General features: G+C 65.4%; 53 protein-coding genes and 7 tRNA genes (2 of these 60 cut by a window edge). 22 read left to right on the plus strand and 38 right to left on the minus strand.

Features of this window, described 5'->3' with window-relative positions:
- The 7 genes from secD to B843_RS07830 all read right to left on the minus strand — a co-directional run.
- Positions 1–1,010, minus strand: partial view of a protein translocase subunit SecD gene (gene secD / locus B843_RS07800; protein WP_025252952.1) — the 5' portion only. 871 nt of this gene lie to the left of the window's left edge; only the first 1,010 of its 1,881 coding nucleotides appear in the window; its start codon is at positions 1,008–1,010; its stop codon lies off the left edge, out of view.
- 255 nt (positions 1,011–1,265) lie between these two features.
- Positions 1,266–1,787, minus strand: a complete 522-nt coding sequence (gene yajC, locus B843_RS13265) for a preprotein translocase subunit YajC (protein WP_051483476.1) — start codon at positions 1,785–1,787, stop codon at positions 1,266–1,268.
- A 74-nt stretch (positions 1,788–1,861) separates the two neighbouring features.
- A complete protein-coding gene (gene ruvB / locus B843_RS07810) occupies positions 1,862–2,941 on the minus strand; it encodes a Holliday junction branch migration DNA helicase RuvB (RefSeq protein WP_025252954.1) in 1,080 nt (359 codons plus the stop codon).
- A gap of 125 nt (positions 2,942–3,066) precedes the next feature.
- Positions 3,067–3,675: a Holliday junction branch migration protein RuvA gene (ruvA, locus tag B843_RS07815; RefSeq protein ID WP_025252955.1), complete on the minus strand. Its 609-nt coding sequence runs from the start codon at positions 3,673–3,675 to the stop codon at positions 3,067–3,069.
- Positions 3,676–3,704: 29 nt separating this feature from the next.
- On the minus strand, positions 3,705–4,358 hold the full coding sequence (gene ruvC, locus B843_RS07820; RefSeq protein ID WP_025252956.1) for a crossover junction endodeoxyribonuclease RuvC: 654 nt from the start codon (positions 4,356–4,358) through the stop codon (positions 3,705–3,707).
- A gap of 130 nt (positions 4,359–4,488) precedes the next feature.
- Complete coding sequence (locus B843_RS07825; protein WP_025252957.1) at positions 4,489–5,244, minus strand: YebC/PmpR family DNA-binding transcriptional regulator; 756 nt, start codon at positions 5,242–5,244, stop codon at positions 4,489–4,491.
- A gap of 368 nt (positions 5,245–5,612) precedes the next feature.
- Complete coding sequence (locus tag B843_RS07830; protein ID WP_025252958.1) at positions 5,613–6,479, minus strand: acyl-CoA thioesterase; 867 nt, start codon at positions 6,477–6,479, stop codon at positions 5,613–5,615.
- 340 nt (positions 6,480–6,819) lie between these two features.
- Here B843_RS07830 and B843_RS07835 point away from each other — a divergent pair, with 340 nt between their 5' ends.
- Positions 6,820–8,076 carry a DUF2029 domain-containing protein gene (locus tag B843_RS07835; protein WP_025252959.1) on the plus strand — a complete coding sequence of 419 codons (1,257 nt, stop codon included), beginning with the start codon at positions 6,820–6,822 and terminating at the stop codon, positions 8,074–8,076.
- Between the two features lie 23 nt (positions 8,077–8,099).
- Here the strand turns inward: B843_RS07835 and B843_RS07840 are convergent, their stop codons facing one another.
- The 16 genes from B843_RS07840 to B843_RS07915 all read right to left on the minus strand — a co-directional run bounded on the left by B843_RS07840 (position 8,100) and on the right by B843_RS07915 (position 18,992).
- A complete protein-coding gene (locus tag B843_RS07840) occupies positions 8,100–8,555 on the minus strand; it encodes a LemA family protein (protein WP_025252960.1) in 456 nt (151 codons plus the stop codon).
- A 3-nt stretch (positions 8,556–8,558) separates the two neighbouring features.
- Complete coding sequence (locus B843_RS07845; protein WP_025252961.1) at positions 8,559–9,647, minus strand: glycosyltransferase family 4 protein; 1,089 nt, start codon at positions 9,645–9,647, stop codon at positions 8,559–8,561.
- 72 nt (positions 9,648–9,719) lie between these two features.
- A complete protein-coding gene (locus tag B843_RS07850; protein WP_025252962.1) occupies positions 9,720–10,634 on the minus strand; it encodes a phosphatidylinositol mannoside acyltransferase in 915 nt (304 codons plus the stop codon).
- A gap of 1 nt (position 10,635) precedes the next feature.
- The gene (gene pgsA / locus B843_RS07855) at positions 10,636–11,286 is read right to left on the minus strand and encodes a phosphatidylinositol phosphate synthase (protein ID WP_025252963.1); all 651 of its coding nucleotides are present in this window, start codon (positions 11,284–11,286) and stop codon (positions 10,636–10,638) included.
- Complete coding sequence (locus B843_RS07860; protein WP_051483477.1) at positions 11,279–11,911, minus strand: HIT family protein; 633 nt, start codon at positions 11,909–11,911, stop codon at positions 11,279–11,281. Before B843_RS07860 ends, pgsA begins: the two co-directional genes overlap by 8 nt.
- A 121-nt stretch (positions 11,912–12,032) precedes the next feature.
- Positions 12,033–14,099 (minus strand): threonine--tRNA ligase, encoded by a 2,067-nt coding sequence (gene thrS / locus B843_RS07865; protein ID WP_025252965.1) that lies wholly within the window; start codon positions 14,097–14,099, stop codon positions 12,033–12,035.
- 164 nt (positions 14,100–14,263) lie between these two features.
- The gene (locus B843_RS07870) at positions 14,264–15,517 is read right to left on the minus strand and encodes a Dyp-type peroxidase (RefSeq protein ID WP_025252966.1); all 1,254 of its coding nucleotides are present in this window, start codon (positions 15,515–15,517) and stop codon (positions 14,264–14,266) included.
- A 136-nt stretch (positions 15,518–15,653) separates the two neighbouring features.
- Positions 15,654–16,274, minus strand: a complete 621-nt coding sequence (locus B843_RS07875; protein ID WP_025252967.1) for a copper chaperone PCu(A)C — start codon at positions 16,272–16,274, stop codon at positions 15,654–15,656.
- A 45-nt stretch (positions 16,275–16,319) separates the two neighbouring features.
- Entirely contained in the window at positions 16,320–16,904 is a 585-nt protein-coding gene (locus B843_RS07880) for a copper resistance CopC family protein (protein ID WP_025252968.1), read from the minus strand.
- A gap of 374 nt (positions 16,905–17,278) precedes the next feature.
- Positions 17,279–18,247, minus strand: coding sequence for an amidohydrolase family protein (locus B843_RS07885; protein ID WP_025252969.1), 969 nt, complete (start codon positions 18,245–18,247; stop codon positions 17,279–17,281).
- A 177-nt stretch (positions 18,248–18,424) separates the two neighbouring features.
- A tRNA-Gly gene (locus B843_RS07890) sits at positions 18,425–18,497 on the minus strand.
- Between the two features lie 37 nt (positions 18,498–18,534).
- Positions 18,535–18,606, minus strand: a tRNA-Val gene (locus B843_RS07895).
- An 8-nt stretch (positions 18,607–18,614) separates the two neighbouring features.
- A tRNA-Cys gene (locus tag B843_RS07900) sits at positions 18,615–18,685 on the minus strand.
- 35 nt (positions 18,686–18,720) lie between these two features.
- A tRNA-Gly gene (locus tag B843_RS07905) sits at positions 18,721–18,793 on the minus strand.
- Positions 18,794–18,830: 37 nt separating this feature from the next.
- Positions 18,831–18,902, minus strand: a tRNA-Val gene (locus B843_RS07910).
- A 14-nt stretch (positions 18,903–18,916) separates the two neighbouring features.
- Positions 18,917–18,992, minus strand: a tRNA-Gly gene (locus B843_RS07915).
- 369 nt (positions 18,993–19,361) lie between these two features.
- Here B843_RS07915 and B843_RS07920 point away from each other — a divergent pair.
- From B843_RS07920 to msrB, 4 genes are all read left to right on the plus strand, one after another.
- Positions 19,362–19,433: transfer RNA gene (locus B843_RS07920), tRNA-Val, on the plus strand.
- 328 nt (positions 19,434–19,761) lie between these two features.
- Positions 19,762–20,490 carry a pyrimidine reductase family protein gene (locus tag B843_RS07925; protein ID WP_025252970.1) on the plus strand — a complete coding sequence of 243 codons (729 nt, stop codon included), beginning with the start codon at positions 19,762–19,764 and terminating at the stop codon, positions 20,488–20,490.
- 88 nt (positions 20,491–20,578) lie between these two features.
- Positions 20,579–21,847, plus strand: a complete 1,269-nt coding sequence (locus tag B843_RS07930) for a glycosyltransferase family 87 protein (RefSeq protein WP_025252971.1) — start codon at positions 20,579–20,581, stop codon at positions 21,845–21,847.
- A 43-nt stretch (positions 21,848–21,890) separates the two neighbouring features.
- Complete coding sequence (gene msrB / locus B843_RS07935; protein WP_025252972.1) at positions 21,891–22,307, plus strand: peptide-methionine (R)-S-oxide reductase MsrB; 417 nt, start codon at positions 21,891–21,893, stop codon at positions 22,305–22,307.
- Positions 22,308–22,399: 92 nt separating this feature from the next.
- Here the strand turns inward: msrB and hemQ are convergent, their stop codons facing one another.
- A complete protein-coding gene (gene hemQ, locus B843_RS07940; RefSeq protein ID WP_025252973.1) occupies positions 22,400–23,101 on the minus strand; it encodes a hydrogen peroxide-dependent heme synthase in 702 nt (233 codons plus the stop codon).
- 339 nt (positions 23,102–23,440) lie between these two features.
- Here hemQ and B843_RS07945 point away from each other — a divergent pair, with 339 nt between their 5' ends.
- Positions 23,441–24,055 carry a DUF3000 domain-containing protein gene (locus tag B843_RS07945; protein WP_025252974.1) on the plus strand — a complete coding sequence of 205 codons (615 nt, stop codon included), beginning with the start codon at positions 23,441–23,443 and terminating at the stop codon, positions 24,053–24,055.
- A 50-nt stretch (positions 24,056–24,105) separates the two neighbouring features.
- Complete coding sequence (locus tag B843_RS07950; protein ID WP_025252975.1) at positions 24,106–25,305, plus strand: HRDC domain-containing protein; 1,200 nt, start codon at positions 24,106–24,108, stop codon at positions 25,303–25,305.
- A gap of 35 nt (positions 25,306–25,340) precedes the next feature.
- Here the strand turns inward: B843_RS07950 and dxs are convergent, their stop codons facing one another.
- From dxs to dut, 5 genes are all read right to left on the minus strand, one after another.
- Positions 25,341–27,320: a 1-deoxy-D-xylulose-5-phosphate synthase gene (gene dxs, locus B843_RS07955; protein WP_025252976.1), complete on the minus strand. Its 1,980-nt coding sequence runs from the start codon at positions 27,318–27,320 to the stop codon at positions 25,341–25,343.
- Positions 27,321–27,614: 294 nt separating this feature from the next.
- Positions 27,615–28,874: a class I SAM-dependent RNA methyltransferase gene (locus tag B843_RS07960; RefSeq protein WP_038595396.1), complete on the minus strand. Its 1,260-nt coding sequence runs from the start codon at positions 28,872–28,874 to the stop codon at positions 27,615–27,617.
- Positions 28,874–29,587: a DUF3159 domain-containing protein gene (locus B843_RS07965; RefSeq protein ID WP_025252978.1), complete on the minus strand. Its 714-nt coding sequence runs from the start codon at positions 29,585–29,587 to the stop codon at positions 28,874–28,876. Before B843_RS07965 ends, B843_RS07960 begins: the two co-directional genes overlap by 1 nt.
- Before the next feature lie 25 nt (positions 29,588–29,612).
- The gene (locus tag B843_RS07970) at positions 29,613–30,392 is read right to left on the minus strand and encodes a DUF3710 domain-containing protein (RefSeq protein ID WP_025252979.1); all 780 of its coding nucleotides are present in this window, start codon (positions 30,390–30,392) and stop codon (positions 29,613–29,615) included.
- 71 nt (positions 30,393–30,463) lie between these two features.
- Complete coding sequence (dut, locus tag B843_RS07975; RefSeq protein ID WP_404825231.1) at positions 30,464–30,901, minus strand: dUTP diphosphatase; 438 nt, start codon at positions 30,899–30,901, stop codon at positions 30,464–30,466.
- Positions 30,902–31,051: 150 nt separating this feature from the next.
- Between dut and B843_RS07980 the strand changes: the two genes are divergently transcribed.
- Complete coding sequence (locus tag B843_RS07980; protein WP_025252981.1) at positions 31,052–31,540, plus strand: DUF3093 domain-containing protein; 489 nt, start codon at positions 31,052–31,054, stop codon at positions 31,538–31,540.
- 55 nt (positions 31,541–31,595) lie between these two features.
- Here B843_RS07980 and B843_RS07985 read toward each other — a convergent pair whose 3' ends face one another.
- Both B843_RS07985 and B843_RS07990 read right to left on the minus strand, forming a co-directional pair.
- Entirely contained in the window at positions 31,596–31,889 is a 294-nt protein-coding gene (locus B843_RS07985) for a DUF4193 domain-containing protein (RefSeq protein WP_025252982.1), read from the minus strand.
- Between the two features lie 150 nt (positions 31,890–32,039).
- On the minus strand, positions 32,040–32,939 hold the full coding sequence (locus tag B843_RS07990; protein ID WP_025252983.1) for an inositol monophosphatase family protein: 900 nt from the start codon (positions 32,937–32,939) through the stop codon (positions 32,040–32,042).
- Between the two features lie 116 nt (positions 32,940–33,055).
- Between B843_RS07990 and ppgK the strand changes: the two genes are divergently transcribed.
- A complete protein-coding gene (gene ppgK / locus B843_RS07995; protein ID WP_025252984.1) occupies positions 33,056–33,808 on the plus strand; it encodes a polyphosphate--glucose phosphotransferase in 753 nt (250 codons plus the stop codon).
- Between the two features lie 307 nt (positions 33,809–34,115).
- Positions 34,116–35,663, plus strand: coding sequence for an RNA polymerase sigma factor (locus tag B843_RS08000; RefSeq protein WP_025252985.1), 1,548 nt, complete (start codon positions 34,116–34,118; stop codon positions 35,661–35,663).
- 124 nt (positions 35,664–35,787) lie between these two features.
- Here the strand turns inward: B843_RS08000 and B843_RS08005 are convergent, their stop codons facing one another.
- Both B843_RS08005 and B843_RS08010 read right to left on the minus strand, forming a co-directional pair.
- A complete protein-coding gene (locus B843_RS08005; RefSeq protein WP_025252986.1) occupies positions 35,788–37,497 on the minus strand; it encodes a DEAD/DEAH box helicase in 1,710 nt (569 codons plus the stop codon).
- Complete coding sequence (locus B843_RS08010; protein ID WP_025252987.1) at positions 37,494–37,733, minus strand: DUF3039 domain-containing protein; 240 nt, start codon at positions 37,731–37,733, stop codon at positions 37,494–37,496. The genes B843_RS08005 and B843_RS08010 overlap by 4 nt, the downstream gene beginning before the upstream one ends.
- Before the next feature lie 60 nt (positions 37,734–37,793).
- Between B843_RS08010 and B843_RS08015 the strand changes: the two genes are divergently transcribed.
- From B843_RS08015 to galE, 6 genes are all read left to right on the plus strand, one after another.
- Positions 37,794–38,297 carry a DUF3099 domain-containing protein gene (locus B843_RS08015; protein WP_025252988.1) on the plus strand — a complete coding sequence of 168 codons (504 nt, stop codon included), beginning with the start codon at positions 37,794–37,796 and terminating at the stop codon, positions 38,295–38,297.
- Positions 38,298–38,351: 54 nt separating this feature from the next.
- Entirely contained in the window at positions 38,352–39,971 is a 1,620-nt protein-coding gene (locus B843_RS08020; RefSeq protein ID WP_025252989.1) for a DUF7782 domain-containing protein, read from the plus strand.
- 45 nt (positions 39,972–40,016) lie between these two features.
- Complete coding sequence (gene dtd / locus B843_RS08025) at positions 40,017–40,454, plus strand: D-aminoacyl-tRNA deacylase (protein WP_025252990.1); 438 nt, start codon at positions 40,017–40,019, stop codon at positions 40,452–40,454.
- A 98-nt stretch (positions 40,455–40,552) separates the two neighbouring features.
- The gene (locus tag B843_RS08030) at positions 40,553–41,542 is read left to right on the plus strand and encodes a sigma-70 family RNA polymerase sigma factor (protein WP_025252991.1); all 990 of its coding nucleotides are present in this window, start codon (positions 40,553–40,555) and stop codon (positions 41,540–41,542) included.
- 256 nt (positions 41,543–41,798) lie between these two features.
- Positions 41,799–42,479: a metal-dependent transcriptional regulator gene (locus tag B843_RS08035; protein WP_025252992.1), complete on the plus strand. Its 681-nt coding sequence runs from the start codon at positions 41,799–41,801 to the stop codon at positions 42,477–42,479.
- Positions 42,480–42,563: 84 nt separating this feature from the next.
- On the plus strand, positions 42,564–43,547 hold the full coding sequence (gene galE / locus B843_RS08040) for a UDP-glucose 4-epimerase GalE (RefSeq protein ID WP_025252993.1): 984 nt from the start codon (positions 42,564–42,566) through the stop codon (positions 43,545–43,547).
- Between the two features lie 43 nt (positions 43,548–43,590).
- Here galE and B843_RS08045 read toward each other — a convergent pair whose 3' ends face one another.
- Complete coding sequence (locus B843_RS08045) at positions 43,591–44,661, minus strand: DUF4192 domain-containing protein (protein WP_025252994.1); 1,071 nt, start codon at positions 44,659–44,661, stop codon at positions 43,591–43,593.
- Positions 44,662–44,925: 264 nt separating this feature from the next.
- Between B843_RS08045 and B843_RS08050 the strand changes: the two genes are divergently transcribed.
- Positions 44,926–45,885, plus strand: coding sequence for a PAC2 family protein (locus B843_RS08050; RefSeq protein ID WP_025252995.1), 960 nt, complete (start codon positions 44,926–44,928; stop codon positions 45,883–45,885).
- Positions 45,886–45,958: 73 nt separating this feature from the next.
- Positions 45,959–48,505 (plus strand): DEAD/DEAH box helicase, encoded by a 2,547-nt coding sequence (locus B843_RS08055; RefSeq protein ID WP_025252996.1) that lies wholly within the window; start codon positions 45,959–45,961, stop codon positions 48,503–48,505.
- Positions 48,506–48,610: 105 nt separating this feature from the next.
- Here the strand turns inward: B843_RS08055 and B843_RS08060 are convergent, their stop codons facing one another.
- Positions 48,611–49,135 (minus strand): carboxymuconolactone decarboxylase family protein, encoded by a 525-nt coding sequence (locus tag B843_RS08060; RefSeq protein WP_025252997.1) that lies wholly within the window; start codon positions 49,133–49,135, stop codon positions 48,611–48,613.
- A 6-nt stretch (positions 49,136–49,141) separates the two neighbouring features.
- The gene (locus tag B843_RS08065; RefSeq protein WP_025252998.1) at positions 49,142–49,738 is read right to left on the minus strand and encodes a peroxiredoxin; all 597 of its coding nucleotides are present in this window, start codon (positions 49,736–49,738) and stop codon (positions 49,142–49,144) included.
- 326 nt (positions 49,739–50,064) lie between these two features.
- Here B843_RS08065 and B843_RS08070 point away from each other — a divergent pair, with 326 nt between their 5' ends.
- Both B843_RS08070 and hrpA read left to right on the plus strand, forming a co-directional pair.
- Entirely contained in the window at positions 50,065–50,997 is a 933-nt protein-coding gene (locus B843_RS08070; protein ID WP_025252999.1) for a LysR substrate-binding domain-containing protein, read from the plus strand.
- A 63-nt stretch (positions 50,998–51,060) separates the two neighbouring features.
- A complete protein-coding gene (hrpA, locus tag B843_RS08075; RefSeq protein ID WP_025253000.1) occupies positions 51,061–55,050 on the plus strand; it encodes an ATP-dependent RNA helicase HrpA in 3,990 nt (1,329 codons plus the stop codon).
- Here hrpA and nrdR read toward each other — a convergent pair.
- Positions 55,047–55,508 (minus strand): transcriptional regulator NrdR, encoded by a 462-nt coding sequence (nrdR, locus tag B843_RS08080; protein ID WP_025253001.1) that lies wholly within the window; start codon positions 55,506–55,508, stop codon positions 55,047–55,049. The two genes, hrpA and nrdR, sit on opposite strands and share 4 nt — an antisense overlap.
- Positions 55,509–55,545: 37 nt before the next feature.
- A complete protein-coding gene (locus B843_RS13820; protein ID WP_155895127.1) occupies positions 55,546–55,716 on the minus strand; it encodes a hypothetical protein in 171 nt (56 codons plus the stop codon).
- A 455-nt stretch (positions 55,717–56,171) separates the two neighbouring features.
- Here B843_RS13820 and lexA point away from each other — a divergent pair, with 455 nt between their 5' ends.
- Together lexA and B843_RS08090 are read left to right on the plus strand one after the other, a co-directional pair.
- The gene (gene lexA / locus B843_RS08085) at positions 56,172–56,882 is read left to right on the plus strand and encodes a transcriptional repressor LexA (RefSeq protein WP_025253002.1); all 711 of its coding nucleotides are present in this window, start codon (positions 56,172–56,174) and stop codon (positions 56,880–56,882) included.
- Positions 56,883–57,218: 336 nt separating this feature from the next.
- On the plus strand, positions 57,219–57,671 hold the 5' portion of the coding sequence (locus tag B843_RS08090) for a DeoR/GlpR family DNA-binding transcription regulator (protein ID WP_025253003.1). 327 nt of this gene lie beyond the right edge of the window; the window shows 453 of its 780 coding nt (coding positions 1–453); its start codon is at positions 57,219–57,221; the stop codon falls past the right edge of the window.

Consider the following 57,671-nt stretch of genomic DNA (forward strand, 5'->3'; position numbering starts at 1 on the left):
GTGATGGCGACCTGCTGCTGCAGGTACTCCTGGGTCAGCTGCGACCACGTGGCGCTGCCCTGGTCGCCGTTGTCCGACTTGAAGGAGAAGGAGATCTCCATCTGGCCGGTCTGGGAGTTGAGGCCGCCAGTGATCGGCTTGTTGGTATCGATCTCGTTGCCGGTCAGGCGCTTGCCGTTGACCTGGTCAGTCTCGCCGACCAGCAGCGGCGCCTCGCCCAGGACGTAAGGCGTGGAGCTGGTGGCGTCGCAGGTGACCAGCGGCAGGGCCGGGTCGTCGGTGCCCTGGAGCGGATCCTGCTTGTCCGGGCCGCACTGCAGAAGCGCCGCCGAGGCGATCTGGATGTTGGCGTCGGTCGACTGACGGTCGGCCTTGAGGACGTCGATCTCCTTCGTGCGCAGCTGCTCCGCCTCGATGGAGTTGGCAGGCTCAGCCGGCGGCTGGGAGGTGACGGTCGGCGCCGTCTGGTCCTGCGCGTTGGGGTCGGTCTGCTTGTTGGAGGCATTGAGCGAGTCGGTGAGCTTGCTCATCGCGGCGTTCGCATCGTCGACGCTGATCGCGCCCACCTCGACCCAGCGGTTCGCCGTCTGCTGCAACGCGGGCAGCAGGGTGGTCACGTCCGGGTTGTTGGGCGTGCTCACCGGTCGGAACAGCAGCTGGGAGGTCTGGCCCAGCGCGCGTGCCTGGGAACTATCGCTGCCCGGAACAGTGATGACGAGGGTGTTGCCATCGGCCACGACGCTCGCGCCGGTAACGCCCATGCCGTTGACGCGGTTCTCCAGGATTGTGCGCGCCTGGTTGAGCTGGTCCTGGGTGGGCTGCTGCCCCTGCGGCACGAGGGTGACGCGGGTACCGCCCTGCAGGTCGATGCCCAGCTGGGGCGTCGCGGTCTTGTTCCCGGTGAGGAAGATCAAAGCGTAGATCACGATGATGAGGACAGCGAAGATGCCGAGCGCCTTCTTCGGCCAGGTCCGCCATCGCGATTTCGCGCTTCGTGATTGCGAAGACAATTCGAATAACTCCTTGCTACGTACAAAGACAAGACGGCACGCCTAACCCGATCGCCGTTGATTCTTTTGATGGTTAGTGGCGCCGTCTCGAAGAAAGTTCCCACGTGCCCCGCGCAGGTTCCGATGTGGGCTCGGCGCGCCGCGGGGTGTGAAAGAACCCAGTTCCGCTAAGAGTGTACGCCACCGGCCCACGCCGGCGGCGACGCCATTCCCGTTTCCGGCCCCTGCTAGCGCAGCCAGGCGAAGCGATTGAGACTAGGCTTCCTTGGCATCGCGCTTGTCGACGCCTTCCGCCTCCGCCTCCACGCGTGGCGCGGGAGCGGAAGTGGCTTCACCGGATTCAACGGACACGATGTTCGGGTGGGACTCGTTTTCCGAGTTGGATCCGTTTTCCGAGTTGGATCCGTTTTCCGAGTTGGACTCGATTAACGAGTTGGATCCGTTTTCCGAGTTGGACTCGAATAGCGAGTTGGATCCGTTTTCCGAGTTGGACTCGATTAACGAGTTGGATGCTCCCGCATCCAACTCCCTCCGGATCACAGCGCTCTTCTCGAAGGTCAGCACGACGCCCTCTGCCACCTCGAGGTCCACCGTCTCCGTCCCGACGCCCGCGACCGTGGCGAAGATGCCCGCGGTGGTGACGACGCGGTCGCCCACGGCGAGCTGGGACTGTAGCTGACGGATCTGCTCGAGGCGCTGCTTCTGCTTCCTCTGCATCATGAGCGACGGCAGAATCATGATGGCGAGCAGGACCAGCAGAATAATGATGTTTTCCATAGCCAGCAAGTGTGCCAGAGTTCGCGGCGAATGTCAGATTGACGTTTCGCCGCGATTCGCTTGCACCCGCCGCATTAGTACAGGGTGCCCATGACTCCCTCGGGCGGCTCGAGCCCGATGTGGCGCCAGGCCAAGGCGGTGGCCACGCGCCCGCGCCCGGTGCGGGTGATCATGCCCGCGCGCACGAGGTAGGGCTCGCAGACCTCCTCCACGGTGGAGGGCTCCTCCCCCACGGCAACGGCCAGGGTGTTGATGCCCACGGGTCCGCCGCCGTGGCCTTTGATGAGCGCCTCCAGCACCGCGCGGTCGAGACGGTCGAGGCCCATCTCGTCGACGTCGAAGACGATGAGCGCAGCGCGCGCGGCGGCGAGATCGATGTGGCCATCCGAGTGCACCTCGGCGAAGTCGCGCACGCGGCGCAGCAGGCGGTTGGCGATACGCGGTGTTCCCCGCGAGCGGGAGGCGATCTCGGTGGCGGCGTCGGCGTCGATGGGCACGCCGAGGATGGAGGCCGCGCGGGTGACCACCTTGGTGAGGTCGTCGACCCCATAGAACTCCATCTGCGCGGTGAAACCGAAGCGGTCGCGAAGCGGGCCGGTGAGCATGCCCGAGCGCGTAGTGGCGCCCACCAGGGTGAACGGCGCTAGCTCGAGCGGGATGGAGGTGGCACCCGGCCCCTTGCCCACGATGACGTCGATGCGGAAGTCCTCCATCGCCATGTAGAGCATTTCCTCCGCCGGGCGGGCCATGCGGTGGATCTCGTCAATAAACAGGACGTCGCCCTCCATGAGGTTGGACAGCATGGCCGCGAGGTCGCCGGCGCGCTCCAGCGCGGGACCGGAGGTCATGCGCAAACTGGTGCCCAGCTCGTAGGCGATGATCATGGCCATCGTGGTCTTGCCCAGGCCGGGCGGGCCGGACAGCAGAACATGGTCCGGGGTCACCCCGCGCTTCTTCGCGCCGGTGAGGACGAGGTCGAGCTGGTCGCGCACCTTCGGCTGGCCGATGAACTCGCCAAGAGATCGAGGGCGCAGCGAGACCTCCTGATCCGCCTCCCCCTCCTGCGCGCGGGCGTCGACGTCCGCGGAGCGGGCGGGCGAAGCCTTCGGCTGGGGCTCCGGCAGCCGGAACTCCGTCTTTTCCACGTTGGCCACGTCCGCGCCCTTCCTTACTTATCGGTACTTTGTTCGTACTTTCCTGCAGCGCCGGTCAACCCTCATGAACGGCTCTGCTCACTACAACGTTAGCCGCGGCGCACCTGCCGCGCCCCGATTGGCCGCTAGCGTTTCGAACCCAGCGCGTTGAGCGAGCTGCGCAGCACCTCGCCGGTGGCGAGCTCCGGGTTCTGGCTGGCCACGGCGGTAACGGTGGCCTCGGCGTCCTTCTCCCGGAAGCCCAGCCCGACCAGAGCCTCGATGACCTGCTCGAGGTTAGCCCCGGAGGCGGTGGCGCCCGCCGAGACGGCCGGGGCGCCCGGCAGCTCCTCGACCTCGGCGACCTTGTCCTTGAGATCCACGATGAGCCGCTCGGCCATGCGCTTTCCCACGCCGGGGATCTTCTGCAGCGCCTTGGCGTCCCCGCCGCGGATGTGGGCCGCCAGCTCGCCGGTGGTGTACACGGCCTGCGCCGCCAGCGCTAGGCGAGGACCCAACCCAGAGACGGTCTGGAGCAGGACGAACATGTCCCGCGAATCGGCATCCAGGAAGCCGTAGAGCGTCTGGGCGTCCTCGCGCACCACGAACTTGGTGAGCACGAAGGCCTCCTCGCCCCGGCGCAGCTCCGCCAAGGTCCGCGGCGCGGCGAGCACCTGGTAGCCCACGCCAGCGCACTCGATGACCGCCGAGCCCAGCCCGAGGTCGATGACGGTTCCCCTCAGCGACGCAATCACGATGTCCTAGCCTTTCCCCGTAGTAACAGTTAATTGTTGCCGCTGCGCGCGGACGTGTGCCACGCGCTGGCGGGCTTTCCCACCCGGCGCTCGCGCTCCTCGCGGTTGGCCTGCTCCTTGGCCTTGCCCAAAAGCCCCTGCTGGCGGCGGCGAACCGCCTCGGCGTGCTTCTCGTTTTCCTTTTGCTGCACGAGAAGCGGCGCGCGCCAGCAGTGGCACACCGCGAGCGCGAGGGCGTCCGCGGCGTCGGCGGGCTTCGGCGGCTCCGACAAACCCAGAATGCGGGTGATCATGGAGGTCATCTGCTTCTTGTCCGCCCGGCCGTTGCCGGAGATCGCCTTCTTCACCTCGCTGGGAGTGTACATGTGCACGTCCAGGCCGCGCTCGGCGGCGGCGAGGACCAGCACGCCCACGCCGTGGGCGGTCTGCATGACGGTGGAGACGTTGCCGCGCTCAAAAACCCGTTCGATGGCCACGACGTCCGGCTGGTACTGATCCATCCACTCGTTGACCGCCTGGCTCAGCTCGAGCAGCCGCTGGGGCAGCTCCCCCTTGACCGGGGTGCGCACGACCCCCACCGCGATGGGGAGCACCTGCCTGCCGCGACCGGCCTGCACCACGGACAGGCCGCACCGGGTCAGCCCCGGGTCGATGCCCATGACGCGCAGGCCTTGGTTGGACACGCTTTACCTCACCCCTCATCACCGCAGGAATCCCTCAACAGGAAAGAATTTAGCACACTTTTTCGAAGGTCCGGAAAACGAAAAGGCGCGCGCCGCACCACGCAGCGCGCGCCCTTCGGCTCGCCGGGTATTAATCCTCGTCGAGCGCGGCGAGGACCTCGTCGCTTAGGTCCATGTTGGTGTAGACGTTCTGCACGTCGTCGGATTCCTCGAGGGCGTCGATGAGGCGGAAGATGCGCTTGGCCTCGTTGACCTCGAGCGGGACCTCCACGGAGGCGCGGAAGTCGGTCTCGGAGTCGTCGACCTCGATCTCGGCCTCGGCCAGCGCCTCGCGCACGGCGGCGACGTCGCCCGGCGCGCAAACGATCTCGAAGCGCTCGCCCAGGTCGTTGACCTCCTCGGCGCCGGCGTCGAGGACGGCCATGAGGACGTCGTCCTCGGAGAGCTCGCCCTTGGCCACGAAGACCAGCCCGGTGCGGGAGAACATGTAGGAGACGGCGCCGGACTCTGCCATGTTGCCGCCGTTCTTGGACATCGCGGTGCGGACCTCGGAGGCGGCGCGGTTGCGGTTGTCGGTGAGGCACTCGATGAGCACGGCCACGCCGTTGGGTCCGTAGCCCTCGTACATGATGGTCTGCCAGTCGGCGCCGCCAGCCTCCTCGCCGGAGCCGCGCTTGCGGGCGCGCTCGATGTTGTCGTTCGGGACGGAGGCCTTCTTGGCCTTCTTGATCATGTCGTCCAGAGTCGGGTTCGCGGAAGGGTCGCCGCCGCCGGTGCGGGCCGCGACCTCGATGTTCTTGATCAGCTTCGCAAATTCCTTGCCGCGCTTAGCATCGTTTGCGGCCTTCTTGTGCTTCGTGGTTGCCCATTTGGAGTGGCCGGACATCGTGAACCTTTCTATGAAACTTCTTCATTCACAGCGCGCGAGTAACCGCCGCGCTCCCCTTCGCGAAAACGGGGCGCAGGCTACTTGTTTCCGCGCCCCTCGCCCCGCCGCGGGCAGGCCGCGGCCGGTGGGGTGCTGCATCCGCGTGCCCCGCCGATGGGCCGTGCCAGCCTTCCTGGGCGGGGAACTTCTCGCCTATCGATACGCCGATAGACAAGACGCTGCAGTACAACTCGCACAATTATACTGCATTCGACAACGGGCGTTTATTGAGGGCGGGCGAACTTTTCGGCGCCGCCCTGCACCCTTTTGTGAGTGCTTGGCCCGCGGGTGCGGCGCCTTGGCCGTCGACAAGCGACGTGCAAGGGTTACATCTCTCCCTTTTTCAGGTTGTCCAGCGGGATCGACTTCGCGCCGGCGCGCAGCGTGCGGGTGAGCCCCTCCTGGGTGACCACCGCGACGAGATCGCCCGCCTCGTTGAAGATCCGGCCCTGGGTGAGCGCGCGACCGGCGTGCGCGGAGGGCGAGATCTGGTCGTAGAGCAGCCACTCGTCGGCGCGGAAGGGGCGCAGGAACCACATCGCGTGGTCAAGCGAGGCCAGCTGCACCTTGTGGTCGGGGTGCGGGACCAGCGAGGAATGCAACAGCGTCATATCCGACATGTAGGCCAGGCTGCAGATGTGGAAGGTTTCGTCATCGGGCAGGTGGCGCTTCGAGCGGAACCACACGCACTGCTGGCTCGCGGTGTACTTGTTGTGCTCGAAGTCGTCGGAGGGAACCACGCGGATGTCCCAGTCGCCCCACTCCTCCAGCAGCGCCCGGGAGCTGGCGGGCATCGCGTCGGTGTCCACCTCGATCTCCTCTGGCCGCGGCACCCGGCGCATGGAATCGGAGTGCTCGGGTCCCTTGTCGTCGCGGCGGTGGAAGCTCGCCTGCATGATAAACAGCGGCTGGCCGTCCTGGACCGCGGTGACCTGGCGCGAGATGAAGCTGCGCCCATCGCGGATGCGGTCGACCAAGAAGGCGGTGGTCTTGTGCGAGTTGCCCGGCCCCACGAAGTAGCCGTGGAGGGAGTGCACGCGAAACGCCGGATCGACCGTCTTGGTGGCCGCCACCAGCGTCTGCGCGGCGACCTGCCCGCCGAAGGTGCGGCTGAGCATGGACTCGATGGCCGCGCCCCGGTAGATGTCGGTGTCGATGTACTCGAGGTTGAGAATGTCTTCGATGACAGGCACTTGAGGAAAACTCCAACGTGTGTGGGATCCCAGACCGGGATCCGTGGGGGCGAACGTGCGAAACGAACGTGGTCGTGCATTTCACATTACAACCGGCTTAGCGCTCATTCTCCCACAACTTCGCGCTAGGCCACCCCGGGTGCGCGCCCGCGGCCCTGCCGGAAGCTAGAATCCCTAGTGGAACCTGCGCGTTTGCCTCCCCCGTGGCGGTTGCCTGCGCGGTTCGTTGCTTCCCTTGCTTATCGACGCCAAGGCGTGACGGCCCCGCCGCCTCGTCCGCGGCGATCGGCCAGGCGCCCCCTTAAGTGTTGGACCTTCGTAGAAAAGAAGCCCCCTGACAGTGAACTCCTCGCACCCGCTTGCCCGCAGGCTCAACACGGAACTGTCCGTGTGGCTCGTCTGGATCGTCGCCCACGTCGTCTCGCTCGCCATCATCCAGCGCCAGATCATGCCGGAGGGCGACGTCGAGTACTACTACCGCAGCCTCGTCGGCGTCGTCCCCGGCGGGTTGCAGGAATACCCCGCGGTGGGTGTCTGGCCACTGACCTTCCTTCAAGACTTCATCGGCCGCGGCGAGGACGAGTTCATCGTCTGGTTCCAGGTCCTGTGCATGATCGTCGACGCGGTCTTCCTCGCCGTGCTCCTGCGCTCCCGCTCGCCCCACCGCATCACGGCTGGCTACTTCTGGGCGGTGTTCTGCCTGCTCGCGCTGCACGTCCAGTTCCTGCGCCTCGACATCTTCACCGGCGTGCTGGTCGGCGTCGCCGGGTTGTTCTTCTTCAGGAACCCCACCGTGTCCGCGCACCTTTTGGGCTGGGCGACGGCGATGAAGCTGTGGCCGGGAGTCCTGGCCGTCACCATCGTCCAGCGCAAACTCAGGCCGGTGTGGATGTTCGTGGGCACGCTCGCCGCACTCTGCGCCGTCGTGGTGCTGCGTTCCGACGTGCACCGGCTGTTCTCGCCGCTGACCTACCAGGGCGATCGAGGCCTGCAGATCGAGTCGATAGCGGCGACCCCGTTCATGGTCCGCGAGCTGGTGCAGCCCGGAACCTATTCCGTGAGCTACGCCGCCTCCAAGAGCTTCGAGATCTCCGGCCCCGGCGTCGACGCTGCGGCAACCGCGTGCTCGTGGGCGCTCATCACCGCGGTCCTGCTCTGCGTGCTGTGGAGTGTGGTGGGGCTGGTGCGCAAGGCGTGGAGCCCGCGCACAGCGCTGCTTTCGGCCATCGTTATCGTCATGCTCATGCTGGACACCAACAAGGTGTTCTCCCCGCAGTACATCATGTGGCTGGCCCCGCTGGTCGCCGTGTCGCTCGCCTACCTGGCGGATTCCCGGTTGATCCAGCTCATCGGCGCCCTCGTGGTGGTTATGGCGGTGCTGGGATCGCAGCTGTTCCCCTACCACTACGACCAGATCTGGAACACGCCGTTTAGCGGCTCTACCGGAGTCATCCTGCTCGCCGTGCGCAACGTGCTGGTGCTGGTGATCACGATCGTCGTCATCGTCGCGTTCATGCGCTCCGTCCGAGAAGATGCCACGGAAAACACCGCAAACTCCGCGAACTCCGGAGACTCCGAAAGCGCGCTGCGCGCCTAATCGTTTCCCCGCCCCGCCGGGGGCTAGAAGTCGTTGAACTCGAAGTATTCGGGCAGCCGCGCGGTTCCCCCCAGTCGCAGGACGCGAACCATGGGGCGCGTGCGCAGCGCGCGGGTATCGGATACGGCGTCGTTGTAGAAGCGATGCGCCAACTGCAGCCGCGACTGCGCGTCGATGACCCGCGGCGGCAGATCCTCCCCCATCGCCGCAATCGCCTTGGAGATCTCCCGCTCCGCGTTGGCCCGCGACTCGAAGGTGGCGTAGTCCAAGGTTATCGCCTCAGCCGCCTCGGCGGCCGCCTGCGAGGACGGCTCCACGGCGGCGACCACGGCCGCCCGCTTGTCCAGCGCCGCCTGCAGCGCCAGCTTCGCCGAGTCTGTCCGGATGTGGAGGCGGTTGAGCCGCTGGGCGGTGGAAAACGCCCAGTAGAGGGCCACGGTGACGAGCACCGCCAGGATGACGAGTAGTGCGGTTTCCATGGGCTAGCACTCCACTTTCGTTCCGTCGGCCACGGTCTCGTACACGCGGAGGATGTCGCGCACGACCGTGTTCCAGTCGTACTTGTTTGCGCGGGCGACGCCCGCCTCGGCCAGGCGAACCCGCGCCGAAGGATCGTCGATAAGCGAACGCAGCTTGCTCGCGAGGTCGTCGGCGTCGCCGTTGTAGAAGAGCAGACCGGCGGGCGTGGGCGACTCGACGTCGCACACTGCGGCGAAGGCCTCGAGGTCGCTGGCGACCACCGCGCAGCCGGCGGCCATCGCCTCGACGAGCACGATGCCGAAGCTCTCGCCGCCCGTATTCGGCGCGACGTAGATGTCCGCCTCGCCGAGGATCTCCACCTTGCGCTCGTCGGAGACGCGCCCGGCGAACTCGACGCCCTCCACCTCGCGGGGCTTGCCGCCGCCCATGACCACGAACTCCGCGGGCCGCCCCAGCTTTTCCCTCGCCTCGAGCAGGATGTCGAGGCCCTTGCGCGGCTCGTCGAGCCGGCCGAGGAAGGCGATGCGCACGGGGTCGGCCTCACGCCGGATGTGCATGTGCTCGCGATAGACCGAGACCTCGACGCCGTTGGGGATGAGCACTGGGTCGCCGCCGAGCTGCTCGACCTGCCAGCGCCTGGCCATCTCGCTCACGGCAATGCCCCCGCGAATCTTCTCCAGCGAGCCGCGCAGGAACGGCAGCGCCACCTTGAGCAGCTGGGAGCCGCTGCTGGAGGCGTGGTAGGTGGCAACGATGGGCCCGCGCGCGAGCCGGAGCGCCGCGAGCGAGAAGCTCGGCGAGTTGGGCTCGTGGATGTGGAGGATGTCGAACTGGCCCTCCTCGATGAACTCGCGGGCCACGGCGAAGGTGTGGGGGCTAAACGAGAGCCTAGCCACCGAACCGTTGTACGGAATGGGGATGCTGGCACCGCCGCGGGTGACGAAATCGGGGAGGTCGACGTCGCTGGAAGCCGGTCCCAAAACCTGGACCTCGTGCCCCAGTGAGATGAGCTTGGCCGAAAGGTCAAGGATGTGCGCCTGAACTCCTCCCGGTTGGTCGAAGGAGTACGGGCAGACGATGCCGATCCTCACTCGATGGTCCTCCTCAATGCTCGTGCGCTAGGCGCCGTTGTCGGCATAGCCGAGTACTTCCCGCCGAGGGCCTTAGGAAAGACCCTTGGTGTAGCGTTCTTGATCCAAGTCCTTCAACCATAAGGGTTGAAGCATGTGCCAGTCCACGGGATGCTCGCGGATGTTCTCCTCGAAGCCCCGCGCGATGGACTGAACGAGCTCCTCCACGCTTTCGCCCTCCAGCGCCGGGGACACCTTGGTTCCCCACCCCGAACCGTCGAACCAGCAGTGCGCCACGTGGAGCGGCGCGCCCGAGTCGAGGGCGAGGCGGGCAGCGCCGGAGGGCATGCGGGTGGTCTCTCCGAAGAACTCGACCTCCACGCCCGACTTCTTCAAATCGCGCTCGCCGAGCAACGCCACGACCCCGCCCTGCCGAACCACCTCGAGCAGCCGTTCGTAGGGTCCGGTCGACCCCTCGTGCGGTACGACGCTGAAGCCGAGCGACTCGCGGAAGTCCACGAAGGCGTCGTAGAGGCTTTCGGGCTTGAGCCGCTCGGCCACGGTGGTAAAGGACTCGTACTTGGCCGCCAGATACATTCCGGCCATGTCCCAGTTGCCGCTGTGCGGCAGGACGAGCACGACCCCCTTTCCGGCGGAAAGGGACGCCTCAAGGATGTCCGTGCCGATCATCCCAGAGTGGTAGCGCTCGACGAGGTTGGGCTCGCCCACCATGCGGGGCAGCCGGAAGGATTCCAGCCAGTAGCGCGCGTACGAGCGCATGGAGTCGCGCACGAGGCGGTCGGTGACGTTGCTCTCCCCCACGACGCGGGCCAGGTTCTTGCGCAGCTGAGGCATCCCCTTCCCCCGCCTTGACGCGATGTCCGCGCCCAGGGTGAACAGGGGGCGGGTGATCGCCACCGGCAGGTAGGCGACGACCTTCCAGCCGGCGATGTAGCCAGCGGCGGCGAGGTTCTGCCTCAGTGAGCTGAGGATACGTGGTGCCGCCATGCTACTTGCTGAAGTCCTTCGCGCCAGCGGGTGCCGCAATCTTCTCCTGCCCCACCGGGGACTGGGAGGCGATGCGCAGGCGCTGGCCAACCGTGTACACGCTGCCCACGGCCAGCACCCAGATCGCGACCTCGAGGGCGTAAGGAACGCCGAGGCCGGCCAGGCCGATGCCGCCGAGTCCCAGGATGAGGCGCTCCGGGCGCTCGATGAGGCCGCCGACCATCTTGAAGCCGCTCGCCTCGCCGCGGGCCTTGACGTACGAGATGACCTGCGAGCTCACGATAACGCTGAACGACGCCGCCACCAGCGCCGGGTGGGCGTTCACGGAGTAGATGAGCCACCAGGTGATCGCACTGAACAGCGCGCCGTCGGTGATGCGGTCGCAGGAGGCGTCGAGCGTCGCGCCGAACTTCGTGCCGCCGCCGCGCATGCGCGCCATCGTCCCGTCGACCATGTCGAACGCGGCGAACAGTCCGGACAAGACCGCCGCGGCGAAGAGGTGGCCCGTCGGGATGAGCACAACGGCGACCGCGATGGTAAGGACCGTTCCCACGACGGTGACGGTATTCGGGGTGAGCCCCGCCTTGATGAGCCCCCGGGCGACGGGTTCGACCACGACCGCGGCTGGCTTTCGTCCATGAACACTAAGCATTGCACTCTCCAGGGGCGTCGGGTAGTTCCATCCAGGTCTTGGCCAGCAGGCGACGGGTGTCCTTGAGCAGCTGCGGCAGCACCTTGGTGCCGTCGATGATCGCCATGAAGTTCGAGTCGCCGTTCCAGCGGGGCACGATGTGCATGTGCAGGTGCTCGCCGACCGATCCGCCGCTTGACTTGCCGAGGTTGAACCCGGCGTTAAAGGCGTCCGGATGCGAGGCCCGCTTGAGCACGCGGATCGCGGTCTGGGCGAAGAGCATGAGCTCGCTCGACTCCTCGAGGGTGAGGTCTTCAAGCTCAGCGACTTGACGATACGGCACCACCATCATGTGGCCCGCGTTGTACGGGAAGAGGTTGAGTAGGACGTACACGTAGGTGCCGCGGGCGACGACGAGCCCGTCCTCGTCCGGCATCGTGGGGATGACGACGAAGGGGTTTTCCTTCTTCTTGGGCTTGGGCGCGGCTTCGGCCCCGGAGGTCTCCCCCACGCGGTTGGTGATGTAGCTCATCCGGTAGGGCGCCCAGAGCCGCTCCAGCCGGTCAGGGATTCCCACGCCGCTATCCACGTACACGTCTTTGTCAGGCACTTTTCCTCGAAAGAGTCGCTTCTCGTCACAAGTCATCATCGCATTCATCTGATCCGCGGGCCGGTAGCCTTGGCCGTCGACAAGCGAAGGCACCTAGCAAGCGGGGCGGGAAGAAACGCGATGCGCACTCTTCCCGCCCCGCCGCGCGCCATCATGACTAATCCAGCTTAGCGGAAACGGCAGCCTCTGTCGGCTGATCGTTGATGCGCTGGCGGATCCACTCGTCGATGAGCCTAACCGCCTTGTCGACGGCTACGCCATTGATCTGCGTGCCGTCGAGGAAGCGGAAGGACACCGCGTTCGCCTCGACGTCGCGCGCGCCGGCGAGCAGCATGAACGGCACGCGGTTGGTGGTGTGGTTGCGGATCTTCTTCTGCATGCGGTCGTCGGAGGTGTCCACGTCGGCGCGGATGCCGAGCTCGCGCAGCTTCGCGGTCACGCCCTCGAGGTGCTCGGAGAAGGTGTCGGCGACCGGGATGCCGATGACCTGGTGCGGAGCCAGCCACGCCGGGAACGCACCCGCGTAGTGCTCGAGCAGCACGCCGAAGAAACGCTCGATGGAGCCGAAGAGCGCGCGGTGGATCATGACCGGGCGCTTCTTAGAACCGTCGGAGGCGGTGTACTCCAGCTCGAAGCGCTCCGGCAGGTTGAAGTCCAGCTGGACGGTGGACATCTGCCAGGTGCGCCCGATCGCGTCGCGGGCCTGGACGGAGATCTTCGGGCCGTAGAAGGCGGCGCCCGCAGGGTCTGGAACCAGCTCGAGGCCGGACTTCTCTGCCACCGCGCGCAGGGTGTTCGTGGCCTTCTCCCACACCTCGTCGGAGCCGACGTACTTGTTCGGGTCCTTGGTGGACAGCTCGAGGTAGAAATCGTCGAGACCGTAGTCCTTGAGCAGCGAGATGATGAACTCGAGGACGCTAGTCAGCTCCTGCTCGAGCTGCTCCTCGGTGCAGTAGATGTGAGCGTCGTCCTGGGTGAAGCCGCGGGCGCGGGTAAGTCCGTGGATGACGCCGGACTTCTCGTAGCGGTACACGGTGCCGAACTCGAACAGGCGCAGCGGGAGCTCGCGGTAGGAGCGGCCGCGCGATGCGAAGATCAGGTTGTGCATCGGGCAGTTCATGGGCTTGGCGTAGTAGTCCTGCGGCTGCTTGGTGCAGTTGCCCTCTTCGTCGTACTCGCCGTCGAGCTGCATGGGCGGGAACATGCCGTCCTGGTACCAGTCGAGGTGGCCCGACTTCTTGAACAGATCACCCTTGGTCAAGTGCGGGGTATTGACAAACGAGTATCCTGCCGCGAGGTGGCGGCGGCGGGAGTGCTCCTCCATCTCCAGGCGGACGATGCCGCCGTTCGGGTGGAACACCGGGAAGCCGGAGCCGATCTCGTCGGGGAAGCTGAACAGGTCGAGCTCGTTGCCCAGGCGGCGGTGGTCGCGCTTCTCGGCCTCGGCGAGCATCGTCTGGTACTCCTCGAGCGCCTCCTTGGACTCCCAGGCCGTGCCGTAGATGCGCTGCAGGCCAGCCTTGGACTGATCGCCGCGCCAGTAGGCGGCGGAGGAACGGGTCAGCGCGAAGGCCGGGATGTACTTGGTCGTGGGCACGTGCGGGCCGCGGCACAGGTCGTACCACTCGACCTCGCCGGAGCGCGGGTTGACGTTGTAGTAGCCGGTCAGCTCGCCGGCGCCGACCTCGGTGGCCTCGTCGGAGTCCGGATCGACGGAGCCCTTGTCCTGGATGAGCTCGAGCTTGTACGGCTCGGCGGCGAGCGCCTCGCTGGCCTCCTCGGAGTCGGCGAAGACCCGGCGCTCGAACTTCTGGCCCGCCTTGATGATCTTCTTCATCCGCTTCTCGATCTTCTGCAGATCCTCCGGCGTGAACGGCTCGGCGGCGTCGAAGTCGTAGTAGAAGCCGTTCTCGATGGCCGGACCGATGCCCAGCTTGGTGCCGGGGAACTCGGCCTGGACGGCCTGAGCGAGGACGTGAGTGCAGGAGTGGCGGATGACGCTGCGGCCGTCCTCAGTGTTTGCGGGGACCGGCTGGAACTCGGAGTCGGTGGTGGGGGTGAAGGACAGGTCCTTCAGTTCCCCGTTGCGGTCCTTGACGCAGACGATGGCCTCGGGCCCCTTGTTCGGAAGCTCCAGCTCCCGCATCGCGGTTCCGACCGGGGTGCCAGCGGGAACGGCGAAGAAAGAATGACCGTTGGCCTGTGCCTCAGCAACATGTGCCATGGATGTGTGCTCCTTTATGCACTCAAGGTGCGTGCGTCATACCTGGACGCCCGCACTGTCAACATTTCAGTTGTGGTCCTCCAACGAAAAATCCGGCCCGGGGCACGAAGCCTCGGGCCGGAGACGCGCAGAAGACTTACACCGCGCTATCTTACAGTGTCCGCCTAGCTTTCCAGCAGTGCGGCTCCCCAATAGTCGGAGGAGGATTGGGTGCCCGGCACGATGGCGTAGACGGCGGAACCAATGTGGGTGATCCAGGTGTTGAGCCGGTCGCTGGCGTCCAGGCGAGTCTGGATCGGGATGAACTGCTTGCGCGGGTCCTTCTGGAAGCAGCAGAACACGAGTCCGGCGTTGGACAGCTCAGTGCTTCCCGGGACGGGCGCGGCGTCGTAGTTGTAGGCGCGGCGCAGCAGGCGGTCCTCGCTGTTGTCCGTGTGCGGCGTGGCCAGCGCCATGTGGGAGTTGACGTCGATGACCGGCAGGCCGTACTGGTCGGTCTTGTCGAAGTCGGCGGTGTCGAACTCGTTGGTGCCGGTCAGCGGCGCGCCGGAGTCGAGGAAGCGCCCCATTGACACCTCGCGGGAGGTGCGGTCGAGCTCCTCCCAGGTGTCTAGGTTCATGTGAATCCTGCGCACGACAAGGCAGGAGCCGCCGCGCATCCACTCGGGCGAATCGTCGTTCTCGTCGATCCACACTCGGTCGTCGTACTCGGCGTCGGTGTGCGGGTTGACGGTGCCGTCCTTCTGGCCGAACAGGTTGCGCGGGGTCTCCCCCGCATCGCGCACGCCGGGCGAGTTGAGGAAGCCCTGTTGGAACCACTTGGTGGTCACGATCGTCGTGCTGCTGCGGGTGAGATGGCGGGCAACGAAGGCGTTGAGCAGCGGATCGTCGCTGCACACCTGCACGACCACGTCGCTTTGGCCCCACTGCTCGTCCAGCTTGTCCTTGGAGAACACCGGCATGGGCGCCAACCAGCTGGGGCGCTTGTCGGCCTTGCCGATGATGTCGAACAAGCGCGGGCCGAAGCCCACCGTGACGGTCAGCCGCGATGGGTGGACGGTCATCTCGGGCTCGAGCGAGCCCGGCGGGTTCTGCCCCTGGGTGAGCATGCGGGAGTCCTCGGTCCAGATGCGCATGAGCCGCTGCACCGCGTGGAGATCACTTCCGGCGCGCAGATCGAAGCCGATGAGGGTAAGGAACCCCTGGGCCGGGGTCTGCACGCCCGCCTGATGCACGCCGTCGAAGGCGACGGTGACCGCGCCCGGCGCCTCCTGCTCAGCCGCCGAGTCGGCGCCGGTGGCCTTCGAATCGTTGCAGGCGCTCAGCGCGCCCGCGCCGAGGATCGCCGCGCCGCCTAGGACAAAGTTGCGCCGGGAAAGCCTGAAGGATCCCTCCTGTGGATCCTGCGTGCTAGTCAATGGAAAGCATCTCCAATCGTGCGAGACGGTAGCGAGCTCGTCAAGTTCTTCAAGCTCAAAAACTCATGAAAAAGGCCATGCAGCGCGCCCGTCGCTTGACGCACTCAAGCGGCTGCATGGCGGAGGGAGGAAAGAACTAGTGGTTCATCTCGGTCATGCCGGACATCTCGGTCATGCTGGCCATACCGGACATCTCGGTCATGCCGGAGCCACCGTAGTTCTCATTGCCTGCTGCGAGGTCGCGGACCGGGAGGGCCTTCGCCTCGATGCTCTGGCCATCGGCCAGGTTGATGGTGACGTCGACCGTGTCGCCGGCGAGGATCGGAGTGGACACACCCATGAGCATCATGTGCTCGTGGCCCGGCTGCAGGGTCAGGGACTCACCCGCCGGAATGACGAAGCCGCCCTGCTTCTCCTGCATCTTGCCGTCGACGGTCTCGTGCAGCTCGGTCTTCTCAGCCTGAACGCTCGAGGTGAAGGAGACGACGTTGATGTCCTTGTCGGTGTTGTTGGTGATCACGCCGAAAATGCCGGTCATGGTCTTGCCCTCGGGCATCGCCTTGACGTAGCCGTCGGTGAAGGTCACGCCCTGCTCGGTGGCCATAGCCGAGGAGGCGGCTGCGGAGGTCATTGCAGCGGACGTCGCGGACTCCGAGGTGGAGGTCGAGTCGTTCTGAGAGTTGGAGCACCCCGCAAGCATCAGGGATGCGGCTGCGACGGTGGCGAGGGCGTACTTGGTGCGGCGAGAGGTAAACAACGTAACTCCTTAACTGAAATCTCAATGCGGCAGATGCACGAAGCCTTAGGACTTCTTCCGGCGCAACAGGGCCACGACGGCGGCGAGGACGATCACGATCGCGGCGCCAAGTCCCCACAACAGACCCGAGTTGCTCGAATCATTGGAGGCCTGCTGCGCGTCGCTCGACGAGGTCGCGGTAGCGCTTTCGCTTTCGCTTGTCGACGACGTACCGCTTGCGGCCTCGCTCCCCGAGCCGGACACCGTGAAGGAGATCTTGCCCCTCGTGGCGTGTCCATCGGAGGAGGTGATCTGGAACCCGACGTTGTACGAGCCATCGCCCGGGTGGACGTCAGCTGGCACGGCGAGCGTCAGCTCGTTTCCGTTGAGCGTGGGCTCGCCGGAGAACAGCACGGTTCCGCCCTGGTCGGTCACGGCCATGGTGTTGAACCCCGCCTTGGGCTCGGCGGAGAAGTCGAGCGTGATCGCCTGGGGGAACTCCGACAGGGTCTGACCGTCGGTCGGGGTACCGCCAACAACGGCATCATGAGCGCTGGCAACCGGCACCGTGGCAACGCCAGCGAGGCCGAAGAATCCGGAGAGAGCTATCAAGCCGGTGGCGACCCTGCGGGCGCCGGTGCGATGCTTCATCTATTTCCTCTTCAGTAGTTACTGCCGTGCCAGCGTCCCTTTAAGCCAAGAACGCATCTCATCCTGCATTGAGATCAACAATGAAATCCAATATTGAATAAAACCCTTGTTTCAGGGTCACACACTAGTCGCACGGGGCTTGGGGAAAGTTCCTCTGCCGTCTCGATCCTACCCCCTCTGCTTAACCCCCTAAGTATTGACCTGCATCTCAACCTTTTGGATAGCCCACCCTTAGTAAACGCCCAGCTCACCGCTTCCGACCTCGGCTGAATCCACTTAGTTTGGCCATCCTTTGTAGGCTCCTGGCGGACGTTGCGCGGGAACCTGTGGCCGTCGATAAGCGGTACCCCCGCGGGTATAGCAAACCGCAACGATCAGGAGCGCTCACGCAGCGCGGGGAACAGCTCCTCCGCGGTGCCGTGACACAACCGCTCGAGCGCTGTGCCCGCGACAAACTCGCCCGCGAGCAGGCGCGTGACGTTGTCCCGAACCGCGGGCGGCGGCGCGTAGGGAAGATCGGTTCCGAGGACGAGGTGGTCGTCCTCGGTCAGGGCCCTCGCCGCGGCCGCGGTGCGCGGGAACGGGGCGGACGAGCCGACCTCGTAGTACAAGCCCCGAAGCGCGGCCCCGATATCGAGCTCCGCCGCGGAGTGCAGCACCTCGCGCTGGAAGAGGCTCACCCGGTCGACCACGCCCGCGAGCGCGGCGCCGTTATGCGGGACGATCCACTTGATGTGCGGGTAGCGCAGCAGCGTGCCCGTGAGGAAGAGGTTGACGATCGCCCTCGTCGTGTCGAAAAGGTACTCAAGAAGCGGCGCCGGTCGCCCCATGTCCACGTGGCAGCATCCTGCGGGCGAGGTGGGGTGGACGAACACCGTGGCACGGCGGCGGTCGAGCTCCTCCATCACGGGATCAAGGGTTGGGTCGCCCAAATACACTCCGCGCTGGTTGGTGAGCAAGGCAAACCCGTCGGCACGCAGCTGCTCGGCACAGTATTCCAGCTCGCCTAGCGCGGCATCCACGTCGGGCACGGGCAGACTCGCCAGCCATCCGAAGCGACCGGGGTGCTCCGCGCGGGTCGCGGCGCCCGCCTCGTTGAGGAATCGCGCCCAGTAGTCGGGGCGGCCATCGACCTCAACCCCGGGGCTCGAGGCCGAGAGCATCGCGGTGGTCACCCCGAGCTCGTCGAGCAGCTCAATGTGCCGCTGCGCCGACCACTCCGGGATCGGCGAGCCGTCTGGAAATGCGTTGCCCGCGGCGACGAGGGCCTCGCGGTACTCGGTGGGTACGAAGTGCGCGTGGACGTCGATGACCCGCGAAGCTGAGAGCTGCTGTTGTTCCATGGGTCCAGGCTGCCACAACTTTCTGTATGGACCATATCCACCACCAGTGCGACCCGCCGCAAAAGCACACATTCTGTCGTTTAAGCCACATTTTGAGCCTTAACCCACCCTAAGCCTGAAGCCGCGGCACACCATGCAAATGCAAAAAGAGCGCCGGTTTCCCGACGCCCCAGGCTGAGCGGATGACGAGACTCGAACTCGCGACCCTCACCTTGGCAAGGTGATGCGCTACCAACTGCGCTACATCCGCACAATCCGTTTTTGAAAAGTCTGGATAAAAGACTTTGTGCGCGATACTGGGATTGAACCAGTGACCTCTTCCGTGTCAGGGAAGCGCTCTCCCGCTGAGCTAAACGCGCCTTGTGCGAGGTGGAAACGGGAATCGAACCCGTGTGCACGGTTTTGCAGACCGTTGCCTCACCACTCGGCCATTCCACCGCGGCGTTACCGCCTCCAGTATGAAAACATACCTGAGCGGATGACGAGACTCGAACTCGCGACCCTCACCTTGGCAAGGTGATGCGCTACCAACTGCGCTACATCCGCACAATCCGTTTTTGAAAAGTCTGGATACAAGACTTTGTGCGCGATACTGGGATTGAACCAGTGACCTCTTCCGTGTCAGGGAAGCGCTCTCCCGCTGAGCTAAACGCGCCCTACGCTTTCGCGTGGAGCGGATGACGAGACTCGAACTCGCGACCCTCACCTTGGCAAGGTGATGCGCTACCAACTGCGCTACATCCGCATGCACACTAACTGGTGCGAGACAAAACATTAGCGCGTTTCGACTGCCTTGCACAAATCCCCAGTTCAGTCGGCAAATCAGGCCCAGAGAGTGAGCCAGGCGACCGAGGGGAGCGAAAGTGAGCAAGCCGCCACGTGCCAAGAAGGCACCGCGTCACCCAAGCTGCCCCACAAAGGCCATGACCATCGCCCGGTGCCACCTGATCCTCTTCCCCTTTTCGTTCCTTCCCCCAGATTTTCCGAACGCCTCGATTGAGTAAGTCTCGGGCGCATGGACGCCGATTCCCAACTACGCCACCCACAAAATGTCACCTGAGCTGCGGATTGCACTTCTTTGCCCCATCCGTGCTACATTTTTGTTCAGCCCAAAGGTTCTATGGCTCAGTGGAAGAGCGTTCCGTTCACACCGGAAAGGTCGCTGGTTCGATCCCAGCTAGAACCACAAAATCAAGCCCGTTGCCCCGCGCAACGGGCTTTCTGCGTTTCGCCGAATTCCAGAACCTGCTGCCGGGTTAAGTAGCGGAATGTGTGCTTTTCTGCTTTCAGAGACATCTACTCACCTGCCTCAACTCGCGTAGTCTGGTCTCCACCGAATTCCCTCTTCCGTAAAGGCAAACCGCTTTCCGGGTGGGATCCCTTTTCTCAAAAGGGTCTCCTTTATTTGGGAGGGTTTCCTTTTCTCGGGTGGATTTCCTTTTCTCGGGTGGATTTCCTTTTCTCGGGGAGTGAAAACCTTCCCTCCCCCTTCAACACGTAAGCAGGTCCCCAGCATGAACTCTGACATTTCCGACGCGACGGTCGCGAGCATCCTTGGCCCCGAACATCCCGTGGGCACCCCCGAGGTCCGGATGATCTTCGTGTCCTCCATCAACGGCGAGGCGGCAGTCGCGGGCACGTCGGAGGCGCTGGGCAACGCGACTGATTTTCAGGTCTTGCTCGGTGCGCGGGCGTGGGCCGACGTCGTGATGGTGGGGGCTGGCACGGTTCGCGCGGAAAACTACGGTGGGGTAAGGCTCGACGAAGCCACGCAGCGTGCCCGGCGCGCCCGCGGGCAGGCGCCCGTCCCGCCGCTGGCCGTGGTGGGGCGCACGCTGGACTTCGCGTCGGATTCCCGGGTCGTGGCCGACTACCACGTGCCCCCGCTCTTCCTGCGGCTGCCCGGCGGGCCTGCGCCCGCCCCCGCTTTAGCGTCGGAAAGCATCATCGAACTAGATAGCCTCACCGCCAGCGAGTGCCTGGCGCGGCTTCGCGAGGCGGGGTTCGCGCGGATCCTGTGCGAGGGCGGGCCGACGCTGTATTCGAAGCTCATGGCGGAGGACTGCGTCGACGTCGTGCATTGGACGCTTGACCCCTCCTTCGTCTATCCCCAGCGGGTCCCGGTCTTCCCTATGGCTGACCGCGAGGAAGGCACGGCCCCGCTGCGGCACCGGTTCGAGCTGAGGTCTGCGACGCCGTGCGAGGATGGGGTGCTTTTCCTCCGTTACGATCGCTTGCGCTAGGGCATGTGCCCGCGGGCGCCGACAATTGGTTTCTTCAAACAAAGGGTGTCACCCCCGTGGCCAGTGGGTGTCGGCTAACATTTCTGGGGTGACCGCCCCACTGAAAGAACGTCTCGAAACCGCCTTCCTCGCCCCCGACGCCGAGCGGCTCCTCGGCGCCCGGAGCGCCTTCGCGCCGCTTGCATCCTCGCCGCAGGCAAACCGGATCGGCAACGCGCTGCTGTGGCCGCTGGCGGTGATCATGGTCATCCACCGCGTGTTCTTCCTCGCGATCAATGGCTCTGTAACCGACGACTTCAGTACGGTGTTCTTCGCGCTCAAGCGCTTCCGCGACGGCGCGCCGGTGTACAGCGAGAACTATCAGTTCGTGGATCCGCACTACCTCTATAATCCGGGCGCGACGCTGTTGCTCTCGCCCATGGGGCTGCTCGACCACTTCTTCCTCAGCCGCACGCTGTTTATCTGCGGCAACGCCGCGGCCATCATCCTCGCGCTGGCGCTTCTGACGCGCATGTTCGGCGCGAGCCTGAAGTCGATGGCGTTTCCGCTGGCGATCACCGGGGCGTTTCTCACGGAGGCGGTCAAGAACACCCTCGTGTTCGCCAACATCAACGGCGTGCTCCTGCTGGTGTTCGTGGGCTTCCTGTGGGCGCTCCTTTCCGGTCGCAATGTGCTCGCAGGCGTGCTCATCGGCCTGGCGATCCTGGTCAAGCCCCTTTTTATCCCGCTCCTGTTCCTGCCGCTCGTGCGGATGCAGTGGTCGACGCTCATCACCGGCGTCGCGGTCCCGGCGGTATTTAACCTTGCGGGGTGGTTCTTCGTGCCGGGCGCCAGCGACTACTGGACCGTGACCACGCCGTACCTGAAGGAGGTACGCGACTACTCCAACAGCAGCCTGCCGGGCATCATGGCCTACTTCGGCGCGCCGGGGTGGCTCCAGAACGTCCTGTTCGTGGTCTTCGCCCTCGCCGTCGCCGCGGGCGTGATCCTGCTCCTGCGCGTCCGCAGGGCGGATCCCCTGGCGTGGGCGTGCGCGACCGCGGGGCTGTTGCTCGCGGGCGTGTTCTTCCTGTCCTCGCTGGGGCAGATGTACTACTCCATGATGCTGTTCCCGCTGGTCTTCGCCTGCATCCGCGTGCCGTCGCTCGGCGCCAACCCGATGGTGTGGCTCGGATTCATCCTCTGCCTCTTCCCCGCCAAGTGGGACTCGGACCGCTGGCGCGACTACGGCCGCTGGCTGAACTTCTTCGAGTCCACCGCAGGCTGGGCCATATTAATTCTTGCCCTTTCAACCACGGCGGTCGCTTGGTACTACCTTGGGAGGAAGGCTCCGCGCACGTCGCTTTCCGACGCCTAACGGCAGCCGCCTAAATATTTAGAGCACCAACGAAGGACGTACCATGACCGACTTCACCCTTATCAGCGACGACGAATGGCGCAAGCGCCTTTCCAGCGAGGAGTACCGCGTCCTTCGGCAAGCGGGCACCGAGGCCCCGTTCATCGGCGAGTACACCGACACCACCACCGAGGGCGTCTACTCCTGCCGCGCCTGCGGCGCGGAGCTATTCCGCTCCACGGAGAAGTTCTCCTCCCACTGCGGGTGGCCCTCCTTCTTCTCTCCCCTGGCGGGCGACCGCGTCATCGAGCGCGACGACTTCTCCCTTGGACACCACCGCGTGGAGGTCCTGTGCGCCAACTGCCACTCGCACCTGGGCCACGTCTTCGCGGGCGAGGGCTACGACACCCCGACCGACCTGCGCTACTGCATCAACTCGATCTGCCTGACTCTGGAAGAAAAGCCGGTCGCCGATTCCTAGGTGCTTTGTGCAATCGCCGAAAACGCCCGCCGGGTTCCACGAGGGAATCCGAGCGGGCGTTTCGCTTATCCCCCTTCGGGGGACGAAAAGGATTAGGGCAGGACGTCGATAAGCGGGGCGATCTCGACGCGCTTGCCGGAGAAGAACGGGATCTCCTCGCGCACGTGCAGGCGGGCCTCCGTGTAGCGCATCTTGTGCATGAGGTCGACGGTGCGGTGCAGCTCGGGCGCCTCGAAGGCGAGGATCCACTCGTAGTCACCGAGCGCGAAAGCGGGAACGGTGTTCGCGCGCACGTCCGGGAAGTCGCGGGCGGCCTGGCCGTGCTCGGAGAGGATGCGGCGGCGCTTCTGCGGGTCCATGATGTACCAGTCGTAGGAGCGGACGAACGGGTAGACCGTCACCCACTGGCCGGCGTCCTCGTCCATGATGAAGCTCGGGAGGTGGGACTTGTTGAACTCGCTCGGGCGGTGCAGCGCGTTGCCGATCCAGGCGACCTCGACGAGCTGGCCCAGGGTGGTCTCGCGGCGGAAGGCGGCGAACGCCTTCTGGATGTCCTCGAACTCCTCGGCGTGCCACCAGATCATGAAGTCGGCGTCCGCGCGGAAGCCGGCAAGGTCGTAGATGCCGCGGACGGTGACCACGCCCTCCTCAGCCAGCTTCTCGAAGAACTCCTGGGCCTGAGCCTTGATCTCGGCCCGCTCGGTGCCGATCGCACCCGGGATAGCCCGGAACACAGCCCACTGCGTGTAACGCTGCATGCTGTTGAGTTCCTCGAAGTTGAGCTTTTCTGCCATGTGAATGTCCTTTCCACCCACTCGAACGTCCAAGAAGTGGCCTCGTGCTTGCCGACGGGCCACGCGCCCACACCGGGCGCGATAGGCGGGCTGCTCCCGCCTTTCGGGTTTCCTACCCTCCTGCGCCCTGTGGCGTTTCTCGGGGCTCCGATCAACTACTTGGGCGAGGTGCGATATACACCATTAGTTGGATAGCAACAGTAGGATATCCTACCCCACCTTGTACCCGACTGGGCCCCGCGACCGCGCCGCCAGCCCCCGTTCGGCCCGTCGAGACGCCGAAAGAATCTTCGGCGCGCCTAACTCCAAATGTCGGGACCGCATAGTTAGCTAGTCTTTGTGACCGAATCTCAAACGACGCCGACCAATCTCCACCGCTCGTCGGGGACCGAGAGCATCCCCGCGGACTTCTCGCGCGCGGTGGAATCGATGCACCGCGCCGAGTTGAGGCCTGAGATTTCCATCGGGACGATTCGCCCGCCGCAGCGCCTGGCACCCTTCAGCCACGCCATCGGCCTCGAGGTCGTTCGCGAGTCCGACGACAACCCCTCCCAGGACTCCGACGGCGACGCCTTCGGCAGGCTCATCCTCCTCCACGACCCCAACGCCGACGAGACGTGGGAGGGCGCCATGCGGCTCGTGGCCTACATCCAGGCCGACATGGAAGACGCCGTGGCCAACGACCCGCTGCTGCCCGAGGTGGCCTGGCAGTGGCTCACCGAGGGGCTCGAGCTCGCCGGGGCCAAGTACACCAACCTCGGCGGCACGGTGACCTCCACCGCGTCGGTGCGCTTCGGCGAGATCGGTGGGCCGCCGCGCGCCTATCAGGTGGAGATGCGCGCCAGCTGGACCGCCACGGACATCGACCTGGCCCCGCACGTCGAGGCCTTCTCCGCGGTGCTCGCCAACGTGGCGGGCCTCCCGCCGGAGGGAGTGGCTTCCCTCGGCGGCTAGACTTTAGGGGTCTATACAACTTTCCTACCGAGGACCGCATCCCTTCCGCCATGTCTTTCATCGCTCGTCGCCCCGCCGAGGGCACCCCTGCCCTCCTGCACACCGGCGAGGAGGTCGCCCGCGCCGCCGGCGCTCTGGGCGCCGGACATGGACCCATCGCCATCGACGTCGAACGCGCCGGTGCGTACCTCTTTCGCGACGAGGCCTGCCTCATCCAGCTGCGCCGAGAGGGGGCAGGATCCTTCCTCCTCGACCCCCTGCGCGCGGGCCAGGCGATCGAGAACGAGCTCGCGCCCGTGCTCAACGACGCGGAGTGGATCCTGCACTCCGCCACCTCGGACCTGCCCAGCCTCTTCGACCTAGGCCTGCGCCCCGCCGCGTTATTCGACACGGAGCTGGCCGGGCGGTTCGGCGGGTTCGAGAGGGTCAACCTCGCAGCCTTGGTCGACGAGTTCTGCGACGTCACGCTGCTGAAGCAGCACGGCAACGAGAACTGGTCGGTGCGCCCGCTGCCGCAGTCTTGGCTCAACTACGCGGCCCTCGACGTCGAATACCTCATCCCGCTCGCCGACGGCCTGCGCGAGGACCTCGACGCCAGCGACAAGCTCGACTGGTTCTACGACGAATGCGACTACATCGTCGATCGCTACCGCCACGGCGACCCGCACCCGACCAAGCAGTGGAGCGACACGAAGGGGATCTCGAGGCTGAAAAAGCGCAAGAGCCTCCAGATCGCGAGGCTTTTGTGGCAGCGCCGCTTCGACATCGCGCGCGACCGCAACATCGCGGTCTCCCGGGTGCTTAAGGACAAGACTCTCGTCGCCATCGCCGAGCAGGCTCCTCGCAGCTACCAGCAGCTCAAGCGGGTCCCCTTCTACAGCGAGCAGGTCCGCCAGCACGCAAGCGTCTGGCTGGACGTCGTGCGCGACGTAGAGCAGCAAGACCCCGCGGGCTTCCCGAGCCGCGCAGAGCTGCGCCCGGCAGAGGAGCTTCCCGACGTCAGGGCGCTAAAAAACCAGTACCCCGACACCTGGGAGTCGATGCAGGACGCCCGCGACATGGTCTACGACCTAGGCCGCGAGCTGGAGATTCCCGCGGAGAACATTCTCAAGCCAGCGATCTTAAAGACCACCATCTGGGAGGCGCGCGACGGCGGGGTGGACATCGCCCGCGCGCTCACTAGGCGCGGCGCACGGCGCTGGCAGGTGGAGCTGACGGCACCGATCATCGCCGAGGCGCTCGGCTTCTAGGCCGAGGGTGGCTTTCTCTCCCGGCTCCTCGTCGCTTACTGTGCGGGCACCTCGTCTGGGGTGTCCGCGGTGTCCTCGGTGTCATCTATGTCCGCGGGGTCCTCGCTGAGGGATTCCTCGCCGAAGAGCTCCTGGGCCCAGCCGCGGATCGACTCCGCGATGCCTGCCTCGTCGAGCCCGACCTCGGCCATGAGCTCCCCGCGGCTCGCGTGCAGCGGGAACAGCTCGGGGAAGGCGATGTTGCGCACGGGGGTGTCCACGCCCGCGGCGTTGAGCGCCTCGTTGAGCATCGAGCCGACGCCGCCGTGGATGACGCCGTCCTCGACGGTGACCACGAGGTCGTGGTCGTCCGCCATCGCGACGAGGCTCGGCGCGATCGGAACCACCCAGCGGGGATCGACGACGGTGACATCGAGGCCGTCGTTGACGAGCCCCTCCGCGACCGCCACGGCTGGCTGGGCCATCGCCCCGCAGGCGACGACGAGCACCGAGGGAGCATCGTCGCTCAGGGTCTCCTCGTCCTGGTAGAACAGGATATCCACGCCGTCGGCGAGGCGCTCCTTTTCCTCGATGACCGCGGGCAGGTTGCCCTTGGGGAAGCGAACGATGGTCGGCGACTCGATCTCCAGCGCCTCCCGGAACTGCTCGACCAGCTGCTCGCCGTCGCGGGGCGCGGCGACCCTGATGCCCGGGATGATCCCGGCCAAGGACATGTCCCACACGCCGTTGTGGCTAGCTCCGTCGGAACCGGTGACGCCGGCGCGGTCGAGCACGATGGTGACCGGAAGCCCAAGGAGCGAGACGTCCATGAGCAGCTGGTCAAAGGCACGATTCAGGAAGGTCGAGTAGATAGCGACCACGGGGTGCAGGCCGCCGAGCGCGAGGCCCGCCGCCGAGGTGAGCGCGTGCTGCTCCGCGATGCCGACGTCGAAGAAGCGTTCCGGGTAGGCCTTGCCGAAGGCCGAGAGCCCGGTGGGCCCAGCCATGGCCGCCGTGATGGCGACGATGTCGCTGCGCTCCCCGCCGACCGCGACGAGCTCCTTGGAAAACACCGAGGTCCAGCCGGGGCTCTTCGTCCCCACGGGCTCTCCGGTCTTCGGGTTGATGACGCCGGTGGAGTGCATGAGCTCGGCGACGTCGTTCTCCGCCGGGGCGTAGCCGCGGCCCTTCTCGGTGACGGCGTGGACGATGATCGGGCCGTTGTAGTCGCGGGCGTAGCGCAGCGCGGCCTCAATCGCCTTGAGGTTGTGCCCGTTGACGGGGCCCACATACTTCATGCCCAGCTCGGGGAACATCTCCGTGGGGATGACGGTGGACTTGACCCCCTCCTTGAAGGCGTGCAGCGCCTCGAAGGTGCGCTCGCCCACCCAACCCATGGACTTCAGCGTCGTCTTGCCGTGCTCCATGACGCGGTCATAGAAGGGCTGCATGCGCAGGTCGGCAAGGTTGTCGGCGAAGCCGCCGATGGTCGGGGAATAGCTGCGCCCGTTGTCGTTGACGATGATGACCACGTTGCGGTCCTTGCCCGCGGCGATGTTGTTGAGTGCCTCCCAGCACATGCCTCCTGTCAACGCCCCGTCGCCGACGATGACCACGGCCTGGCGGTCGGTCTCCCCCTTGATCTGGAAGGCCTTGGCGAGCCCGTCGGCGTAGCTCAGCGCTGCCGAGGCGTGCGAGGACTCGGTCCAGTCGTGCTCGCTCTCCGCGCGGCAGGTGTAGCCGGACAGGCCGCCCTTCTGGCGCAGGTTGTCAAAGTCCTCCGAGCGGCCGGTGAGGATCTTGTGCACGTAAGACTGGTGCGAGGTATCGAAGATGATGGGATCCTTGGGCGAATCGAACACCCGGTGCACGGCCAGCGTCAGCTCGACGACGCCGAGGTTCGGGCCCAAGTGCCCGCCCGTGGCCGAGACCTTCTCCACAAGAAAGTGCCGGATCTCCCCTGCCAGCTCCTCGAGCTCATCCGCCGAGAGTGCTTTCACGTCCGCGGGGGACTTGATGCGATTCAAAATACTCATGCTGGAAGCTCGAGCATCCTTTCCTGTTGGGACCACGGTGTATGGGCTGCTTGGGCCCTACCGGCAGGACGAGCGCGAAGCCGCCTACCCGGTCTCGCGGCACCACGTTATGCGCGGGCCGCCCTTCAAGGCCGGGGTCTTTGCAGCCCCACGGCCTCGTAGCTGCGAAAACTCATTTCGCTTTTAGCGTTGTCTACCCATATTACTAGGGCGGTTCATTGTTTAATGCATCGCGCGCGAAAAGGCGGCGAAAAGATGTTCGCCCACTTTCGTCGCGCGCCGCGCTCTGTGCTCTTAGGACTGGGCGGGGCGAAACAGCCCCACGGCCTCCATGTGGTGCGTGCCGGGGAAGGCGTTGAACAGCGCGAGCCTCTCAAGCTCGTATCCACGTTCGGTCCAGGTGCGCGCGTCCCTCGCGAAGGTCGCCGGATCGCATCCGATGTGGATGACCGCCTGGGGACCGCTGGCGGCGACCGCCTCGATCACGGCGGCGCCAGCCCCGACACGAGGCGGGTCGAGCACTACGACGTCCGCCTCGGGTAGCTGGTCGAGCGCGCCCTCCACGGTCGATGAGTGGAATACGACGCGGTCGGCGAGCCCGCCGGCTGCCGCGGCGGAGAAGGCCTTTCGTCCCGCCTTCGCAGCCTGCGGCGAGGTCTCCACGGAATGGACCAGCGAACCGGTGCCGAGGCCTTCAAGGATGGCCGGGGCGAACGCACCCACACCGCCGTAGAGGTCCCAGCCCACCGCGTGGTCTCCTCGCCGGGGGCTGATCTCAGCCTGGGAAATCCACTCGGCGATCAGCCGCGAATACGCCTCCGGGGCTTTTATGTGCGCCTGCCAGAAGGAGGCGGCGGGCAGCTCGAAGCGCACGCCGCCGACGGTCTGGGCGGCGAGGCCGCTTCCCTCGACGACCTTGGTCACCTTCTCGTTGCGGCGGCCACGCGGCGCGCGACGCACCTCGACCACGTGCCGGGCGCCTTCGTCGTCGCGCACGACCACGACCTCGCTGCCCGGGGTGAACTCCCGCGCGCCCTCGCCGACGATACCGTCGAGAAGCCCGTCGACGGCCTGCGTGCACGCGCGGTCCGTGACGATCTCGTTCGATTCCGACTTGCGCGTTCCGGCGTGCCCTTGCTTATCGACGCCAAGGCGAACGCGGGTGCGCCACCCCGAAGAAGGCTCAAGGTCGATGGCCTCGATCTCGGGGAAAGCCTCCAGACGGCTTAGGCGGCGGAGCTGGTCCTCCAGGATCGAACGCTTGAGCTCCAGCTCGCGGGCCGGATCGACGATGCCGAAGTCGCAGCAGCCTCCCCCCGCGGCCGCCGCGGGGCAACGCTCTGCCACGCGCATGGGCGACGGCGTGTCGATGCGCAGCGCCCTGCCGCGGGCGAAGCTCTTCTTCGACTCGGTGATCTCGGCGACCAGGTCGTCGCCGGGCAGTCCGCCGCGCACGAAGACTACCTTGCCGTCGTCGAGGGCGATTCCCTCGCCCCCGTGCGCGATCCTCTCGATGTGGAGCGCGACCTGCTGGCCCTTTTGCACTGCTGGCACTAGTGATCGTGGCCTTTCGTTTCTTGCTGAGGCGATTCGAGTTCGACCGCCGTGGGTTCACCGCTGCCCGGTTCTTCGGCTTCGGGCTCGAGGTAGGAGTGGGCTCGCCGAACCATGAGGACAGTGTATAGCGTAACCACGCCCGTCAGCGGCCACCCCATGAGCATGCGGGCGAGCCACAGGCTGGTCGTGTCGTCGGCGTTGTAGAGCCAATTCTGCACGAAGAACCGCGCCAAGAACGCGATTCCCCAGCCGACCGTGGCATAGGCATACGCCTTGCGGGCTGGCGCCACCGAGCGCCACCTCATCCCGTCGCCGTTGATGCCCTTCCAGATGACGCCCACGAGCGGCCACCGGACCAAGACGGAGGCGAAGAATGCGACGCCGTAGAGCAGCGACATCCAGATTCCGTACAGGAAGTAGCCCTTCACGTCGCCGGTGAGCCAGGCGATGGCCACGCAGATGGCCACGCCGACCAGCCCGGAGACGGCCGGCTGCACATTCTCTTTCCGAGCAATCCGCCACACGAAGATGGCCAACGCGAGCCCGAGCGAGGCGACGATCGCGCCCACCAGCCCCCACGCCTTGTTCGCGGGAACGAAGACCAGGATGGGGAGCGTGCTGGACACCAGCCCGCTGAGCCCGCCCATCTGGTCGAGCAGGCTGGGAGCGTCCTCGTCTTCGGAGGGCTCGGCGCTTCGCAGGGGCTCCATATTGTTATCGGTGGTCACTAGGCTGCTACTCGGTTTCCTTCGCGGGCTGGATGGTGGCTTGGGGCGAGGCGGCCTGGGCCGCCTGCTGGCGGCGCTGCATCTCCGCCTGGACTTGCTCGGCCAGCGGCTGCGGCAGAGCGACGGGCAGCGAGGTTCCCGCGAGGATGGGGTCGTCGTTGCGGTAGACGAAGGTGCGGGCGGTGATCTCGCGGGCGAGCGCGGTCATCTCCTCGGTGCTTTCCTTCGGGCAGGCGACTGTCATGCGCAGCATCCAGCGCGGCCCGTCGACGCCGATGATGCGCACGACACCGCCGCCGTCCTGCATGCTTCCCACGACCTCGCGGCCCCAGGGGCCGTGCTGGACCTCGACGTCGAGGCCGTCGTTGCGCATGGAGGCTGCGATGTCCTTCGTGGCCTCGCGCCACTGCCCCTTGGAAGCGGGTGCTGCGAAGGCCACCGGGGTCACGCGACCGTAGGGGGTGAGGATGTGGAGCATCTTCGGGCCCTCCGGACCCATCTCCACTTGGACCTCGGAGCCGTGCGGGAGCGGGATGACGACTGAGCCGAGGTTCAAGACGCCGGTGCCGAAATCGCTGAAGTCGAAGCTATTGAAGTCGACGCTGCGCCCGTCGAAGGGACCGGTATCGCCACCGACGGCGTCGTGGTCCGGGTCCTGGTCCGCGTCGTCGTCGAGGTCCACGTCAGAAGACTCATAAGCGGCGCCGACGCCGAGCTGGGTTTCCTCGGCGGGTGCTTCTGGCTCCTCGGCGTTCTTGTTCTTGCGTCCAAAAGGCCATACAGCCATGTGATTCTCCTTGGTACTTCGGTCGTCCCCAGCGGTGGGGAGCGCACTCATTCCTGATTCTACGTGGCGGGTCAGTTGATGCCCGTCGAACCGTGCCCCGAAGCGCCGCGCACAGTCTCGTCGAGCTCGTCGACCTCCACGAAGTCGAACAGCTCTACCTTCTGCACCACCAGCTGGGCGATCCGCTCGCCCTTCTCGATCGTGATCGGCACCGAGGGGTCGAGGTTGATGAGGCACACCTTGAGCTCGCCACGGTAGTCGGCGTCGATGGTGCCGGGGGCGTTGACGATGCTGAGCCCCTCCTTCCATGCCCGCCCGGAGCGGGGGTGCACCAGCCCGACCGTGCCCAGCGGCAGGGCGATCGCGATGCCAGTTCCGACCAGCACCCGCTGCCCCGGCTCGATGGTGACGGACTCCGTCGAGCACAGGTCCACGCCTGCGTCCCCGCGGTGCGCGCGGACGGGGATCACCGCGTCCTCGCTCAGCCTGCGGATTCGAATCGGCGGCATGGTGGTCAGGTCAGCCTCGTTCATCGTTGTCCCTTCTATGAAGTATGGAATTGCGGCGGGGCGCGGTTGACCCCGATCGTGGCTCTCCATCTTAAGTAGCCCCTTCCCCGTTACCCGAAAGTTGCACCCCGTGAGTTAAGATGGTGACTCGTGACGAATGCGAATGACGGGCAGAGCAAGATCCTCTACAGCGAGCGCCAATGGATCCCATGGTACTGGTGGGTCGCCGCCGCAATTGTCGTCGCACTGCTCACCGCGCAGTTCGCGATGAATCGTTCGGAGTATTGGCTGTACGGCCCGGCCATTATCCTGAGCATCGTCGCGGTCTGGATCCTGTACTCGATGTCCAAGACCCAGATCCGAGTCGAGGAGGATCCCGACGGCGTGCGCTGGCTCGTCTCCGGGCAGGCCAACCTGCCCAACAGCGTGGTCGACCGCGTGCTGGCGGTTCCGGCTTCCGCGAAGCGCAATGCGATGGGCCGCCAGCTCGATCCCGCCGCCTACGTCATCTCGCACTCGTGGATCAAGGAGATGGCCATGATCGTCCTCGACGACCCCGACGATCCCACCCCCTACTGGCTGGTGGGTTCCAAAGATCCCCAGGCCCTCCTCAAGGCCTTCTTCCCCCAGGTGAAATAGAAAAACTGCCGCGGCGTGCCGCGGCAGTTTCTTGCTTCAGGGCCCTCAACGCCTCTTAGGCGCAGTCGAGGCAGACGAGCGAGCCGTCGGGCTCGGTGTGCGAGATGCGGTTGCGCTTTTGCACCAGGAAGCAGACGGAGCAGGTGAACTCGTCGGAGCGGCGCGGCACCACGGTCACGTCCAGCTCCTCGCCGGACAGGTCCATCGTGGGAAGCTCGAAGGGCTCGACGATCTCCCCGTCATCGTCGATGTCGTTCTTAGACGTCTCGGCAGCCTTCAGGCCCTCGAGCGAATCGGTTTCAAGCTCGTCTTCAACTCGACGGCGGGGTGCATCGTAATCAGTTGCCATGATGCTGCTCCTTTTGGGGAATTCGGGAAGCACGGTGGGGACAGGCCTCAACGCGAAGCGTGTTGTTTTTCTCGTGGCGCATATTAAAGCAGAAAACTCAAAAAGTCACTCTCACACACCGTGCCCCCGCGGCGGGGGTAAGGAAGGCCCCTAGCCAGCCTCGAGCGTAGACAGGGATAGCTCCTGCGGGATCTCCCCCATGAGCTTGGAAAAGTCCTCCGCTATCCGGGGCCCGCAGGCCCACAAAAGGTTGGCGTCGTCGCCGCTTTGGGAGAGCGCGGGGGCAACGGCAACGGCACCCGACTCGCGCGCGATGAGCAGGCCAGCGGCGAAGTCCCAGGCGTTGAGCGCGTGCTCGTAGTAGGCATCCAGCCGACCCGTCGCTACGGCGCACAGGTCGAGCGCCGCGCTGCCCATGCGCCGGATGTCGCGCACGGTGGGCAAGATCGACTGCAGGATCTTTGCCTGCGCTTGCCGGCGCAACGCGGCGTAGCTAAATCCGGTGCCCACCAGCGTGGTCTGGAGGGTGTCCTCCTGGCTCGCCTGAAGCCGCCGCGGCTCGGCACCCTCCCCGAGCAGGTAGGCGCCCTGCCCCCTGGCGGCGACGTAGAGCTCCCTCGTGGCCACGTTGATGACGCACCCGGAGACCACCTCGCCGTCGCGGGCCGCCGCGATGGAGACCGCGTAGTTGGGGTGGCCATAGATGAAGTTGACGGTGCCGTCGATGGGGTCAACGATCCAGGTGATCCCGCTGATAGAGCTCGCGGCCGAACCCTCCTCGCCGATGAGCCCGTCCTGCGGGCGGGCCTCCTTGATCTTCTCGGTGATGAGGTCCTCGGCCAGCGAATCCACCACCGTGACCGGATCCTCGAGGGAGGACTTGGACTGCGAGAAGTCGCGGAGATCCCCCAGCTCGCGGCGCTTGTCCTGGATGACCTCCGCGACGTGGGCGGCGATGCCAATGGACAGCGAAAGAAGCTCGGCGGATTCGTCGGTGGACTGCTGGTCGCCGTCGGCGAGGAACGGCGGAAGAATGAACGAGTGCTCCATGCCCCCATTATGGTCGCAATCAGGCAGGTTACGCAGTGCTCCCGATCCGCCGAGAACGAAAACACGCATGCCCGAGTGCAAACGACGGCCGCAAAATCCGGTTATGCTCTAGTGTTATGACACGCATTGGTTTTGGAATCGATGTGGGCGGCTCTGGAATCAAGGGTGCCCGCGTCGACCTTGAGTCCGGAGAGTTCATCGGCGACCGCATCAAGATCGCAACGCCCCAGCCTGCAACGCCTGAGGCCGTCGCCGACACCATCGCCGAGATCCTTCGCATCGCGGAGTGGAACGGTCCCGTCGGGATCACCCTTCCGTCGGTGATCAAGAACCAAATCGCCCTCTCGGCCGCGAACATCGACAAGTCGTGGATCGACACCGACGTGCAGGCGCTTTTCACAGAGCACATCGGCGAGCGCGAGTACAGCGTGCTTAACGACGCTGACGCGGCCGGCCTCGCGGAAGTCGCCTACGGCGACCCGCGCGCAAAGGAGGGCGTGGCCATCCTGCTCACCCTCGGCACCGGCATCGGCTCCGCCTTCTTGGTCGGCGGCACGCTCTTTCCCAACACCGAGCTGGGGCACCTCATCGTCGACGGCAAGGAGGCGGAGAAGTACGCCTCCTCCGCCGCCAAGGACCGCGAAGAGCTGAGCTTTAGCCAGTGGGCCAAGCGCGTCTCCAAGATCCTCAAGGAGTACGAGCGCCTGTTCTGGCCGTCGCTGTTCATCGTGGGCGGCGGCATTTCCCGAAAGGCCGACAAGTGGGTGCCCAAGCTCACCAACGACACCCCGGTCGTGCCCGCGCAGCTTCGCAACCGCGCTGGCATCGTCGGCGCGGCGATGGCCGCGGAGTCGGGTATCAAGCCGTAGGCGTCGGAAAGCGGAATAAAAAACGCGCTCGCTGCGTACTTGTAGAGGCAGGTATGCAGAGGTCGACGCGACCGCAATTTGCCGAATGTTTTATAATGGCACTTTGTTTGCACACCAGTTAGACTGGCCGACTCCCTGCCTGAGCCCATGATTCGCGCCGCAGCGCGCGCGTGACCTCGGCTTTTGGGATTCGGTGGTGGAAGCGGAAGCAGCACCACAATCGTGTTTCCGCGTTGACGGGATCCCCTCTTTCCAAGGGGCATCCGGTCAAACATATTTGTTTTACTCTTAAGGCGAAAGGGCATTCGTGGCAGCCACTGAAAGTTCAGATTCCTCGGCAACCGCTCCTGCACGCAAGGCTGTGAAGAAGACCGCCAAGAAGGCGGCGCGCAAGGCCGCACCTCGTTCCGCAATGTCGGTCGAGGAGGTCGCTGGCGCCTCCGAGGTGGCCGCGCCCGCCGCTGACGCCGACCGCGCCGAAGAGGCCGCCCCTAAGAAGGCCGCGAAGACGACGGCCAAGAAGGCAGCGAAGAAGGCCGTGAAGAAGACCGCCAAGAAGGCGGTCAAGAAGACTGCGAAGAAGGCAGCCAAGAAGACTACCCGCGCGCCGAAGAAGGACGACACCAAGGCCAAGGGCGAGGACATCGTCGAGGACGAGGAGCTCGACGACGAGCAGTCGGACGACTTCGACATGGACATGGACGCCGACATCGAGGACGACTTCGACGACGACATGGACTCCGACCTCGACGATGACGACCTCTCGGGCATGGACGACGAAGACGACGAGGACGCTGACGACTCCGAGGACGACGCCGACGGCGACGAGGAGGAAGACGAGGACGACGGCTCCTCCGTCTGGGACGAGGACGAGTCCGCGGCGCTGCGCCAGGCCCGCAAGGACGCCGAGCTGACCGCGTCGGCCGACTCCGTCCGCGCCTACCTCAAGCAGATCGGCAAGGTCGCGCTGCTCAACGCCGAGCAGGAGGTGTCGTTGGCCAAGCGCATCGAGGCCGGCCTGTACGCCACCTACCGCATGGAGCAGATGGAGGAGGCCTACAACAACGGCGACAAGGACGCGAAGCTGACGCCCGCCGTCAAGCGCGACCTACGCGCCATCGCCCGCGACGGCCGCAAGGCCAAGAACCACCTGCTGGAGGCCAACCTTCGCCTCGTGGTCTCGCTGGCCAAGCGCTACACCGGCCGCGGCATGGCCTTCCTCGACCTGATTCAGGAGGGCAACCTGGGTCTAATCCGCGCGGTGGAGAAGTTCGACTACACCAAGGGCTACAAGTTCTCGACCTACGCCACCTGGTGGATCCGCCAGGCGATCACCCGCGCCATGGCGGACCAGGCCCGCACAATCCGCATCCCGGTGCACATGGTGGAGGTCATCAACAAGCTCGGCCGCATCCAGCGCGAGCTGCTGCAGGACCTGGGCCGCGAGCCCACCCCGCAGGAGCTGGCCAAGGAGATGGACATCACCGAGGAGAAGGTCCTCGAGATCCAGCAGTACGCCCGCGAGCCCATCTCGCTCGACCAGACCATCGGTGACGAGGGCGACAGCCAGCTCGGTGACTTCATCGAGGACTCCGAGGCCGTCATCGCGGTCGACGCCGTCTCCTTCACCCTGCTGCAGGACCAGCTCCAGGACGTGCTGCACACGCTGTCCGAGCGCGAGGCGGGCGTGGTCAAGCTCCGCTTCGGCCTTACCGACGGCATGCCGCGCACCCTCGACGAGATCGGCCAGGTCTACGGCGTGACCCGCGAGCGCATCCGCCAGATCGAGTCCAAGACGATGTCGAAGCTGCGCCACCCATCGCGCAGCCAGGTGCTGCGCGACTACCTCGACTAGCGCGCGAAAAAGGGGCCTCCCCGGGAAGTTTTACCCGGGGAGGCCCCTTTTTGGTGTCTCGGCCTGGGGCGGCGGATTTCTGGGGCTGAGATGCGTTCCCAGCCTCGGCCCTCCTACCCCGCGCTTACCAGCGGCGCAGGTAGTCGATGCGGGCGCGCAGCTGCTCGGCCGAGCACATCGCCGTGGGCGGGCCGCCGCACTTCTGACGCACCTCAGTGTGGATGGCGCCGTGGGGGCGGCCGGTGCGCGAGGCCGTGATCGACACGAGCGCGTTGAGCTCCTTGCGCAGCTGCGGGATCTCTTGGCTGGCCACCCGGTTCTGGGCGTCCTTGGTCCCCTGCGCCTTGCGCGCGGCCTCCTCCTTGCGGCGCCGTTCCTTCTCCGCGGCCTCGCGGGCGTCGAGCTGTTCGGTCTGGCGCTTGCGCAGGAGCGTGCGCATCTGATCGGCGTCGAGCAGGCCCGGAAGACCGAGGTAGTCGGCCTCCTCGGCGGAGCCCGCCACGGTGGCGGTGCCGTACTGGGAGCCGTCGTAGATGAGCGAGTCCAGCTCGGCCTCGGCGCCGATGGACTCGTAGCTTTTCAGGTCATCCTTCTCGGTCTCCTGCTTGTTCGCCTGCTCTAGGAGCTCGTCGTCCCAGCCCTCCTTGGGCCGATCGGGTTTGCCGAGGACGTGGTCGCGGGAGGTCTCCAGCCTGGCCGCGAGGTCGAGGAGGACGGGCACCGACGGCAGAAACACCGAGGCGGTCTCTCCCCTCTTGCGCGAGCGCACGAAGCGGCCGATCGCCTGGGCGAAGAACAGCGGCGTCGAGTAGCTCGTGGCGTACACGCCCACGGCGAGGCGGGGGACGTCCACGCCCTCGGAGACCATGCGGACGGCGACCATCCACTCGTCGTTGTTCTCGGAGAACTTCTCGATCCTTTCGGAGGCACCCGCCTCGTCGGAGAGGATCACCGACACGGGCGTGCTGGACATCTTGCCCAGGATCCTCGCGTAGGCGCGCGCGGTGGTCTTGTCCGTGGCGATGACCAGCCCGCCTGCGTCCGGGATGTGCTTGCGCAGCTGCAGCAGGCGCGTGTGCGCCGCGCGCAGGACCGCGGGGATCCAATCGCCCTTCGGGTCGAGCGCGGTCTTCCACGCACGCGCGGTCTGCTCGGCGTTGAGCGGCTCGCCGAGGCGGGCGGCGTACTCCTCGCCAGCGCTCGTGCGCCAGCGTGCCTCGCCGGAGTAGGCCAGGAACACCACGGGGCGCACCACGCCGTCGGCCAACGCGTCCGAGTAGCCGTAGGTGTGATCCGAGCGCGAGACGAGGTGCCCCTCGCCGTCCTCCTCATAGCGGACGAACGGGATGGGCGAGTCGTCGGAGCGGAACGGGGTTCCGGTGAGGGCGAGCCGGCGCTCAGCGTCGGAGTATGCCTCGCGGATGCCGTCACCCCAGCTCTTGGCGTCGCCGCCGTGGTGGATCTCGTCCATGATGACCAGCGTGCGCTTGGCCGTGGCCACGGCGCGGTGCTTGTACGGGTGCATGGCCACCTGGGCATAAGTGACCACGACACCGTGGTACTGCGGGTTCACCGCGGCGCTGTTGGTGAAGTAGGGGTCAAGCGAGAGGCCGACGCGCGCGGCCGACGCCGCCCACTGCACCTTGAGGTGCTCCGTGGGGACGACGACGATCACGCGGTCGACCGTCTTGTTTCCAACGAGCTCTGTAGCGACCCGCAACGCGAAGGTGGTCTTTCCCGCGCCGGGGGTGGCCACGGCGAGGAAGTCCTTCGGGTTTGTCATCAGGTATTTCGTGAGCGCCTTGCGCTGCCAGGCGCGAAGGTCCGAGCTCACTTCTTACGCAGTCCCTTATAGATCCGCTCGCAATCGGGGCACACGGGGGAGCCGGGCTTGGCCTGCTTGGTCACGGGGAACGTCTCCCCGCACAGGGCGACAACCATGCGCCCGGAGACCGCGGACTCGACGATCTGATTCTTCTTCACATAGTGAAAGAACTTGGGGGTGTCATCCCCCGTGAGGTTATCTTCCCTCACATCTGGGCGTTCAATAGTCTTCGTCGTCGTACTCACTTAACCTATAATGCACCACTTCGATGACGAAAGCACGCAAAGGGGCTAACGTAATACAGCATGGACTTCCACGACGAGCACACAGTTGAGCATGAGCCAGTTCACACTAGTGATGCAACCAAGTCCTCCGTACCGCGCAATAAATTCCTCCGGTTCTTCAGCGCGCGCCGCGCGCACCTGATCACCGACGCCAAGCGCAGCCCCGAGCAAAACCTGCAGCACCGCGAGCACATGTACAAGTGGCTGCAGGGCTCCCGCGTCCCCTTCCTCCTCGCCTCCGGCGTGGCCTACATGTGGATGCACAGCATCGTCTTGTCCGTCATCTTGTTCCTCATCTCTATCCCCCTGCCCTGGATCGCGGTGGTCGTGGCCAACGGTGTGGGCGAGCCGAAGGACCCGCGCTCCCCGGCGGTGTACAAGCCCGCCCTCAATCGTCAGATCATGGAGTACCAGCAACTCGGCGGTGCCCAGCGCGCCGCCCTCGCCGCGCCGCAGCAGCAAGACCCCCAGGCCTTCAAGGGGCAGGTCATCGATCACGACGCCACCGACGATCACGGCGAGTAGCCTGCCGGGGCCTACGATTGGGCTCGCCCCGCCGCGCCGGTAGGATCGTCCACTATGCGCACCCCACTCGGACACCTCACCCCTCAGCTCGTCGCGGCCTTTCGCGAGAACGACTTCACGGCCACCCGGGTCGCCGATTTTCTGGGTGAGCCCGTCATGAGCGCGCTCTACCGCGGCGAGCCCGGCGCGGTGCTCAGCCGACTCAAGCGGAACAAGAAGCCGCTCGCGATCCTGATCTCCTTCTTCCTCCTCCACCGGCCTACGGCGGTGGCCGAGCTCGAGGAGGTATTGGGCGCCGACCTCGCCCGGGACCTGTTCGGCACGGGGCTGGCGGCAACCGTTGGCAGCACCGCTGGCGACGTCGGCCGCCGCGTCAACCAGGCGACCCCCACCGCTGACGAGTTGGTCGTCCCCATGTTCGACGTGCGCCCGGTCACGGTGGCGGACGAGGATCGCTGGGTCTTCTCCGACCGCGACGCCTCCATAGTTTTCGGCCACATACCGGCCGAGAACCACGTCCTCGGCGTCGGCGCGGCAAGTGTGTCGCTCATGTCCACCACCCCGCGCACGCGGGTGGGCGAGGTCCTCGACCTAGGCACCGGCTCCGGCGTGCAGGCGCTCTCCCAGCTCCGCGCGGCGGAGTCGATTACGGCCACCGACTTTTACGGGCGCGCGCTCGACCTCGCGGAGGCGACCTTGGAGGCCGCTCTCAACGACCCGGTGGCGTCGCTCGACCCGCAGCTGCCAGCGCAGGCCCACGTGGAGCTGCTGGAGGGCTCGTGGTTCGAGCCGGTGGCGGGCAGGAAGTTCGACCGCATCGTCTCCAACCCCCCGTTCGTCGTGGGCACCGGGGAGATCCACCACGGCTACCGCGACTCCGGCCTCGACCTGGACGGCGCGACCGAGCTGGTCGTCCGCGGGGCGTGCGAGCACCTCAAGCAGGGCGGGATCGCGCACATCCTCGGTTCCTGGGTCCACGACGAGGTCTGGAACGGGTGGAGCCACACCATCGCCTCCTGGCTCCCCGACCGCGGCGTGCGCGCCTGGGTCTTGGAGCGCGACGTCGCCGACCCGGAGCTCTACGTGGGCACGTGGCTCAAGGACGAGAGCATCGACCCCCGCTCGCCCGAGGGGATCGCGCGCACCGAGGCGTGGCTGCGCCACTTCCAAAAGAATAAGGTGACCGGGATTGGATTCGGCTTCATCGCGATCCAAAAGATCGACGACGACTCCGACTCCGACGTCAACGTCGAGGTTCTCTCCCATCCGATCGACTCCTACATCGGCGACGAGATCGAGGAATACTTCCTGCACACCGGGTGGCTGCACGAGCAAAGCTACGACGACATCCTTGCGTCCCGCTTCCTCCTGCGCCCAGGGCTTGCCCTCGAGAACGTGAGCACGGCTGACGAGGATGCAGGCATGGGCTTTAGCCCGCGCGTCCTGCGGATCACCCGCACCGAGGGCCCCCGTTTCTCCCACGAGATCGACGAGCCCCTTTTGTCCATCATCTCCGGCCTGCACCCGCAGGGCCTGCCGCTCGGCGACGTCATCGACCTCTACGCGATGAGCGCCGGTTTCGACGAGGCCGAGCTGAGAAAGATCACGCCCTCCCGCATCATCGATCTTGTCCGTCACGGCGTGCTTCTTCCCGCCTCGCTTATCGACGGCTAAAGCTCGCAACCCACTCCCCCAATAACGAAAGGTCCTGAAAGCTCCATGAAAGCAGTGCTGGCCCGAGTAAGCAGCGCCAGCGTCACGGTCGACGGCGAGGTCGTCGGCGCCATCGAGTGCCCCGAGACCGGCGGGATCCTCGCCCTCGTCGGCGTGGGTGCTGAGGATTCGGAGGACGCCTGGCGCACGATGGCGCGCAAGATCGCGGAGCTGCGCATCCTCGAGGGCGAGCGCAACGTCCTCCAGGCGCAGGCGCCGGTGCTCGTGGTCAGCCAGTTCACCCTCATGGGGGCAACGGCCAAGGGGCGTCGGCCGTCCTGGTCCGCCGCGGCCAGGGGCGAGGTGGCCAAGCCCGTCATCGACAAGATCGTGGCCGAGCTGCGCGGCATGGGGCTGCGCGTGGAAGAGGGCCGCTTCGGGGCGATGATGAAGGTGGCCTCGGTCAACGAGGGGCCGTTCACCGTCCTCGTCGAGTGTGAATAGAACTACCTCCAGTTCACGGGCGATTTCTCCCTCGATGGAACTTTCGGAGGAGGTTCCCCGTTGGTAGGAAAGAGGCGCCACACAATAGGAGGTTGTACATGACAAGCCCTGCAGTTCATGAACCTGAAGCTGAGGAGATCGACCGCGGCAGCCGACGAGGCCAAAGCAATGACAATCCTTCCGCCGACCTCGTGAGGGTCTATCTCAACGGTATCGGCAAGACCGCCCTTCTGACGGCCGAGGACGAGGTCGAACTGGCGCAGACGATTGAGGTGGGGCTGTACGCAGAGCACCTGTTGGAAAACTCCCCGGAGCCGCTCACCCGCGCGATGAAGCGCGACCTCAAGGTCTTGGTCAAGGAGGGCCGAAAAGCCCGCAGCCACCTGCTTGAGGCCAACCTGCGCCTCGTGGTGTCGCTGGCCAAGCGCTACACCGGGCGCGGGATGCCGCTGCTGGATCTCATCCAGGAGGGCAACCTCGGCCTTATCCGCGCGATGGAGAAGTTCGACTACTCCAAGGGCTTTAAGTTCTCCACCTACGCCACCTGGTGGATCCGCCAGGCCATCACCCGCGGCATGGCGGACCAGTCGCGCACCATCCGCCTGCCCGTCCACCTGGTCGAGCAGGTCAACAAGCTCTCCCGCATCAAGCGCGAGATGTACCAGAACCTCGGCCGCGAGGCCACCAACGAGGAGCTGGCCGAGGAGTCGGGCATCGACGAGTCCAAGATCGAGATCCTGCTCCGCCAGTCCCGCGACCCGGTGAGCCTGGACATGCCCGTGGGCGCGGACGAGGAGGCGCCGCTGGGCGACTTCATCGAGGACTCCGAGGCGGCCGACGCCGAGTCCGCGGTGGTGGCATCGCTTCGCCACTCCGACATCCGCGACGTCCTCCAGACCCTAGAGCAGCGCGAGCAGGACGTCATCCGCATGCGCTACGGTCTCGACGACGGCGTCCCGCGCACGCTCGACCAGATTGGCCGCCAGTTCGGGCTTTCCCGTGAGCGCGTCCGCCAGATCGAGCGCGAGGTCATGAGCAAGCTCCGCGACGGCTCCCGGGCGGACCGCCTCCGCGAATACGCCTTCTAAATCCTCCTCCGAACCTGGCCCCCGCGGGCCGGGTTCTTTTTTGTCACCATAGATAACTATTACTTATACAAAATTGCGCTTCCCATATTTGCTACTATCATTGCAATCACCCACAGGTTCGCCACCCAGTCGGCGCACCTCGCGGGCTAGAATGTGGATAGTTATCTAGCAGTAAGTATTTATAGAAATGCATACACATGTGGCCCGTGGGTGCATTCGATGATGAAACGCGCGTCATTTAAGGAGAATTAGTCGAATGAAGGACTTGGTCGACACCACAGAGATGTACCTTCGCACCATCTACGAGCTGGAAGAAGAAGGCGTTACCCCCCTCCGCGCGCGCATCGCCGAACGGCTTGAGCAGTCCGGCCCCACCGTCAGCCAGACGGTGGCCCGCATGGAGCGCGACGGCCTCGTCGTCGTCGCCAGCGACCGCAGCCTGCAGATGACCCCCGCCGGCCGCGAGCTGGCCACCGCGGTCATGCGGAAGCACCGGCTTGCCGAGCGCCTGCTGACCGACATCATCGGCCTCGACATCCAGAAGGTCCACGACGAGGCCTGCCGCTGGGAGCACGTGATGAGCGACGAGGTCGAGCGCCGCCTCGTGGCGGTGCTCTCCGACGTCGACCGCTCCCCCTTCGGCAACCCCATCCCCGGCCTCAAGGAGCTCGGCGTGGACAAAGACACCGACGCCGAGCCGGGCACCCGCGCCATCGACGTCCCGGAGAACGGCCTGGTCGAGGTGACGATCGCGCTCATCAACGAGATCCTCCAGGTAGACTCCGAGCAGTTCTCCGCCCTGATGAAGGCGGGCATCACCGTCGGCACGACTTGCACCTTGGAGAACAAGGGCGGCCGCGTCTTCCTCACCCACGACGGCCACACGGTCGAGCTCGTCGATGACCTTGCTCACGCGGTCCGCGTCAACCTCGTTTAGAGTGTTAGCGTTAACATAAGAGATACGGACACGTCTCCCGCGCGCGTACGCCCGCGGAACATCGAGGAAGATTGTGAGCAGATCATGAAGCTTTTGGTCACCGGCGGTGCCGGCTACGTCGGCAGCGTGTGTGCCAAGGTCCTGATGGAAAAAGGCCACGACGTGGTCGTCATCGACAATTTCAGCACGGGCAACCGCGACGCCGTCCCCACCGGCGCGCAGCTCATCGAAGGCGACGCGCGCGAGAAGGCAAACGAGGTCCTCTCCTCCGGCGACTTCGACGCGGTCCTCCACTTCGCCGCCCGCTCACTCGTGGGTGAGTCGGTGGAAAAGCCCGACGAGTACTGGCACCACAACTTCGTCACCACGCTGTCGCTTCTCGACGCCATGCGCGCGAACAACGTCAACAGCTTGGTCTTCTCCTCGACGGCGGCCACGTACGGCGAGCCCAAGGTCGTCCCGATCACCGAGGACGCCGAGACCAAGCCCACCAACCCCTACGGCGCGACGAAGCTGGCCATCGACTACGCCATCACCTCCTACGCCAACGCCTTCGGCCTCGCAGCCACCAGCCTGCGCTACTTCAACGTGGCGGGCGCCTACGGCGACACCGGCGAGAACCGCGAGGTGGAGACCCACCTCATCCCGCTCGTCCTGCAGGTAGCGCTCGGCCACCGCGACAAGATCTTCATGTTCGGTGACGACTGGCCCACCCCGGACGGCACCCCGATCCGCGACTACATCCACATCCGCGACCTCGCCGAGGCCCACGCCCTCGCGCTGGAGAGCAACACCCCCGGCAGCCACCGGATCCTCAACCTTGGCTCCGGCGACGGCTACTCCGTCAAGCAGGTCATCGAGGCCTGCCGCGAGGTGACCGGCCACCCGATCCCCGCGGAGGTCGCACCCCGGCGCGCGGGTGACCCCGCGGTCCTCATCGCCTCCTCCGAGAAGGCCATGAAGGAGCTCGGCTGGAAGCCGCAGTTCACCGATCTGAAGACCATCGTCGAGGACGCATGGGCGTTCACCTCGGCGCTCGGCGACCGCGCGCACAGCGCGCGCCGCTAAGGCCCTAAGACACGCCCCGGAGAGCACGCTCCCCGGGGTTTATTCATGCCGCGAGGTCGCCCTCGCCCAGTACCCCGGCGCTTTCCAGCGTCGCCAAGCTCCCGCGCTTCATCGTCTCGACAACGCCTACCCCTATCCCCTGCTGGTACCCCTGGAGCAGCAGCTGGGAAAGGCGATGCCCCGGGCACTCCTCCTGCGCGATCGCGAGCGCGATGGGCGCCCTAAAGCTCGCGGGCTCGCCCAGCACGAGGGCCGCGTAGATCGCCAGCGCGTTGGCACGAACCTCGCCCGAGTTCCGCTGGGAGACCTCCACGAGGGCCACCCGGGCCTCGTGTTTGAGCTCGAAGAGCACGGAGATCACGCAGTCGCGCAGCCAAGTCCGCGCCAGCCACGGGGCAAGGGCCTCGGCCGCGCGATCTCTCGCTTCGTCGCCCTGGTCGTCGGAAAGCGAATGCAAAACGGTGCGTAGTTCCTCTAGCGCGGCGCGCAGACCGTGCGGATCGTGGAGCAACGCCGACTCCATCGCCTGCGCGCGCTCGGCGGTCTCCCCGGGGTCAGAGAGGACTTCCACGAGCCTGAAGAAGGCCATCGCCTCCTCCCGGTCGACGTCAGGCAGCTCGCCAGCCCCGACCAGCCCGCGCATGGTGATCGAATCGGCGACGAGCGGAATGCTTCCGCTCATCCACTCGGAGTGCGGGCCCGGGCCGCCGTCCTCGGCGAAAATGAGCGCATAGGGGCTACCCGTCGCGATCTCCGGCGCGTGCCACGCCCCGAGGATGGGTACCTCCCCGCAGCTCGCGGCGGCTAGGAGCAGGTCGAAGACGCCCGCGTCGCGGTTGTCCTCCTCGTCGCCGATAACGAAGGCGAAGCAGAAGGCCACCCCGGTGCGCGCGAGCGCCTCGCACGCATCGTCCAGGAAGCGCAGATCGTCGATGTTGAGCCGGAGGACCGGTCCGAGCGTGTGAATGTTCCCCACCTCGCCGTCATGGAAGCCCGCGAGGATCACGGAGTCGTGCGGGTAGAAGCCGAGGATGCCTGGGAGGTTCGCGAGCAGCGTGCCCGGATTGCTGATTGGCCCATGACACGGGCGGTTTTTGTCTGAGAAGTTCGTCATGGACACACCTTCTCCAGCTAGGTCAAGCCCGCGCAACCCCCTCGGGGAGAATCTGTGGATAACCGACCTGCTGGTGCTAGTGTGACGACTTATCCACAGGCCCCCTTTCCTCGCCTCGCGCACGCACGCGCGCCTTGCTAGGCTGGAACGTTCCTATCCACGCCGGTATGGAACAAATGTTCCGTGCGGCGCGTTGATGAAAGTACACGGGCGGGGTGTGCATCATCTCCGCCCAGCCAGAACATATTGCGAAGGAGAACGATCATGCCACGAGAAAACGAGAGCATGTACGAGCTGCAATTCCCAGCGCCTTTCGTCGCAAACCCTGGCGCTGAAGGACCCACGCTGGTCGTGGCTTTGCAGGGTTACGCGGACGCCGGACACGCCGTGGACAGCACCGCGAACCACCTCCTGGCGGCGCTGGACCACCGCCTGCTGGCAAGCTTCAACAACGACGAGCTCATCGACTACCGATCCCGCCGCCCCGCGGTCACCATCGACCACAACACCGTGGTGGGCGTGGAGGACATCCGCCTAGGCATCAACGTCATGCGGGACAACGTGGGCACCCCCTTCCTCCTCCTCAGCGGCCCCGAGCCGGATCTTCGGTGGGAGGCGTTTACCAAGGCCGTGGCAGACCTAGTGGAGAAGTTCGGCGTGAGCCAGACGATCTGCCTCTACGCCGCGCCCATGACCGTGCCGCACACCCGCCCCATGGTGGTCTCCGCCCACGGAAACTCCGCCAAGCTGCTGGAAAACCAGTTCACCATCGATTCGAAGATCACCGTCCCCGGATCTGCGTCGCTCCAGCTGGAGCGGCTCCTGAACAAGCGCGGGCTCAGCGTCGCGGGATACACCGCGCACGTGCCGCACTACCTGTCCAGCTCCCCCTACCCGCAGGCCACGCTGCGCCTGCTGGAGGCGGTCGCCGAGGCCGCCGGGCTCCAGCTGCCGCTCAAGGCGCTGGAACGGGACGCGGAACGCACCAGCCAGCAGATCGAGGAGCAGATCGCTAGCTCGCCGGAGATCGAGCAGGTCGTCCGGATGCTGGAGCAGCAGTACGACCAGGAGCTCGAGCGCTACCGCGAACGCAACCCCAACGTGCTCCTGCCCAAGTACGACGAGGAGGTCGACGCGGACACCCTCGGCGAGGAGTTCGAGCGTTTCCTCGCCGAGCTGGACGAACAGTCGGGCGGCGACGCGCCCGAGGACCCGCAGGAATAAGGGAAAGACTTCCACCAAGGGGGTGCCGCCGCAAGTGGCACCCCCTTCGCGCGTCCCACTAAGGTGAGTAATTGTGAATCTCACCCAGATGCTGCCAGACCTCAAGGAAGTCCCCGAGTCGCTCGTCGACGAGTCGATCTTCGACTCGTTTATCTCGTGGACTCGCGACCGCGGGATCACCCTCTACCCCGCACAGGAGGAGGCCGCGCTCGGCATCTTGGCGGAGGACAACGTCATCCTGGCCACGCCGACGGGCTCGGGAAAGTCGATGGTGGCCATCGCCGCCCACTTCATCGCGATGGCCCGCGGCCAGCGCAGCTTCTACACCGCACCCATCAAGGCGCTGGTGAGCGAGAAGTTCTTCGCCCTGTGCGAGATCTTCGGGCCGGAGTCGGTGGGCATGATGACCGGCGACGCCACCGTCAACGGCAACGCGCCGATCATCTGCGCGACCGCGGAGATCGTGGCCAACATCGCCCTGCGCGAGGGCCCCGACTCCCGGATCGACCAGGTGGTCATGGACGAGTTCCACTACTACTCCGAGCCCGACCGCGGCTGGGCCTGGCAGGTGCCGCTCTTGGAGCTTCCCAAGGCCCAGTTCCTGCTCATGTCCGCCACCCTGGGCGACGTCTCCGGCATCTCCACGGACCTGTCCGCGCGCACGGGCCGCGCAACCAACCTCGTGGGCAGCGACGCCGAACGCCCCGTCCCCCTCGACTTCGAGTTCGTGTACACGCCGGTCCACGAGACTATCGAGAACATCCTCAGTACGGGCAAGGCGCCGGTCTACGTCGTGCACTTCACGCAGCGCGAGGCCGTCGAGCGCGCCCAGTCGCTGGGCAGCCTCAACATCCTCACGCCCGAGGAAAAAGAGCGGATCCGCCAGGAGATCGGCGACTTCAAGTTCACCACCACCTTCGGGCAGACGCTGTCCAAGCTCGTGCGCAAGGGCATCGGTGTGCACCACGCGGGAATGCTGCCCAAGTACCGTAGGCTCGTCGAAAAGCTCTCGCAGACCGGCCTGCTCAAGGTGATCTGCGGTACGGACACCCTCGGCGTGGGCATCAACGTGCCCATCCGCACCGTCTTGTTCACCGGACTGGCCAAGTTCGACGGCACCAAGCAGCGCATCCTCGCCTCGCGCGAGTTCCACCAGATCGCCGGGCGCGCCGGGCGCGCGGGCTACGACACGGTCGGATACGTCATCATCGAGGCGACCGAGCACGAGATCGAGAACTGGCGCGCCCGCGAGCGCGCAGGCTCCGACCCCAAGAAGCTGAAGAAGATCCGAAAGAAGTCCGCCCGCGAGGGCGAGGTCACCTGGACCGCCAAGACCTACGAGCGGCTCATCGAAGCCGAGGCCGAGCCGCTGACCAGCCAGTTCCGGGCGTCCAACTCGGTGCTGCTCAATGTCATCGCGCGCGGCGGGGACGTGTACGGAAACCTGAAGGCGCTGCTGCGCGGGAACCACAACACCCGCGACCGCCAGAACAAGGACATCCTCAAGGCCATCGAGCTCTTCCGCGGACTCGTCCAGGCGGGCATCGTGGTGGAAAGGCGCGAGGCGGGCGAGCTGTCCTACGAGATCACCGAGGACCTCCAGCGCGACTTCGCGCTCAACCAGCCGCTGGCCCCGTTCGCGCTCGCCGCACTCGAGCTGCTCGACCGCGAGTCGGAGAACTACACCTTCGACGTCATCAGCGTCTTCGAGGCGGTGCTGGAGGATCCCCGGCCGCTGCTCATCGCGCAGCAGAAGGCCGCCCGCGGCGAGGAGATCGCCAGGCTGAAATCCGAGGGCGTGGACTACACCGAGCGCATGCAGCTGGTGGAGGAGATCACCTGGCCGCGCCCGCTCGAGGAGCTGCTCGAGAACGCCTACGACACCTACTCCGCCGGCCACCCCTGGGCGCGGGAGTTTAGCCTGAGCCCCAAGTCCGTCATCCGCGAGATGATCGAGAAGGGCATGACCTTCTCCGACCTCATCGCCACCTACGGGATCGCCCGAGCCGAGGGCGTCGTTTTGCGGTACCTGACCGACGCGTGGAAGACGCTGCAGCACACGATCCCCGTCGACGCGCTCACCGACGAACTCGACGACGTCATCGTGTGGCTGGGAGAGCTCGTCCGGCAAGTCGACTCCTCGCTGGTCGACGAGTGGGCGCAGATGGCCGACCCCGACGCCCCCATCAGCCAGGACACGCTGGCCCAGGAGCTCGCCTTCGGCGTCGAGGACCCGACCGCGCTCACGGCGAACGCCCGCGCCTTCGAGATCATGGTGCGCAACTTCGCCTTCCGCGTGGTGCACCTGTTCGGCATGGAGAAGGAGGACGAGCTCGAGGCCATGTTCTCCTACCTCAAGGAGCAGCCCAGCTGGCCCGACGAGCTCGACGCCTACTTCGACGAGTACGACGACATCGACCTCGGGCCCGAGGCCAGGGGCAAGGACTACTTCCGCTGCGCCCGCAGCGTGGAGGGCAACGCCCGCCGCTGGGAGGTCCTGCAGACGCTCAAGGACCCCGCGGGCGACAACGCCTTCCGGCTGCGCATCCTCGTCGACCTCGACGCCTCCGACGAGGCTGGCGAGGTGCGCGCGCACTCGGTGGAGCTGCAGCAGCTTTGATCGGGCGGCCGCGCGCCATGGCCGTCGACAAGCACAAGCAAAGCCCCAGGCCGCGAAATGCGAACCTGGGGCGCGGCCGCGAACGACGCGACCGAAAAGGATGCCTTAGCGGGCTGCCTCGATCTGGACCGCCTGGGCGACGGCCTGGATGACGGCGGCGACCTTGACGGCCTCCCACACCTGCTCCTTGGTCAGGCCCTCCTCGCGGACGGTGCCCGCGTGGGCGATGAGGCAGTGCTCACAGCCGTTGATGGAGGAAACCGCGAGAGACCACAGCTCGAAATCTGCCTTCTCCACACCCGGCTTAGAGATGATGTTCATGCGCATACCGAACTTGACCTGCGCGTAATCGTCGCCGAGCCAGTTCTTGGCGCGGTAACCAACATTGTTCATAGCCATGACGGTAGCGGCACCAAACGCGGCCTCGACAGCCTCGGGAGAAAGGTGCTCGCTTGCCTCTTCCATGACCTCGGAGAGGACGGTGTCGTTGCGGGTGGCAGCGGCACAGGCCAGCAGGGTTCCCCACAGCTGCTGCTCGCTCAGCTCGGTGGAGCGGGTCAGGGAGCCGAGGTTCAGCTTTTGATCCTTCGCGTACTCAGGGAGCGAAGACTTCAGATTCTCGATAGACATAGGCGGTTACTTCAGGCCTTCCTGGATGACGGACATCTTGTCGATGTTCTTGGTCGGGTCGTTCTTCTGCCAGTTGCAGGCGCAGACCTCCTCGGACTGCAGGGCGTCCAGGACGCGGAGGACCTCGTCGACGTTGCGGCCCACAGCGTCCGGGGTGACGGACACGAACTGGATGATGCCGTCGGGGTCGACGATGAAGGTGGCGCGGTCAGCAACGCCGTCGGCGTTCTCGACGCCGAGCTCGCGGATGAGCTCGTGCTTGATGTCGGAGAACATCGGGAACGGGATCTCCTTCAGCTCCGGGTGGGTTGCACGCCAGTTGAAGTGGGAGAACTCGTTGTCGATGGAGCCGCCGAGGATCTGGGTGTCGCGGTCCTGGAACTCCTCGTCGAGCTTGCCGAATGCGGCGATCTCGGTGGGGCAGACGAAGGTGAAGTCCTTCGGGTAGAAGAAGACAACCTTCCACTTACCCTCGTAGCTGTCAGAGCTCACCGTCTCGAAGTAGTCTTCCGGCTGGGTGGCGTTGACATCGTGCAGGTCGCCGCCCTTGAGGGCAACGAGAGAAAACTCAGGGAACTTCTCACCAACGGTCTTAATAGCCATCTTTTCCTCCATATGTGGGGTCGATTTTTGAAGACAATAGCGGTTAGGGGCCAATCCGCCGCCTGTGTCGGGCCCTTCTATCCCCGCTCCTCGCCTCCGCGGCCCACTGTGACCACGGAGCATAGGAGTGGGCGATGAGGCCCGGCAGAATCTTGAGCCCTGCCACCAAAACTGATCTTAAGCTCCGCTCCAAGGAAGCGCTAGGAAGTGGAAAAGAAAGTTCTGATTGACTTTCTTAACTAATTTCGAGCCTGCAATACATTATGCCTATCTTCTTTCGATTCGTCAATATGAAATCACGTTAAATTTGTATATAGTTTATAGGTATGAACAATAAAGAGTATCGGCCCACTCTCGCGCAGCTGCGGACTTTCGTGACGATCGCTGAAAACAAGCACTTCGGAACCGCTGCAGCCAAGCTCAACATTTCCCAGCCGTCGCTCTCCCAGGCGCTCGTCGCCCTCGAGGCGGGGCTGGGCGTCCAGCTCATCGAGCGCTCGACGCGCAAGGTTATTGTTACCCCCGCGGGGGAAGCGCTCCTCCCCTACGCGAAGTCGACGCTAGACGCGGCGGACGCCTTTATCGCCCACGCCCACGGCGCCTCCGGCACGCTCGCCGGCCCCATGTCCATCGGCATCATCCCCACCATCGCCCCCTATATATTGCCGTGGCTCTTAGAAAGCGTGCAGCACGATTACCCCGAGCTCGAGCTCCGCATCGTCGAGGATCAGACGAAGCACCTGTTTAGGCAGCTCAAAGACGGCCAGATCGACTGCGCCGTGCTGGCGCTTCCCACCGAGCAGCAGGGCTTGGTGGAGATTCCGCTGTACGACGAGCACTTCATCATGGTCGTCCCCCACGACCACACCTTCGCCCACCGCGAGGATCTCCAGCTGGAAAACCTCAAGGACATCGACCTCCTGCTCCTCGAGGACGGCCACTGCCTCCACGACCAGATCGTGGACCTCTGCCGCCAGGTGGAGGTCAACCCGGAGAACTCCCCGCTGGCGGAGACCCGCGCGGCGTCCCTGACCACCGTGCTCCAGCTGGTCGGCGCGGGAATCGGCGGCACGCTGGTCCCCGAGTCGGCGGTGAGCATCGAGTGCACGCGCCCCACGATTGCTACCGCGCACTTCAATCCCAACGTCACCGCCTCCCGCAAGGTGGGCCTGGTGTACCGCTCCTCCAGCTCGCGCGGCGAGGAGTTCCACAAGCTGGGCACGCTCGTCGCGGGCGCGTTCGCCAAGTCGATTTCCTAGCCGGAATCGTTTCCGGCCGCGGTTATTCCGCCCGGTGCGCGGTAGTTACAATGTCACTTGACTATGAACAACCACGCTGACTCCCCCCGGCATCCCTCGCCCCGCGGCAACCACCCGCGCCACGCGAAAAGGAAGGCGACTCCGCCAAACCCCGAGGCCTTAAGGCGCAGGGATGAGCTCCTTTCCCAACTCGAATTAGTTAGCCTTGCCGACGACTACGGTTTCCGGCGCCGGCTCCACAAGGCGCGCTCCGCGGCCGCCTTCGACGCCATCGCCAACGACATCACCCGCGCGGCGGAAGACGTGGAGCTGCGCAGGCTGTCCATACCGGAGATCTCCTTCCCCGAGCAGCTGCCCGTCTCGGCCCGCAAGGACGACATCGCCGAGGCCATCGCCAATCACCAGGTCGTGATCATCGCTGGCGAGACCGGCTCCGGCAAGACCACCCAGATCCCCAAGATCTGCCTCGAGCTCGGCCGCGGCGTGCGGGGAATGATCGGGCACACCCAGCCGCGCAGGCTCGCAGCCCGCACGGTCGCCGAGCGCATCGCCGCCGAGACCGAGACCGAAATCGGCGATCTAGTCGGCTACGCCATCCGCTTCGACGACGTGGTCTCCAAGCAGACCGCCGTGAAGATCATGACGGACGGCATCCTGCTGGCTGAGATGCAGCGGGACCGCTACCTCAACGCCTACGACACGATCATCATCGACGAGGCGCACGAGCGCAGCCTCAACATCGACTTCCTGCTCGGCTACCTCAAGCGGCTTCTCCCCAAGCGCCCCGACCTCAAGGTGATCATCACCTCGGCGACCATCGACCCCGAGCGCTTTGCGGAGCACTTTGCCGACTCCGAGGGAAACCCCGCTCCCATCATCGAGGTGTCCGGACGCACCTACCCCGTCGAGATCCTCTACCGGCCGCTGCAGGCACAGGTGGGCGAGAAGACGGTCGACATCGACCCCGTCGACGGCCTCATCGACGCCCTGCAAGAGCTGATGGGCTACGGCGACGGCGACATCCTGTGCTTCTTCGCAGGCGAGGCCGACATCCGCGAGGCGAGGGAGGCCATCGAGGGCCAGAAGTGGCGCGGCGCCGAGGTCGTTCCCCTCTACGGCCGGCTGTCCAACGAGGAGCAGCACAAGGTGTTTCGCCCGCACTCCGGGCGCCGCATCGTGCTGGCCACCAACATCGCCGAGACCTCGCTGACCGTGCCCGGCATCCACTTCGTGGTGGACACCGGAACCGCCCGCATCTCCCGCTACTCGCTCAAAAACAAGGTTCAGCGCTTGCCTATCGAGCCCATCTCGCAGGCCAGCGCCAACCAGCGCTCGGGACGATGCGGCCGCGTTGCCGACGGCATCGCCATCCGCCTGTACTCGGAGGAGGACTTCGAGGCGCGCCCGGAGTTCACCGACCCCGAGATCCTGCGCACCAACCTGGCCAGCGTCATCCTTCAGATGGCCAGCCTTCGCCTAGGCGACATCGACGAGTTCCCGTTCATCCAGAAGCCGGACACCCGCTCCATTCGCGACGGCCTGCTGCTGCTCCACGAGCTCGGCGCGCTGACCAACTCCACTTCGGAGAACGGCTCCCCGACGCTCACCCGCGTCGGACGCACGCTCGCGAGGATCCCGGTCGACCCGCGGATGGCGCGCATGCTCGTCGCCGGACAGCAGCTGGGCTGCCTGGGCGCGGTCTACGTCATCGTCGCCGGGCTGTCCATCCAGGACATTCGGGAACGCCCCTTGGAAAAACAGGCCCAGGCCGACCAGCTCCACGCCCGGTTTAGGGACAAGACCAGCGACTTCCTCACCTACCTCAACCTGTGGAACTACATCTCCGGCGAGCGCGCCCAGCTGTCCGGCAACGCCTTCAAGAAGAAGATGCAGGCAGAGTTCCTTCACTACATGCGTATCCGCGAGTGGTGGGATCTTGTCCGCCAGCTGCAGAACATCGGTGACCAGATCGGCTGGGACAAGCCGGCGGACGACGTGGAAAAGCCGGACGAGGACGCCATCCACCGCTCGCTGCTGTCGGGTTTGCTCTCCCACATTGGTATCCGGGTCGCCGAGTCGAGGGAGTTTCAGGGCGCCAGGAACACCCGCTTTGCGATCTTCCCGGGCTCCGCGCTGTCCAAGAAGCCGCCGCAGTTCATCATGGCCTCGGCGCTCGTGGAGACCTCCAGGCTGTGGGCGCGCGACGTCGCGGCGATCGACCCGCGCTGGGTCGAGGAGCTCTCCCAGGATCTGCTCAAGCATCAGTACTCCGAGCCCCACTGGTCGACGAAGCACGTCAACGCGATGTGCTACGAGCGCGCCACGCTCTACGGCGTGCCCATCGTCGTCGACCGGCTCATCCCCTTTCATCGGGTCGAGCCTGAGGACGCGCGTGCGCTGTTCATCCGGCACGCCCTCGTTCAGGGCGAGTGGACCACCCACCACGCCTTTTACAAGAAGAACAGCGAGAAGCTGGCCGAGGCCGAGGAGCTGGAGGCGAAGGCTCGCCGCCGCGACTTGCTGGTGGATGAGGACAGCCTCTTCGACTTCTACGACGCCCGCGTGCCCGAGTCCGTCTACTCCGGCGTCACCTTCGACCGCTGGTGGAAGAAGGCCTCCCGCGAGGACGCAACCCTCCTCGACTTCGACCCGGACAAGCTGCTGCACGACGACGCCCAGGAGGTGACCGAGGAACAGTTCCCGAGCACCTGGTACCAGAACTCCCTCAAGCTCGAGCTCTCCTACGTGTTCGAGCCGGGCGCACCCGACGACGGCGTGACCATGCAGGTCCCCATCCCCCTGCTCGCTGGCATCAGCGAGGAGGGCTGCGAGTGGCTGGTCCCCGGCGTGCGCCTCGAGCTCGTCACCGAGCTCATCCGCTCGCTGCCCAAGCACATCCGCCGCTCGGTTGTCCCCGCCCCCAACTTCGCCGAGCGCATCCTCCCCTCGCTCCATCCCGACGAGGGCGGCCTGTTGGAGCAGATCGCGCAGCGCCTAGGCGAGATCACGCACATCACCATCGAGCCCGGTGACTTCGACCAGACGAAGCTGCCCGCCCACCTGCGCATGCGATACGCCGCCGTCGACCGCCACGGCAAGGTGATCGACTCCGACCGCGACCTCGACGCCCTCAAGCGCCGCCGCGCGGGACAGATCAAGTCGTCCGTGTCGCGGGTCAACCGCCGCATCGAGCAGAAGGAAACGACTACTTGGACAAGGGACACCCTCGGCGAGGTCAAGGAGGCCATCCAGACCACCGTCGACGGGCAGAAGGTCAAGGCCTACCCCGCGCTCGTGGCCACCCCCAACGGCATCGCGGTCAGGGCCATGCCCACGAAGGAGGAGGCAGAGGCGTCGATCTTCAGCGCGAACCTCACCATGCTGCTGCGTGAGATCACGGTGAACACCCAGAAGACGCTCAACGGGCTCCCCCTCAAGCAGCGCGTCGCGGTGGAAAACTACCCGCACGGCGGCCCGGAAGGCTTGGTCAACGATGCCCGCACCGCGGCGATCCGCGACCTCATGATGGAGCACGGCGGGCCCGTACGCACGCCGGAGGAGTTCCAGAGCCTGCTCTCCACCGTCCGGCAGCTCGTGGCGGGGAGGGTGCGACAAATGATCGTCGCGCTCGCACCCGGTCTGGTGTCCTACTTTGACATCCAGAACCAGCTCAAAGGCTGGAAGGGCGCCGCCATCGACGACCTCAACCGGCAGCTGGACTTCCTGCTGCCCGAGCACGCGGTGTCCAAGCACGGCGTATCACGGCTCAAGCACCTCCCCCGCTACCTGCAGGCCATGAGCATCCGGCTCGAGGAGATGGACAGGAACCCCGGCAAGGACCAGCAGCGACAGGAAGTCGTGGAAAAGCTCGAGGCACAGCTGAGCCAGAAAGTGTCCTCGGCACGGAAGGGCTCCATCCGGGTGTCAAACATCCGCGACATCCAGTGGCAGCTGCAGGAGCTTCGCGTGAGCCTGTTCGCACAGCGCCTGGGTACCGCCCAGAGCGTTTCCGAGCGCAAGATCGCCAAGGCGATTCAGTCGCTCGGGGCCTAGGACTCCTTCTGCCGGTCGCGTCGGCGCATGAGCCGGATCTCCGACTCGAAGTCGTCGGCGCTTTCGAAAGATTTGTACACCGACGCGAAGCGAAGGTAGGCGACCTCGTCCAGCTCGCGGAGCGGATCGAGGATGGCGAGGCCAATGTCGTTCGCGTACACCTGCGAGCTGCCCTTGTTTCGGACGGACTCCTCGACCTCCTGGGCGAGGACCTTGAGCGCGTCCTCCGACACGTTCCTCCCCTGGCAGGCACGGCGGACGCCGACGATGACCTTTTCGCGGCTGAACGGCTCGGTAATGCCGTTGCGCTTGATGACCAGCAGCTGGGCCTTCTCGATGGTTGTAAAGCGGCCCTGGCACACGCTGCACTCGCGGCGCCGACGAATCGCCGTGCCGCCGTCTATGACGCGCGAGTCAATGACCTTGGAATGCTGACTGTGACAAAACGGGCAATGCACGGCTACATCATACCCGGTTGCTACAGGTGGCCTTTTCCTAGCGGCCCTGGCTTACCGCGGGCGCGGTAGCGGCTGGCGCCGCCCCATCCTCCGGCCAGGTGGCCAGCATGCCGCCCATGAGGGTGAGCCCGAGCAAGAAGCCGACGATGAGGCTCGAAGAGGAGGCCTTGCTCGAACGGCTGACTTCCGAGGAAGCCTCCGTTTCCACATGTTCACCTTCCCCTAGATCGAATGTGCGAACCGGTGCTAGGCCGGCACCGATCTCGAGTGTCCCGCCGTCCCAGGTTGCAGCAGCGGGAACGACAAGCGCGGCCGGGCCACGAGTATGACGACGCGTGCTGGCACGTGGCGACAAGATAGTCATTACAACTCCTTTGAGGAAAACTAGGTCGATCTGTAGGAACACGCAAAACCTTAAACAAAAGGTTCCCCACCGAAACCAACCGATTCGCATGTCTGTTCGAAATTATGGATTGTTTTCGAATGGTTGTCAATCCCGCGACACGAAATTCGAACATGTGTACCTGTTTGTCCCCTCATGCGCTACACTGTCCTAGGAAAGATCAAATAGGTTTTCGAGATCGCCCTTTCGAATCCTTTTCCACACGCTGCGCCGGTCCCCACTCCCCGAGCGACGAATAGACGCAAAGGACACAACACACTATGAGCACAGAGAAGTCTTCGCCACAGCCCAAGGAACCGAAGCTCACCGAGCGACAGCGCAGGATCCTCGAGGTCATCCGGGACGCGGTCGTCTTGCGCGGCTACCCGCCGAGCATCCGCGAGATCGGCGACGCGGCCGGGCTTCAGTCCACATCTTCAGTGGCCTACCAGCTAAAAGAGCTCGAGAAGAAGGGGTTCCTGCGCAGGGACCCCAACAAACCCCGCGCCGTGGACGTCCGAGCCCTTCCGGAGCAGCCAAAGAAGCCGGGGAAAAAGGCCGCAAAGCTCGCCCCGGTTCCCGACAAGGTCCCGGAAGAGCTTTCTTCCATGTCCTCCGGCACCCACATGGTCCCCGTCGTGGGATCGATCGCGGCTGGTGCACCCATCCTGGCAGAGGAGAACATCGACACCTATTACCCGCTGCCCGCGGACATCGTCGGCGAGGGCGAGCTGTACATGCTTCAGGTCGTGGGCGAGTCCATGATCGAGGCCGGAATCTTGGACGGCGACTGGGTCGTTGTGCGCTCGCAGCCGGTGGTCGAACAGGGCGAGTTTGCGGCCGCACTCATCGACGGCGAGGCCACCGTGAAGGAGTTCTTCCGCGATTCCACCGGCGTGTGGCTGCTTCCCCATAACCCCGCGTTTGACCCGATCCCCGGCAACGACGCCACCATCATGGGCAAGGTGGTCTCGGTTATGCGAAAGCTGTGATTTGCCGAACCCCTAAAGGGACGTGTTTACCGAAAATTCGGTGGGCGCGTCTTTTTCTACACCCTGATTGGGGTAGCCCGGCGGCACTTTGACGAGAGTCACATGTTTGCTTGTTTGGTATTTCCGTGCAAGTAAAACGGGCCTTTCTGGTTTTCTTCCTCGCAAATTTCTGATTGAGTGCCCGTTTACTCCTCATTCAAAAAGAAAGTGTCTTCTCGGGCCCCTCCCCGCGTGCCACAATGGATGGAAGTTAAGTTATTCATTCCCATACGGATTGTTCGGACATGTCCGATGTCCGCATCGTGGTCAATCCTGAAAGAAAGTTGTGAGATAGAGATGTATTCGGAGGAGCGTCGCCGACAGATTGCTTCACTGACCGCCGTCGAGGGCCGCGTCAACGTCACTGAGCTTGCCTCTCGGTTTGATGTCACCGCCGAGACCATTAGGCGCGACCTCGCGGTCTTGGATCGGGAGGGCGTCGTCCACCGCGTCCACGGTGGCGCCGTTGCCAACCAGACTTTCCAGACCACCGAGTTCAGCCTGGACACACGCGCGCGTTCGGCATCGGGCGCGAAGAACTCCATCGCCCACGCGGCGCTCGCCTACCTTCCCGAGGCCAACGGCGGAATGTTCCTCGACGCCGGTACCACCACCGCCGCGCTCGCGGACCTCCTCGCCGTTCAGCCCCAGGCGAAGCAGTGGTCGATCGTGACCAACAGCCTCTCCATCGCGCTCTCGCTGGCCAACTCCGGCCTCGACGAGGTACAGCTTCTCGGCGGCGCGGTGCGC

The sequence above is a fragment of the Corynebacterium vitaeruminis DSM 20294 genome, assembly GCF_000550805.1.
Taxonomy (GTDB): domain Bacteria; phylum Actinomycetota; class Actinomycetes; order Mycobacteriales; family Mycobacteriaceae; genus Corynebacterium; species Corynebacterium vitaeruminis.

Coding starts and splice junctions, on each gene's coding strand:
- B843_RS07825 (WP_025252957.1), bottom strand. CDS start 5,244: ATGTCCGGCCACTCCAAATGGGCAACCACGAAGCACAAGAAGGCCGCA.
- B843_RS07965 (WP_025252978.1), bottom strand. CDS start 29,587: ATGGAGCCCCTGCGAAGCGCCGAGCCCTCCGAAGACGAGGACGCTCCC.
- B843_RS08015 (WP_025252988.1), top strand. CDS start 37,794: ATGGACTTCCACGACGAGCACACAGTTGAGCATGAGCCAGTTCACACT.
- pgsA (WP_025252963.1), bottom strand. CDS start 11,286: ATGCTTAGTGTTCATGGACGAAAGCCAGCCGCGGTCGTGGTCGAACCC.
- B843_RS08050 (WP_025252995.1), top strand. CDS start 44,926: ATGCCACGAGAAAACGAGAGCATGTACGAGCTGCAATTCCCAGCGCCT.
- B843_RS08065 (WP_025252998.1), bottom strand. CDS start 49,738: ATGGCTATTAAGACCGTTGGTGAGAAGTTCCCTGAGTTTTCTCTCGTT.
- B843_RS08045 (WP_025252994.1), bottom strand. CDS start 44,661: ATGACGAACTTCTCAGACAAAAACCGCCCGTGTCATGGGCCAATCAGC.
- B843_RS08070 (WP_025252999.1), top strand. CDS start 50,065: ATGAACAATAAAGAGTATCGGCCCACTCTCGCGCAGCTGCGGACTTTC.
- B843_RS07970 (WP_025252979.1), bottom strand. CDS start 30,392: ATGGCTGTATGGCCTTTTGGACGCAAGAACAAGAACGCCGAGGAGCCA.
- lexA (WP_025253002.1), top strand. CDS start 56,172: ATGAGCACAGAGAAGTCTTCGCCACAGCCCAAGGAACCGAAGCTCACC.
- B843_RS07885 (WP_025252969.1), bottom strand. CDS start 18,247: ATGGAACAACAGCAGCTCTCAGCTTCGCGGGTCATCGACGTCCACGCG.
- dtd (WP_025252990.1), top strand. CDS start 40,017: ATGAAAGCAGTGCTGGCCCGAGTAAGCAGCGCCAGCGTCACGGTCGAC.
- thrS (WP_025252965.1), bottom strand. CDS start 14,099: ATGGCACATGTTGCTGAGGCACAGGCCAACGGTCATTCTTTCTTCGCC.
- ppgK (WP_025252984.1), top strand. CDS start 33,056: ATGACACGCATTGGTTTTGGAATCGATGTGGGCGGCTCTGGAATCAAG.
- B843_RS07850 (WP_025252962.1), bottom strand. CDS start 10,634: ATGGCGGCACCACGTATCCTCAGCTCACTGAGGCAGAACCTCGCCGCC.
- dut (WP_404825231.1), bottom strand. CDS start 30,901: ATGCCGCCGATTCGAATCCGCAGGCTGAGCGAGGACGCGGTGATCCCC.
- hemQ (WP_025252973.1), bottom strand. CDS start 23,101: ATGGCAGAAAAGCTCAACTTCGAGGAACTCAACAGCATGCAGCGTTAC.
- B843_RS08060 (WP_025252997.1), bottom strand. CDS start 49,135: ATGTCTATCGAGAATCTGAAGTCTTCGCTCCCTGAGTACGCGAAGGAT.
- msrB (WP_025252972.1), top strand. CDS start 21,891: ATGACCGACTTCACCCTTATCAGCGACGACGAATGGCGCAAGCGCCTT.
- B843_RS07950 (WP_025252975.1), top strand. CDS start 24,106: ATGTCTTTCATCGCTCGTCGCCCCGCCGAGGGCACCCCTGCCCTCCTG.
- yajC (WP_051483476.1), bottom strand. CDS start 1,787: ATGGAAAACATCATTATTCTGCTGGTCCTGCTCGCCATCATGATTCTG.
- B843_RS08035 (WP_025252992.1), top strand. CDS start 41,799: ATGAAGGACTTGGTCGACACCACAGAGATGTACCTTCGCACCATCTAC.
- B843_RS07860 (WP_051483477.1), bottom strand. CDS start 11,911: ATGACTTGTGACGAGAAGCGACTCTTTCGAGGAAAAGTGCCTGACAAA.
- B843_RS07925 (WP_025252970.1), top strand. CDS start 19,762: ATGAACTCTGACATTTCCGACGCGACGGTCGCGAGCATCCTTGGCCCC.
- B843_RS08030 (WP_025252991.1), top strand. CDS start 40,553: ATGACAAGCCCTGCAGTTCATGAACCTGAAGCTGAGGAGATCGACCGC.
- B843_RS07985 (WP_025252982.1), bottom strand. CDS start 31,889: ATGGCAACTGATTACGATGCACCCCGCCGTCGAGTTGAAGACGAGCTT.
- B843_RS07990 (WP_025252983.1), bottom strand. CDS start 32,939: ATGGAGCACTCGTTCATTCTTCCGCCGTTCCTCGCCGACGGCGACCAG.
- B843_RS08020 (WP_025252989.1), top strand. CDS start 38,352: ATGCGCACCCCACTCGGACACCTCACCCCTCAGCTCGTCGCGGCCTTT.
- hrpA (WP_025253000.1), top strand. CDS start 51,061: ATGAACAACCACGCTGACTCCCCCCGGCATCCCTCGCCCCGCGGCAAC.
- B843_RS07880 (WP_025252968.1), bottom strand. CDS start 16,904: ATGAAGCATCGCACCGGCGCCCGCAGGGTCGCCACCGGCTTGATAGCT.
- dxs (WP_025252976.1), bottom strand. CDS start 27,320: ATGAGTATTTTGAATCGCATCAAGTCCCCCGCGGACGTGAAAGCACTC.
- B843_RS07840 (WP_025252960.1), bottom strand. CDS start 8,555: ATGGAAACCGCACTACTCGTCATCCTGGCGGTGCTCGTCACCGTGGCC.
- galE (WP_025252993.1), top strand. CDS start 42,564: ATGAAGCTTTTGGTCACCGGCGGTGCCGGCTACGTCGGCAGCGTGTGT.